Source organism: Streptomyces rhizoryzae, from assembly GCF_023155275.1.
Classification (GTDB): domain Bacteria; phylum Actinomycetota; class Actinomycetes; order Streptomycetales; family Streptomycetaceae; genus Streptomyces; species Streptomyces rhizoryzae.
Genome location: NZ_JALMUV010000014.1, coordinates 1 through 56,957 on the forward strand (window position 1 = coordinate 1; position 56,957 = coordinate 56,957).

Here is a 56,957-nt window from a genome sequence, read left to right on the forward strand (position 1 = left end):
TGGCGGAGGTCACGTCGAAGGGGGCAGGTGGGGGGACGTGTGCGGCCCCGGTCCCTGGGGAGGGGCCGGGGCCGGAGGGGGCGACGGGCCGGGGCAGTCCCGGTGGGCCGGGGCAGTCCCGGTGGGTGGGGTCAGTCCCGGGGCGTGAGGGTGAGGAGGGTGGCCTCCGGGGGGCAGGCGAAGCGGACGGGGGTGTAGCGGTTGGTGCCGCAGCCGGCCGAGACGTGGAGGTAGGAGGTGCGGCCGCCGGCGGTGTGGGTGGACAGCCCCTTGGCCCGCTGGGTGTCGATGTCGCAGTTGGTGACCAGGGCGCCGTAGAAGGGGATGCACAGCTGGCCGCCGTGGGTGTGGCCGGCGAGGATCAGCGGGTAGCCGTCGGCGGCGAAGGCGTCCAGGGAACGCAGGTACGGGGCGTGCACGACGGCCAGCGAGAGGTCGGCGCCGGCCTCCGGGCCGCCGGCGACCTCGGCGTAGCGGTCGCGCTTGATGTGCGGGTCGTCCAGGCCGGTCAGGGCGATCTCCGCACCGTCCAGCTTGAGGTGGCCGCGGCTGTTGGAGAGGTTGACCCAGCCCGCCGTGTCGAAGGCGTCGCGGAGGTCTTCCCAGGGGTTGTGGACGGCGCCGACGACGGGGGCGTTGCCGTTCAGGCCGTGCCGGCCCTGGACCTTTTCCAGGAGGTAGCGGGCGGGGTTCCGCAGCCGCGGGCCGTAGTAGTCGTTCGAGCCGAAGACGTAGGCGCCGGGGAACTCCATCAGGGGGCCGAGGGCGTCCAGGGTCTCGGGGACGCCGTCGGGGTCGGAGAGGTTGTCGCCGGTGTTGACGACGAAGTCGGGGCGGAGCCCGGCGAGCGACTGGAGCCAGCGCTGTTTCTTGCGCTGCCCGCCGACCATGTGGATGTCGGAGACCTGGAGGACGCGCAACGGCCGCATGCCACGGGGCAGTACGGGCACGGTGACGCGCCGCAGGCGGAAGGAGCGGACTTCGAAGCCGGCGGCGTAGGCCAGACCGGCCGCGCCGACCGCGGTCAAGGACAGGGGGACTCCGTATCGCGCGCGCATGGGTCCATGGTCGCAGAGTGGGGGAGGCCGGACGCGCCCGGCCGGTCCGGGGGCGCGCGGCGGGCGGCGGGGGAAATGGCGCGGCGGTGGCCGGTGGGTGGGGGCATACTCGACGGCATGACCACGCTCAAGTCCAAGCTCCACGACGACCTCACCACCGCGATCAAGGCGCGCGACGAGCTGCGCTCCGCCACCCTCCGGCTGACGCTGACCGCGATCAACAAGGAGGAGGTGGCGGGCAAGACGGCGCGCGAGCTGTCCGACGACGAGGTGCAGAAGGTCATCGCGCGGGAGGCGAAGAAGCGCCGGGAGGCCGCGGAGGCGTTCGACAAGGGCGGCCGGGCCGAGCAGGCGGAGCGCGAGCGGGCCGAGGGCGAGGTGCTCGCCGGGTATCTGCCCCAGCCGCTGACCGACGAGGAGCTGGAGTCGCTGGTCGCCGAGGCCGTGGCGGAGGCCGTCGGGTCCGGTGCCGAGGGGCCGAAGGCGATGGGCGCCGTGATGAAGATCGTCAACCCGAAGGTGGCGGGCCGGGCCGACGGCGGCCGGGTCGCCGCGATGGTGAAGAAGCTGCTGGCCGGCTGAGCCCGCGCCGCACGGACGCACGGACGCACGGACGCACGGACGTGCCGAAGGGGCGCCCTCCTGGGGGAGGGCGCCCCTTCACCGCTGTCCGGGCCCGCCCGGGGGCCGGCCCGCCACGGCGTCACCAGCCGCCGTTGCCGCCGCCCAGGAAGTCCGGGAAACCGGGGATGTGCCAGCCGCCGCCGGGCTTCTTGCCGGGCTTGGCCGGCTTGTTGGGCTGCCGGTCGGGCTTCGGCGTGCCCTGGTCGCCGTCGCCGCCGGCGCCCTTGGGGTCGTCGATCGGGACGGTCGGCAGCGCGGGGGCCGGGCGGCCGGACAGCGCGCCGGACATCAGGTCGCGCCAGATCGGGCCGGGGGTGTCGGCGCCGTAGACCTTGTCGTGCGGGACGCCGCCGATGGTGATGTCGTACATCTGGCGCTGGTGGCGGGGGTCGCCGACCCAGACGGCGCCGGCCGCGTTCGGGGTGTAGCCGACGAACCAGGCGGCGTAGCGGCTGTCCGTGGTGCCCGTCTTGCCCGCGCTGTCGCGGCCCTTGAGGCCGGCCTGCTTGCCGGTGCCGTCCTCGACGACGCCCTTGAGGAGGGCGTTGACGGTGTCCGCGGACTTCTTCGACATCGCCTCGCGGCAGCTGGTCTTCGGTACGTTCAGCGCCCTGCCCTGCGCGTCGGTGATCGACGCGATGGCGACGGGGGAGCAGTAGGTGCCCTCGTTCGCGAAGGTGGCGTAGGCGGTGGCCATCGTCAGCGGGGACATCTCCTGGACGCCGAGCGCCATCGACGGCACCTGCACCAGCGGTTTGCCGTCCGCCCGCTGGAGGCCCATCTTCCGGGCCATGGTGACCGCGGGGCAGATGCCCATGTCGCTGATCAGCTGCACGTAGTAGGTGTTGACCGACTTCGCGGTCGCCTCCTTCATGGCGTACGGGCCGACCTCCTTGGGGTCCTCGTTCTGGAGCGTGCCGCCGCCGCTCCACTCCCCGGTGCAGGTCTGCACCGGCTTGGGGTAGGCCATCCTGAACGGCGAGGAGTACTCCTGGTACGGGCTGATGCCCTGTTCCAGGGCGGCGGCCGCGACGATCGGCTTGAAGGTCGAGCCGGGCTGGTAGCCGGCGCCGCCGCCCATCCTGCGGTCCACCGAGAGGTTGATCTGGGTCTGGTTGGTCCCGAAGCCGTACGGGCGGGACTGGCCCATGCCGAGGATCTTGCCGGTGCCGGGCTGGACGACGGCGGCGGCGCCGGCCACCGGGTCGTCCTCGTAGACGTGCTTGCTCAGCGACGCCTGGATCGCCTTCTGGGTCTGCGGGTCCAGGGTGGTGCGGATGGTCAGGCCGCCCTGCATCCAGCGCTTGGAGCGGATCTCGCGGGTGGCGCCGAACGCCTTGTCGTTGAGCAGCACCTCGCGGACGTAGTCGCAGAAGAAGCCGGCGCCGTCGGTGGCGGTGATGCAGCCGTTCCGCGGGCGGCTGATCTTCAGCTTGATCGGGCGGGCGGCGGCCGCGTCGGCCTGGGCGCGGGTGATGTCCTTGAGGTCGGCCATCCGCCGCAGGACGGTGTTGCGCCGGGCCGTCGCCGCCTCGGGGTGGTTGACCGGGTCGTAGCGGGTCGGGGACTGGACGATGCCGGCGAGCAGCGCCGACTCCTCCAGGCTGAGGTCCTTGGCGTGCTTGCTGAAGTAGCGCTCGGCGGCGGCCTCGACGCCGTAGGCCTGCTCGCCGAAGAAGGTGATGTTGAGGTAGTTCTGGAGGATCTTGCGCTTGCCGAGCTTCTCCTCCAGCTTGATCGCGTACTTCAGCTCCTTGACCTTGCGGCCGAGGGTCTGCTGGGTGGCCTGCGCGACCTTGTCGGGGTCGTCGCCGGCCTCCTCGATGAAGACGTTCTTCACGTACTGCTGGGTCAGCGTGGACGCGCCCTGGGCGACGCCGCCGGACTGGGCGTTCTTGTTGAGGGCGCGCGCGATGCCCTTCAGGTCGATGGCGCCGTGCTGGTAGTAGCGGGCGTCCTCGATGGCCACGATCGCCTGCTGGACGTACGGCGACATGTCCTTGAGGCCGACGACCGTGCGGTCGCGGGAGTAGACGGACGCGATCTGGCCGCCGTCGGCGTCGAGGATGGTGGTGCGCTGGCTGAGCGGCGGGGTCCTCAAGTTCGCCGGGATGTCGTCGAAGCCCTCGACGGAGGTCTTGGCCGCGAGGCCGAGCGCCCCGGCGGCCGGGAGCGCGATCCCGGCGAGCACCGCTCCGGCAAGGACGCTGACACCGAGGAACCTGGCGGCCTGCTGGGTCCTGGAACGACCCCCGCCCTCGCGCTTCTTAGCCATGGGGGCAGCCTACGTTCTCATTCGCCGGACAGGGGCGCACCTGTTCGTTTAGCCTGTTCCCGTCTGCCGCAGCGGAACGGTTACACCTCGGTTCGTCAACCCCTGCCCCCCTCTCGAACCCTGTCCCGGATGCCCGCTGTGTGCCGGAAATCCCTTGCCATCACAGCGAAGTGTCCCGCTTGGGAGGGAAGTGACGTATGTCGCACGGTCACTCCGTTGGGTGATCTGCCGCGTACGCATAGTCCGTTCGGGCCATTCAAGATTGGGCCCGAAGGGGGTGTTGCGCCCTGCCCGCCTTCCGTAACGTCCTCAACTGGCAACGGTGAATATGCCGTTTGCCGCCGTGGGGGAGCCTCGATTCGGGAGAGGACGGCGCCAGCATGGGCTGGGTAACCGACTGGAGTGCACAGGCAGCCTGCCGCACTACCGATCCGGATGAACTGTTCGTGCAAGGGGCGGCGCAGAACCGCGCCAAGGCGGTGTGCACCGGGTGTCCGGTGCGCACGGAGTGCCTGGCCGACGCCCTGGACAACCGGGTGGAATTCGGTGTGTGGGGCGGGATGACGGAACGCGAGCGGAGAGCGCTGCTGCGCCGCCGCCCGACCGTGACGTCATGGCGCCGGCTGCTGGAGACCGCACGCACGGAATACGAGCGCAGCACGGGCCTGCTGCCGGTGGACTGTGCGGACGACAGCTACGACGACGCGTACGCGGCCGTGGGGTAGGCCCGCCGGCCGGGCCGGACCCGCCGGCCGTCCGGTGACCGCGCCGCGGGCCGTCGCCGCGGTCAGCCGTCGGCCTCGCCGGGGCGCAGGGCCAGGCGGTCGCCGATCGCGCGCAGGCCCGCGAGGTCGTGGACGTCCCCGGGCAGCGCGGCGACCTCGGCCACCGGCACTTCCGGGTGGAGTGCGGTGAAGCGGTCGCGGGTGCGCCGTTCGCGTGCGAGGACCTGCATCCGTTCCGCGTGCAGCCGCAGCAGTCCGGCGGCGAGGTGCGCCGCCGAGGTCGAAGGGGATGCCGTGTGCTCCGCCGCGGCGGCGGGGGAGGGGCCACCGGGGGTACGTGATCCAGTCTTCCCGGCGGCGAGATCCACAATGCCGTCCGGCCCAAGATTTTCCGCGGGCGGTGAACCGGCTCCGTACGGCGGGGAGTTGGGGTCGCCGTCCGGTGACGCGTCCACCGCTCCGCCGTCGGCAGCGCCGCCGGTCGCGGGGCCGGGCTCCTCCGCGGGGCGGTCGGCGCAGGACTCGGTGAGCGCCTCCGCGGCGGCCAGCGCCCGCTCGGCGCTGAGCTGGTCGGCGCCGCTGCCGTGGACGCGGTTGAGCACCAGGCCGGCCAGCGGCATCTGCTCGGCGGCCAGCCGCTCGACGAAGTACGCCGCCTCGCGCAGCGCGTCCCGCTCCGGCGCGGCGACCACCAGGAACGCCGTACCGGGCGCCTGGAGCAGGCGGTAGGTGGCGTCCGCGCGGGTGCGGAAGCCGCCGAACATGGTGTCCATCGCGGCCACGAACGTCTGCACGTCGCGGAGGAGTTGGCCGCCCATGAGCTTGCTGAGGGTGCCGGTCATCATCGACATGCCGACATTGAGGAACTTCATGCCGGCCCGGCCGCCGACCTTCGCGGGTGCCATCAGGACCCGGATGAACTTCCCGTCCAGGAACGACCCCAGCCGCTTGGGCGCGTCCAGGAAGTCCAGCGCGGAGCGGCTCGGCGGGGTGTCCACGACGATCAGGTCCCACGCGTCGCCGGCGCGGAGCTGGCCGAGCTTCTCCATCGCCATGTACTCCTGCGTACCGGCGAAACCGGCCGACAGGGACTGGTAGAACGGGTTCTCCAGGATGGCGCGGGCCCGCTCGGCGTCCGCGTGGCCCTCGACGATCTCGTCGAAGGTGCGCTTCATGTCCAGCATCATCGCGTGCAGTTCGCCGCCGGCGGCCTCGTCGACGCCCTTGACCTGGCGCGGGACGTTGTCCAGCTCGGAGATGCCCATCGACTGCGCCAGACGGCGGGCCGGGTCGATGGTGAGCACCACGACCTTCCGGCCGCGCTCGGCGGCGCGGACCCCGAGGGCCGCGGCGGTGGTGGTCTTGCCGACGCCGCCCGCGCCGCAGCAGACCACGATGCGGGTGCCCGGATCGTCGATCAGGGCGTCGACCTCCAGCCACGGGGCCGAGGCGGTCAGCGTCATCACGTCCGAGGTCATATCGGCCCCTGTCTCCGCAGGTCTCTGGCCAGGCCGTAGAGCCCGGCGAGGTCCACTCCCTCGGGGAGCAGCCCCAGCTCGTAGGTGGGCAGGCCGAGGGCGGTCAGCTCGGCGTACTGGGCGCGCTCCAGCTCGACCCGCTCGGCGTGCTCGCGGGCCTGCTCCAGCAGCGGGTCGATCAGGCGCTCGGCGAGGCCGCCGCGGCGGGCGCCGCCCAGGCCGGCCTGGGACAGCGCCTTGGCGATACCGGCCCGGGCGCCGCGGGCGGCGACCTCCAGATCGCCGTTGTCCAGCAGGGCGGGGCGGGTCATGTTGATGACCACGCCGCCGACCGGGATGCCGGCGGCCCGCAGTTCGGCGATGCCGTCGGCGGTCTCCTGGACCGGCATCTCCTCCAGCAGTGTGACCAGGTGCACGGCCGTCTCGGGGGACTTCAGCACCCGCATCACGGCCTGGGCCTGATTGTGGATCGGGCCGATCTTGGCGAGGCCGGCGACCTCGTCGTTGACGTTCAGGAAGCGGGTGATGCGGCCGGTGGGCGGGGCGTCCATCACCACCGCGTCGTAGACGAACGCGCCGCTTTTGTCCTTGCGCCGGACCGCCTCGCACGCCTTGCCGGTCAGCAGGACGTCCCGCAGGCCGGGGGCGATGGTGGTGGCGAAGTCGATCGCGCCGAGCTTCTTCAGGGCCCGGCCGGCGCCGCCGAGTTTGTAGAACATCTGGAGGTAGTCCAGGAGGGCGCGCTCGGCGTCGATGGCCAGGGCGTGCACCTCGCCGCCGCCGGGGGCCACCGCGATCTTGCGCTCCTCGTAGGGAAGCGCTTCGGTTTCGAACAGCTGGGCGATGCCCTGCCGGCCCTCGACCTCGACCAGGAGGGTGCGGCGCCCCTCGGTGGCCAGGGCGAGGGCGAGGGCAGCGGCGACCGTGGTCTTGCCGGTGCCGCCCTTGCCGCTGACGACATGGAGCCTGCTCACGCCAAGGAGCCTAACCAGTCCGCGTCCGGCGTACGCACGGGATACGCCTGCAAGGACCCGGAGATCCGCCCGGGCGGTGTCGGGGACGGTGTCAGGGGTGCCCCCCAGGGGTCGCGGCGCGGGGGGCGTGCGGGCAGGCATTACGCTCGGCCCATGACCAAGTGGGAATACGCGACCGTGCCGCTGCTCGTGCACGCGACGAAGCAGATTCTGGACACCTGGGGCGAGGACGGCTGGGAGCTGGTCCAGGTCGTGCCGGGCCCGAACAACCCCGAGCAGTTGGTGGCCTACCTGAAGCGGGAGAAGGCGTGAGCGCCGTAGAGGACCGCATCGCGGAGCTGGGCCTGAAGCTCCCGGCGGTCGTGCCGCCGCTGGCCTCGTACCAGCCCGCGGTGCGCTCGGGCTCGTACGTCTACACCTCCGGCCAGCTGCCCATGGTGGACGGCGCGCTGCCGGCCACCGGCAAGGTCGGCGCCGAGGTCAGTCCCGAGCGGGCCAAGGAGCTGGCCGCGGTCTGCGCGCTGAACGCGCTGGCCGCGGTGAAGTCCGTCACCGGCGACCTCGACAGGATCGTCCGGGTGGTGAAGGTCGTCGGGTTCGTGGCCTCCGCCCCGGACTTCACCGGCCAGCCGGGCGTCGTCAACGGTGCCAGCGAGCTGCTCGGGGAGATCCTGGGCGACAAGGGCGTGCACGCCCGCTCGGCGGTCGGGGTGGCCGTGCTGCCGGTCGACGCACCGGTCGAGGTCGAGATCCAGGTCGAGATCGCGGACTGACGGCCGCGCCCGCGTCCGGAACGGGCCCTCCGCCCGGAGGGCCCCTCGAACATCCGCGCGCGAGCGCATAGCATCCGGCCATGGCGTCGACGACCAATGGCCAGTGGTACCCGCCGGAATGGCCGGCCCGCATCCGGGCCCTGACGAACGGCGAACTGACGCCGCCCGCGCCGCGGCGGGCCGCGACGGTCCTGCTGCTGCGGGACACCGGCACCGGCGGCCCCGCCGTCCACATGCTGCGCAGACGCGCCTCCATGGCCTTCGCCGGAGGCGCGTACGCCTATCCGGGCGGCTCGGTGGACCCCCGCGACGAACGCCCCGTGGGGTGGGCCGGTCCCTCGCGCGCCCAGTGGGCGGTGCGGCTGGGCGTCGACCCGGCCACCGCGCAGGCCATCGTCTGCGCCGCGGTCCGCGAGACCTTCGAGGAGTCCGGGGTGCTGCTCGCCGGCGACTCCGCGCGCACGGTCGTCGCGGACACCACCGGCCCGGACTGGGCGGCGGACCGTGCGGCGCTGGTCGCCCACGAGCTGTCCTTCGCCGACTTCCTGGCCCGCCGCGGCCTGGTGCTCCGCTCCGACCTGCTGGCCGCCTGGGCCCGCTGGATCACCCCGGAGTTCGAACCGCGCCGCTACGACACGTTCTTCTTCGTCGCCGCGCTCCCCGAGGGGCAGCGCACCCTCGACGTCTCCACGGAGGCGGACCGCACGGTGTGGATCCGCCCGGTACAGGCCGCGGCCGGCTACGACCGCGGGGACCTGCTGATGATGCCGCCGACGATCTCCACCCTGCGCGCCCTGGAGCCGTACGGCACCGTCGCCGACGCGCTCGCCGCGGCACCGGCGCAGGACCTCACGCCCGTCCTGGCCCGCGCCCGCCTCGTGGACGGCGAGATCGTGCTGAGCTGGCCGGGCCACGACGAGTTCACCAAGCACATCGCGACGGCGGACGACGGCCCCGCCGGTCCCTCGGGAGGGAACCCCGCATGACCGAGGCAGCCGCCCTCCCCGGCCGGCCCCGCGACGGGGCCCTCACCGGCCAGGCCACCCCGCGCGCCCACTGCGTGCTGGCCCCGAACCCGTCCCCGATGACGCTGGACGGCACCAACACCTGGATCGTCGCCGAGCCGGACTCCGGGCTGGCCGTGGTCATCGACCCCGGCCCGCTGGACGAGGGCCACCTGCGGGCCGTCCTGGACACCGCCGAGCGCGCCGGCCAGCGGGTCGCGCTGACCCTGCTCACCCACGGGCACCCGGACCACGCCGACGGCGCCGCCCGGTTCGCCGAGCTGACCGGCAGCCCCGTACGGGCGCTGGACCCGGCGCTGCGCCTGGGGGACGAGGGGCTCGCCGCGGGCGATGTCATCACCACCGGCGGGCTGGAGCTGCGGGTGGTGCCCACCCCGGGGCACACCGCGGACTCGCTGTGCTTCCACCTGCCCGCCGACCGGGCCGTCCTGACGGGCGACACGGTCCTGGGGCGCGGCACCACCGTCGTCGCGCACCCGGACGGGCGGCTGGGCGACTACCTCGACTCGCTGCGCCGGCTGCGCTCGCTCACCGTGGACGACGGCGTCGCGACGGTCCTCCCGGGCCACGGGCCGGTGCTGAACGACGCCCAGGGGGCGGTGGAGTTCTACCTCGCGCACCGGGCCAACCGGCTGGCCCAGGTGGAGACCGCGGTGGAGGCCGGCCACCGCACCGCCGCCGAGGTGGTGGCGAGCGTCTACGCGGACGTGGACCGGGCCCTGTGGCCGGCCGCCGAACTCTCGGTGCGGGCGCAGCTGGAGTACCTGGGCGAGCACGGGCTGATCTAGGGGGCGGGCCGCCGGGCCGGCCTGCGGGGCGTCAGGGGTCCTCGGGGCGGGGCGCCTTGGCCCCGTGGACGGCCAGGTACTCCCCGGCCAGCCAGGGCGCGAGCCCGTCCAGCAGCTCGTCGAGGAGAGCGGGGTACCCGGCCGGGTCCCGGGCGGCGCGCGCCGCGGCGCGCATCGGATCGGCGTGCGCCGGGTAGTAGCGCGCGAACACCTCGGCGGACGCGGCCAGATCGCTGGTCCAGCCGCCCCAGCGCGGCATGACGAGGGTGAATCCGGTGCGGACGAGAGTGCGGGACACCCCCCGGGTCAGCCGCACCCGCTCGGCCCCGGTGGCCTCGGCGGCCCTGCGGCGCAGCGCGGGCAGCCGGCGGTGCAGGTCGCCGTTGGTCTCGCGGGCCAGGAGCGAGGTCGGGCGGTAACGGGGCAGCGCCGCGGTCACGTCCGGCCCGCTGAGGGGCGTGCACAGGCAGGCCACGAACCACGCCCCGTCGTACCGCTCCGCCTCGCTCAGCAGCCGGTCCGCGGTCATCAGCAGGATCCCGGCGCCGTCGATCTGCGGGAAGGCGGCGTCCAGCGCCGCCTCGGCGGCCCGGGCGGCGGCGCGGTCGGCCGCGGTGGGCCCGTCCCGCAGGACCAGCAGCGCGTCGAGGTCGGACACCCCGGGGACGGCGGTGCCGCGCGGGATGCTGCCGTAGAGGTACGTGCTGCGCACCCGGCCGGGCGGGAAGCGGGCCTCCAGGGCGGCGGTCAGCCCCGCCACCACGGGGGCGAACGCCGCGGGCACCCGCTCCAGGGAGCCCTCGCGCACGAAGCAGCCGTCCTGGTCGAGGCCCGTGCCCGGGGGCACCTCATCGGTGGTCACGGCGCCACTATGGCCGGACGGGCCCGCGGCCCGCGAGGCAATTAGCCGCCCGCCGCCGCGCCCCCGCCGGCCCGCCGCGCAGACGACGAGGGCCCGCCGTGGCGGGCCCTCGTGGTCGTGGCGGTGCGCGGCGTCAGCGCGAGCGCTTGGCCAGCCGCTCGACGTCCAGCAGGATCACGGCGCGCGCCTCCAGGCGCAGCCAGCCGCGGCCCGCGAAGTCCGCGAGGGCCTTGTTGACGGTCTCCCGGGAGGCGCCGACGAGCTGGGCCAGCTCCTCCTGCGTGAGGTCGTGCACCACGTGGATGCCTTCCTCGGACTGCACGCCGAAGCGGCGGGACAGGTCCAGCAGGGCGCGGGCCACGCGGCCGGGCACGTCCGAGAAGACCAGGTCGGACATCTGGTCGTTGGTCTTGCGCAGCCGGCGGGCGACCGCGCGCAGCAGGGCGGTGGCCACCTCGGGGCGGGCGTTCAGCCAGGGCTGGAGGTCGCCGTGGCCCAGACCGAGCAGCTTGACCTCGGTGAGCGCGGTGGCGGTGGCCGTGCGCGGTCCGGGGTCGAAGAGGGACAGTTCGCCGATGAGCTCGCCGGGACCGAGGACGGCCAGCATGTTCTCGCGGCCGTCGGGGGAGGTGCGGTGGAGCTTCACCTTGCCTTCGGTGACCACGTAGAGGCGGTCGCCCGGGTCCCCTTCGTGGAACAGGGCGTCGCCGCGGGCGAGCGTGACCTCTCCCATCGAGGCGCGCAGCTCGGCCGCCTGCTCGTCGTCGAGCGCCGCGAAGAGCGGGGCGCGCCGCAGAACGTCGTCCACGAGATCTCTCCTTGTCGACATGCTCCGGAGGACTGTGGTCCCCATCATGCCGGAATGCAAAACAGTGCGATCAATCACAAGTTTGCCGGACCCATGGCCCGAGCCATAAGGCAGGGGGCCGATTGGGGTCACGGATCCCGGTGATCGGGTCGGATGTCAGTGGGTGGCCTTAGTCTGGCCGAGTGTCCAATACGCCGGTGAGAGCAGAGGACTGGGGGCCGACAGAGTGAGCGCCGGGCGCGATTCCGCTGTGGGCGAACAGCTGCCCACAGGCGCCTCGAATACCGACAAAAGTAACAAATCGCCCTCCGGGGTGGCGAGCCGGCGGAGGCCGACGGCGTCCGCGTCCGGCGCGTCGCGCTCCGGGGCGGAGGAGGCGGCCGTGCAGGAGACCCCGGCGGAGCCGGCGGCGGACGGGCCCGCGGCCGAGCAGGCCCAGGCCGGCAAGACCACCGCGGCGAAGAAGCCCCCGGCCCGGAAGGCCCCGGCCAAGAAGGCCGCCGCGGGCACGAAGACCCCGGCCGGGAAGACCCCGGCGAAGAAGACCGCCGCGGCGAAGAAGGCGGCCCCGGCCAAGAAGGCGGCCCCGGCCCGCAAGCCGGAGTCCCGGGTGGCCATGGTGCGCCGGGCCCGCCGGATCAACCGCGAGCTGGCCGAGCTGTATCCGTACGCCCACCCCGAGCTGGACTTCACCAACCCCTTCGAGCTGCTGGTCGCCACGGTCCTGTCCGCCCAGACCACCGACCTGCGGGTCAACCAGACCACCCCCCGGCTCTTCGCTGCCTGCCCCACCCCGGAGGACATGGCGGCGATCCCGCCGGAGCAGCTGGAGGAGCTGATCCGCCCCACCGGCTTCTTCCGCGCCAAGGCCAAGTCGCTGATCGGGCTGTCCACCGCGCTGCGCGACCGGTTCGGCGGCGAGGTCCCGGGCCGCCTGGAGGACCTCGTCACGCTCCCCGGCGTCGGCCGCAAGACCGCCAACGTCGTGCTGGGCAACGCCTTCGGCGTCCCGGGCATCACCGTCGACACCCACTTCGGCCGGCTGGCGCGCCGGTTCGGCTGGACGACCGCGCAGGACGCGGAGAAGGTCGAGGCCGATGTCGCCGAGATCTTCCCCAAGAGCGAGTGGACGATGCTCTCGCACCGCGTGGTCTTCCACGGCCGCCGCGTCTGCCACTCCCGCCGGCCCGCCTGCGGCGCCTGCCCGATCGCCCCGCTGTGCCCCTCGTACGGCGAGGGCGAGACCGACCCGGAGAAGGCCCGGAAGCTGCTCAAGTACGAGCTGGGCGGCCAGCCCGGCCAGCGGCTGAAGCCGCCGGCCGACTACCCGGGCCGGCCCGCGCCCCCGCTGGCGGCCCCGTAGGGCGGCAGCGGGGACGACTCCAGGGGGACCGACCATCGACGCGATGCCTGAGGGGGCGCGGATGACGAGAGCACGGGAGCAGTACGGCGCGGCGGAGGACACCGGACCGGCGGCGGCCGGCCGGGAGGTGGCGGTCACGGCCGAGGGTCTGCCCGCGTGGCTGGCCCCGGTGGCCCGCGCGGCGGACACCATGGAGCCGCGCCAGCTCAGCCGCTTCCTGCCGCCGGAGGACGGCGGCCGGCAGTCCGCGGTGCTGATCCTCTTCGGGCACGGTGCGCGCGGCCCGGAGCTGCTCCTGATGGAGCGCGCCGGCACGCTGCGCTCGCACGCCGGGCAGCCCTCCTTCCCCGGTGGCTCGCTCGACCCCCAGGACGGCGATCCGGAAGGGCACGGTCCGGTCCGTGCGGCGCTGCGCGAGGCCCAGGAGGAGACCGGGCTCGACCCGTCGGGCGTCCAGGTCTTCGGCGTGCTCCCGCGGCTCTACATCCCCGTCAGCGGTTTCGTCGTCACCCCCGTGCTCGGCTGGTGGCGGGTGCCCAGCCCGGTGACGGCGGTGGACCGGGCCGAGACCGCCCGGGTCTTCACGGTTCCCGTGGCGGATCTCACGGATCCCGCCCACCGGGTCACCACGCGTCACCCCAGCGGCCACACCGGCCCCGCCTTCCTGGTGGAAGACGCGCTGGTCTGGGGTTTCACCGCCGGCGTGATCGACCGGATCCTGCACTACGCGGGCTGGGAGATCCCCTGGGACCGCGACAAGCAGGTCCCGCTCGACTGGCGCTCGTGAGACGGTGTCCGGCGTGAACGTCCTGGACATCCTGCTGCTGATCGCGGCCGTGTGGTTCGCGATCGTCGGTTACCGGCAAGGCTTCCTCGTCGGCATCCTGTCCGTGATCGGCTTCCTCGGGGGCGGCCTGATCGCGGTCTATGTGCTGCCGGTGATCTGGAACGGGGTCACCGACGACGCCAAACCGGGCACCTTCGCGGTGATCGCCGCGGTCGCCATCGTGATCGTCTGCGCCTCGGTCGGCCAGGCCCTCACCACCCACCTCGGCAACAAACTCCGCCGCCACCTCACCTGGACCCCGGCCCGGGCGCTGGACGCCACCGGCGGGGCGCTGGTGAACGTCCTGGCGATGCTGCTGGTCGCCTGGCTGATCGGCTTCGCCCTGGCGGGCACGACGTCCATGCCGACGTTCAGCAAGGAGGTCCGCAACTCCAAGGTGCTGCTGGGCGTGTCCGAGGTCATGCCCGAGCAGGCCACCACGTGGTTCAGGGACTTCTTCGCCATCCTGGCGCAGAACGGCTTCCCGCAGGTCTTCACACCGTTCTCCAACGAACCGATCCACCCGGTCCGGCCACCGGACCCGGGCCTGGCCAACGGGCCCGTGGCCGCCGACGCCCGGCGCAGCATCGTCAAGATCGTCGGTCGGGCGCCCAGCTGCGGCAAGATCCTCGAAGGCACCGGCTTCGTCTTCGCCCCGCACCGGGTGATGACCAACGCCCACGTCGTCGGCGGCGTCAGCGACCCCACGGTCCAGGTCGGCGGCGAGGGCCTCCAGGTCAGCGCCAAGGTCGTGCTCTACGACTGGGAGCGCGACATCGCCGTCCTGGACGTCCCGCAGCTGCGCGCCCCGGCGCTGAAGTTCGCCGACAAGGACGCCACCAGCGGCAAGAGCGCCATCGTCGCCGGCTTCCCGGAGAACGGCGGCTACGACGTCCGCCCGGCCCGGGTCCGCGGCCGCATCCAGGCCGACGGCGCGGACATCTACCACCGCGGCAGCGTCGACCGCGATGTCTACTCGCTCTACGCGACGGTCCGGGAGGGCAATTCGGGCGGCCCGCTGCTCACGCCCCGGGGCGACGTCTACGGCGTGGTCTTCGCCAAGTCGCGGGACGACGCGCACACCGGCTACGCGCTGACGGCCGACGAGGTCCGCAGGGACGCCGTCCAGGGCCGGAACGCGACCCGGCCGGTCGACACCCAGGGCTGCGCGATCTGAGGCCGGGCGCGGGGCCGGGCACCGATCCGCTGCGGTCGGGGCGCGGCCCGCGGCCGCCGGGGCGCGCGGGCTCAGCCCCGGGAATGGCGCAGCCGCGCGCTCATCCAGCGCGCTCTGCGGCGCAGGATGCGCGGGATCCCCATCGGGTGCGCCGCGTCGGGGGACCCGCCGGATCCGAGATCCGGGGCGGCCCCGTCCTGCGTCCCCACGGCAGCGGCACTGCTGCGGCGGTTGCGTGCCACGTCACGGTAGTCGTGCGTCCAGCCCATACCCACGTCTCTGCCCGTGGCCAGAGGTCCGTAACCGCCTCCGGGACGGCCAATTGGCCTATGCGCGAGGCACTTGGCTGTTCGTCAGACGAGCGTTCGTATCACCGTGCGGCTCCGGGGCCGCCACGTCGGCGAACCGGGTGCGGACGGCGCCGCGGGGGCCGTCAGCGGTCCGGTTCGGGGTCCTTCAGCCAGTTGACCAGCTCGGTGGAGAAGGCGGCCGGGTCCTCCTCGTGCGGCCAGTGCCCCAGGCCGTCGAAGAGCCGCCAGCGGTAGGGCGCCTCGACGTACTCGCCGGAGCCGGCCGCGCTGCGGATGCCGGTCACCGGGTCGAGGGAGCCGTGCAGGTGCAGCGTGGGGACCCGGACCGGCAGCTTCATCCGGCGGTTGAACTGGATGCCGTCCGGGCGGGCCAGCGAGCGCACCATCCAGCGGTACGGCTCGATCGAGCAGTGCGCCGTCGACGGGATCGCCATCGCGCGCCGGTAGACCTCGACGGCCTCGTCCTCGGGGGGCCGGGGGCCGGACCAGTCGCGGATCAGCCGGCCGACCAGCTCCGCGTCGTCCGCGGTCAGCCGGCGCTCGGGGATCCAGGGCCGCTGGAAGCCCCAGATGTGCGAGCCGCGCCGGACGTCGGAGAGCATCGCCGCCCGCCAGCGCCGCGGGTGCGGCATCGAGGCCACCACCAGGCGGCGGACCAGCTTGGGCCGCATCACCGCGGCCGTCCACGCGAGGTAGCCGCCCAGGTCGTGGCCGACCAGCGCGGCGTCCGGCTCGCCCAGGGAGCGGATGACGCCGGTGATGTCCAGGGCGAGATTCGCCGGGTCGTAGCCCCGCGGGGTGCGGTCGCTGCCGCCGACGCCCCGCAGGTCCATGGCGACCGCGCGGAACCCCGCCTCGGCCAGTACGGGAAGCTGGTGGCGCCACGTCCACCAGAACTGCGGGAAGCCGTGCAGCAGCAACACCAGGGGCCCGTCGCCCATCTCGGCGATGTGGAAGCGCGCACCGTTGGCCGCGACGTCCCGGTGGGTCACCTCTGCGCCGCCGGGGACGCCGAGCCGTACGACCGAGGCGGTGCTGTCAGGGGCTGTCATACCGATGAGCGTGTCACAGACTCCAGGGCCGGGTGCTGCGGCTGCACCGGCCGCGGGTGCGGCTTGGCGTTCTGCAGCACGGCCGCGGTCTCCTTGGCGGAGGCGATCGACTTCTCCGGCTTCTTGATCTTCTTGACCTTGGCCATCGCGACCAGGACGAACAGCGCGGCGATGACCAGGAAGGCGCCGCCCACGATCAGGAACGACCAGGCCAGGCCCAGGCCGAGGTTGTGGATGCCGTAGGCCGCCGCGAAACTCAGCACCGGCAGCGCGAACAGCGCCAGGGCGCCCGCCACGACGAACGCGGCGCTGCCGACGCCCGCCCGCTTGGCGTCCTGCCGGAGTTCCGCCTTGGCCAGTGCGATCTCGTCGTGCACCAGCGCGGACATCTCGGCGGTCGCCGTGGCCACCAGCTGCCCGAGGCTGCGGTCCGCACCGTCGTCGGCTGCGCTCATCGCCGTCTCCCTCTTCTCATCGCCTGGATGCAAAGCCTCTCAGATCATGCCGGACCATCGTCTCCGGAGCGGGCGTCGGCGGCCATTTCGGCAAGCCGGCGGTGCTCGGCGGCCTTCGCCTCGTGGATCGCGGCCATCCGCAGGTGGTACGCCGGCTGGCCCAGTTCGTAGACGTCGGGGATGCCGTCCTGGTCCTCGTCCCGATCCTCCTCCTCGCACAGCCGCCGGTACTTGTTGTTGCGGATCTTCAGCAGGACGCCCGCGAAGACCGCCGCGAGCAGCGAGCCGATCAGCACCGACGCCTTGATCTCGCCGGTCAGCGCAGGATCGCCGCCGAAGGCCAGCTCGCCGATCAGCAGCGAGACGGTGAAGCCGATGCCGGCCAGGGAGGCCAGGCCGAAGACGTCCGGCCACTTCAGGTCGGGGTTGAGCTCGGCGCGGGTGAAACGGGCGGTGCACCAGGTGCCGCCGAAGATGCCCAGGGCCTTGCCCACGATCAGGCCGAGGACCACGCCGAGGGTCTCCGGCCGGGTGAAGACGTCGTGGACCGCGCCGCCGGAGAGGGACACCCCCGCGGACAGCAGCGCGAACAGCGGCACCGCCAGCCCCGCCGACAGCGGGCGCACCAGGTGCTCGATGCGCTCACCGGGCGACTGCTCCTCACCGTCGCGGCGGTGGCAGCGCAGCATCAGGCCCATGGCCACCCCGGCGATGGTGGCGTGCACCCCGCTGTTCTCCATCAGGGCCCAGATCACCACGCCCAGCGGTACGTACACGTACCAGCCGCGGACGCCCTTGCGGAGCAGGAGGTAGAAGAGCGCCAGGCCGGCGACGGCGAGGCCGAGGGCGAGGAAGTTCAGCCGGGAGGTGAAGAAGATCGCGATGATCAGGATCGCGAAGAGGTCGTCGACGACGGCGAGGGTGAGCAGGAACGCGCGGAGCGCCGACGGCAGGGAGGTGCCGATCACCGCGAGGACGGCGAGCGCGAAGGCGATGTCGGTGGCGGTGGGGACCGCCCAGCCCTGGAGGGAGCCGCCGCCGGCGGTGTTGACCAGGAAGTAGACGAGGGCCGGGGTGGCCATGCCGCAGAGCGCGGCGACCACCGGGAGCGCGGCGGCCTTGGGATCGCGCAGCTCGCCGGCGACCAGTTCGCGCTTGAGCTCGATACCGGCGACGAAGAAGAAGACCGCGAGCAGGCCGTTGGCGGCCCAGTGCTGGAGCGAGAGGTCGAGGCCCAGCGAGGCCGGGCCGAGGTGGAAGCCGCGTATCGCCTCGTAGCTGCCGCCGAGGGTGTTGGCCCAGATCAGCGCGGCGACGGCGGCGACGAGGAGGAGGACCCCGCCGACGGTCTCGGTGCGCAGTGCGTCGGCGATGTAGTTCCGCTCGGGGAGCGGCATCCGGCCGAGGAATATGGAACGGCGGTTGCTGGGCGCAGTCACGCGATGACCTCCGGCAGCTGTGTACGGCTGTAGCAGTTGCCGACCAGACTTCCCGGCGCACCCAGATTTCTTAGCGCCTCGTTGACGCTCTCATTACCTTACCTGGCGGGTGCAAGGGGTTAAGGCGTGCGGATAACTTTACGGGCATTTCGGGCGGTGGGCCGCCGGGCTGCCGCCGGGCCGACCGGGGCGCCGGGCCCCGGTGGAGGCGGTCCGGTACGGGAACGCCGCAGGGGCACCGGTGCTGCTGGCCCGGTGCCCCTGCGGCGTACGGCGGCGGTGCGCCGGCCGCCGGTGGTCTCCGGCAGCCGGCCGCGGCGGCCTCAGTCCTCGCTGGGTGCGCTCGGCAGCTTGGACTGGATCAGCTCCATCACGGAGGAGTCGGTGAGCGTGGTGACATCGCCCAGGGCGCGGTTCTCGGCGACGTCGCGCAGCAGCCGGCGCATGATCTTGCCGGAGCGGGTCTTCGGCAGCTCCGCGACCGGCAGGATCCGCTTGGGCTTGGCGATCGGACCCAGCTGGTGGGCGACGTGCGCGCGCAGCTCCTCGACGAGCCCCTCCTCCTCGGCCGCGCCGCCGCGCAGGATGACGAAGGCGCAGATGGCCTGCGTGGTCTGCGGGTCGGTGGCGCCGACCACCGCGGCCTCGGCGACCTTGGGGTGCGAGACCAGCGCGGACTCCACCTCGGTGGTGGAGATGTTGTGGCCGGAGACCAGCATCACGTCGTCCACCCGGCCCAGCAGCCAGACGTCGCCGTCCTCGTCCTTCTTGGCGCCGTCCCCGGCGAAGTAGAGGCCCTCGAAGCGGGACCAGTAGGTGTCCAGGTAGCGCTGGTCGTCGCCCCAGATGGTGCGCAGCATCGACGGCCAGGGCTCGGTCAGGACGAGGTAGCCGCCACCGCCGTCGGGTACCTCGTTGGCGTCGTCGTCCACGACCGTGGCCGCGATACCGGGCAGCGGGCGCTGCGCGGAGCCGGGCTTGGCCTCCGTCACGCCGGGCAGCGGGCTGAGCATCACCGCACCGGTCTCGGTCTGCCACCAGGTGTCGACGACCGGCGTCCGGTCCGCCCCGATGTGCTTGCGGTACCAGATCCACGCCTCGGGGTTGATCGGCTCGCCCACCGACCCCAGCAGGCGCAGCGACGACAGGTCGAACTTCGCCGGGATGTCGTCGCCCCACTTCATGCAGGCGCGGATCGCGGTGGGCGCGGTGTAGAGGATCGTCACGCCGTACTTCTGGACGATCTCCCACCAGCGGCCCTGGTGCGGGGTGTCCGGGGTGCCCTCGTAGAGCACCTCGGTCGCGCCGTTGGAGAGCGGGCCGTAGGTGATGTACGAGTGGCCGGTGACCCAGCCGACGTCGGCGGTGCACCAGTAGACGTCGGTCTCCGGCTTGAGGTCGAAGACGGCGTGGTGGGTGTACGAGACCTGGGTGAGGTAGCCGCCGGTGGTGTGCAGGATGCCCTTGGGCTTACCCGTCGTGCCGGAGGTGTAGAGGATGAACAGCGGGTGCTCGGCGTCGAACGCCTCGGGGGTGTGCTGCTCGCTCTGCCGCCCCACGAGGTCGTGCCACCACACGTCCCGGCCCTCGGTCCAGCCGACGTCCTGGGCGGTGCGGCGGACGACCAGCACGCTGCGGACGCGCTCCGTGCCCGGCTTGGTCAGCGCCTCGTCGACGGCCGGCTTGAGGGCGGACGGCTTGCCGCGGCGGTAGCCGCCGTCGGCGGTGATCACGACGCGGGCGTCGGCGTCGTCGATGCGGGTGGCCAGGGCGTCCGCGGAGAAGCCGCCGAAGACCACCGAGTGCGGTGCGCCCAGACGGGCGCAGGCCAGCATGGCGATGACCGTCTCCGGGATCATCGGCATGTAGATGGCGACCCGGTCGCCGGTCCGGACACCCAGCTCGATCAGGGCGTTGGCGGCCTGGGAGACCTCGCGCTGGAGCTCGGCGTAGGTGATCGCGCGGCTGTCGCCGGGCTCGCCCTCGAAGTGGATCGCGACCCGGTCGCCCAGGCCGTTCTCCACATGGCGGTCGACGCAGTTGTAGGCGACGTTGAGCTGCCCGTCGGCGAACCACTTGGCGAACGGCGGGTTCGACCAGTCGAGGATCTCGGTGGGCTCGGTCTCCCAGGTCAGGCGCTTGGCCTGCTCGGCCCAGAAGCCCAGCCGGTCCGCCGCGGCCTCTTCGTACGCGGCGGCCGTGACGTTGGCGTTCGCGGCCAGCTCGGCGGGCGGTGCGAACCGCCGCTCCTCCTTCAGGAGGTTGGCCAGGCTTTCGTTGCTCACGACTTCTCCCATTCCCAGGGCGTGCAGTGTGTCCCGGGCCATAGCTCATCAGCCCGCGACCGACCCTGACAAGGGCTGTGGAAAACTATTGGTGTAGACCTGTGGGATTCCCTGCCGTACCGCGGCCGTTCGGGTGGCGTTGCAGGTCAGACCACATCCGCCGGGACGGCCGCGCCGACCGCCCGGAACCGCCCGGTGGACTCGTCCAGCAGATACCCCTGGGCCTCGGCGACGTGGAAGTACATGCCGTGCAGGGTGAGCGTCCCCTCGGCCGTCCGGCGGGCGACGCAGGGGTGGGCCCGCAGGTGGTCGAGCTGCTGCCGGACGTTGACCAGCGCCAGCCGCTCCTGGTCGTCGGCCACCGGCCGCCCGGCCAGCGCCACTTCGCCCCGGCCCAGGCGCCCGATCCGCCCCATCCGGGCCAGGCTCGGGCGGCCGTGCCGCAGCCAGCGGGCGAGCGGCGTCGCCTCACCGGACGGCGGCGGGGAGCCGGCCGCCTCCAGCAGCGCCGCCATGGCACCGCAGCCGGAGTGGCCGCAGACCGTGATCGAAGCGACCCGCAGCACCTCGACCGCGTACTCCACCGCGGCGGCCACGGAGTCGCAGGAGGCGTCGGAGCCGGGCGGCGGCATCAGATTGCCGACATTGCGCACGGTGAACAGGTCGCCCGGCCCGCTGGACGTGATCATGCTCGTCACCAGCCGGGAATCGGCGCAGGTCAGGAAGAGCTGGGTGGGCCGCTGGCCCTCCCGCGCCAGCCGGGCCAGCTCCTCGCGCACCAGGGGCGCGGTGTGGCGCTGGAACGCGCTGACCCCGCCGAGCAGTTGCCCGCCACCCCCGTGCTCCGCCGCGGGACCGGCCGCCGGCCGGGTGCAGTGGTGGTTGCGCCACGGCGTCCAGGGCCGGCAGGTGTGCGTACCGGCCGGTTCGGCGGGCGGCCGGCCCGAGCGGCCCCCGAGCTCGGCGGTGCCGCCGTTCGCCCGGTGGGCGGCCGCCCAGGATCGGAGCGCCTCATAGGCGGCGTGGTCCATGAACGACCCGTACAGCTCGACGACCGCGTCGGCGCCCGGTGGCACCTGGGCCAGCGCCCGGGTCAGCCGGGGCACCGCCAGGAACGTCAACTGCCCGCTGACCCGCACCCGGTGGCGGCCGTCCTCGGCCATGACGGCGACACGGGTGTGGGTCAGCCGCCGCAACGCCAGGAAGATCCCGACCGCGATGCCGGCCAGCACGCCCTGGAGCACCCCGAGGAGCACCACCGCGCCCAACGTGGCCGCGTAGACCGGGAATTCGCGGTGGCGCTGGGCGTGCCGCAGATGCGCGAAGCTGACCATCCGGACGCCGACGACCATCACCAGGGCGGCCAGCGCGGCCAGCGGGATCAGCCGCAGCGCCCCGGCCAGCAGGCCCGCGCACAGCAGCACCCAGACGCCGTGCAGCACGGTGGCCCGGCGGGTGACCGCACCGGCCCGCACCCCGGCCGAGCCGCGCATCGCACCCCCGGAGACCGGCAGCCCGCCGACCAGGCCGCAGACGACGTTGGCCAGGCCCTGGGCGGCCAGTTCGCGGTTGAGGCGCGGCCGCTCGGGGGGCGGCCCGGGCCGCTCGGCGGCCAGCCGGTCCACGGCCACCGCGGACAGCAGCGACTCCATGCTGGCGACGAGGGTGACCGTCAGCACCGCCGCGGCCAGCGCCGTGAACGACGCGTGGGGCAGTACGGGCGGCTCCGGCAGCCGCCAGGACGGCAGCTCGACACGCGGCACCGCCGTACCGGCGCCGACCGCCGTCGCGGACAGCACCGCGGCCAGCGGTGCCGGCAGCAGCCGGGCCCGGCGGCCGGCGCGCCCCGGCAGCCGCGGCCAGCCGGCCAGCACCGCCACCGTGACGGCCCCGATCAGCAGCGCGGTGGTGTGCGGGCGCGCCAACTGGCCGGGCAGTGCGGCCAGGTCGTCGAGGACCGAGCTGCCGGCGCTGCCGCCGAGCACCACGTGGAGCTGTCCGACGGCGATGGTGACGCCGATCCCGGCGAGCATGCCGTGCACGATCGCGGGGCTGACCGCGAGCGCCGCGCGGGCCACCCGCAGCGCCCCGAGCGCGAGCTGGGCCAGTCCGGCCAGGACCGTGATCGCGCAGGTGGCGCGCCAGCCGTAGCGCTGGACGAGATCGCCGGTGACCACCAGCAGGCCGGTGGCGGCGCCGGTCACCTGGAGCGGGGCGCCACCCAGCAGCCCGGCGACGATCCCGCCGACGGCGGCCGCGACCAGTCCGGCCTGGAGCGGCGCCCCGGTGGCCAGGGCGAGGCCCAGCGACAGCGGGACGGCCAGCAGGAAGACCACGGCGGAGGCGGCGAGGTCCCCGCGCCAGGCCGCGCCCGGCCGGACGCCGAGGGGCCCCGAAGGGGCGGGAGCGGTGGGCTCGGGAGCCGGCTCGGCCGGCGGCTGCGGCGTTTTCTGGAGCTGCGTCATTCCCGTCTCCTCCGGGGCGGCGCGGTCGGCGGGGCCGGCCGCGGGGCGGCGGTGTACTGCGGCGGGAGCGAGCCGGGCCGGCGGATGTCGCGAAGGGTGACCGGCCGATGACTCTCAAGCATCGGTAAACGAATCGTAATGACACGTAAAGCCCCTGAGAAGGCATTTTGGGCATACGGCGCAGTCATTCCATCTATCGAGTGAATAAGACGACTTTTGCCGTGCCTCTTTGGTGACCCGTCAATGGATAAATGCGTTTCGGCAGGCTTGTCCTGCTTGGCCCAAATGGTGCGCTTTGCACCAGGAATGAGGTGGCTGATGGCGGTCATATCGAAGACGACGGTGCGCATCGCGGCGGCGGTGGCGCTGGCGGCGATAGCCGGCTGTTCCGCGGCCACCCAGGAATCCCCGCCGCGGAACCCCGGCAAGGGGCGCGCACAGCCCCAGGCGCCGGCCACCCGCACCGTCCACCTCATAGGCGACGGCTCCACCGCGTACACCGGGGCCCAGCCCCACCAGCCCGTACCCGCGCGCCTGAAGCCCGGCGGGAAGCCACCGCAGTTCGTGGTCTTCTCCTGGGACGGCGCCGGCGAGGACGGCCAGAAGCTGTTCTCGCACTTCCGCGCCGTCGGCAAGAAGTACCGCGCGACGATGACGTACTTCCTCAGCGGCGTCTACCTCCTCCCCAGTGACAAGGCGGAGCTCTACGAGCCGCCCGGGCACGAGCCCGGCTCCTCGGCGATCGGCTTCAACGACGTCCGGGGGATCAAGGACACCGTGGCCCAGATGCGCGGCGCCTGGGAGGACGGCAACGAGATAGGCACCCACTTCAACGGCCACTTCTGTGGCCGCGACGGGGTGGGCAGCTGGACGCCGGAGGACTGGCGCAGCGAGATAGCGCAGGCCGTCTCCTTCGTCCGGAACTGGAAGACCAACGCCGGCCTCAGGAACGAACCGCCGCTGCCGTTCGACTACGGCAGGGAGCTGGTCGGCGGCCGGGCGCCCTGCTTGGAGGGCCAGCGCAATCTGCTCCCCGCCGCCCGGGAGATGGGCTTCCGCTACGACGCCAGCTCGGCGGGCGGCCTCCAGGTCTGGCCGCGGAAGACCGGCGGCCTGTGGGACTTCCCGCTCCAGGAGATACCGTTCCCCGGCCGGGACTTCGAGACCCTCTCGATGGACTACAACTTCCTGGCCAACCAGTCCGGTTCCACCCACGGCGACCGCGCCATGCACGCCACCTGGGGCCGGCAGATGCGCGACGGCATCCTGGACGCCTTCGACCGCGCGTACCACGGCAACCGCGCACCGCTGTTCGTCGGCGACCACTTCGAGTCCTGGAACGGCGGCACGTACATGCGGGCCGTCGAGGAAGCGATCAAGGACATCTGCCCCCGTGAGGGCGTGCGGTGCGTCAGCTTCAAGCAGCTGAGCGACTGGCTGGACGCCCAGGACCCGGAGGTGCTGGCCAGGCTTCAGGAACTGCCGGTCGGCCGGGCACCGGAGGACGGGTGGGCGGCGTACCTCTCGGGCACCCCGGAGGCGTCCGGTCCGGCGCCGGCCGCGCGGATCATGCCGGTTGCGGGGTAGCCGCCCCTTCGAAGAGCACGAAGGCGGGGTCGACCTGGGCCGCCAGGTCGGCGCCCGTCTTCGCGTTCCCCCAGCTCTCGGCGTTCTTCAGGTGGAAGTGGACCATCTGGCGGGTGTAGCGCTCCCAGTCGCGCCGCCCGTAGGCGGCGTCGGCGGTGTCGTGCAGCGTCGCGAGGGCCCGGCGGTCGGCCTCCTCCAGGAGGGCGAAGGGGGTCGCGCGCCCCTTCTCCCTGGCGCGCACCCACTCCGATTGCCCCACGCACACCAGCAGGTCCTCGCCCACCTCGGCGCGCAGGAACGCCAGGTCGTCGGCGCCCTGGACCTTGTTGCCCACCACCTTCAACGGGACGCCGAAGTCCCGCGCGTACTGCTTGTACTGGCGGTAGACGGCGACGCCCTTGCGGGTCGGCTCGGCGACCAGGAAGGTCATGTCGAAGCGGGTGAACATCCCGGAGGCGAACGAGTCGGAGCCCGCGGTCATGTCGACGACCACGTACTCCTCCCGGCCGTCCACCAGGTGGTTCAGGCACAGCTCGACCGCGCCGACCTTGGAGTGGTAGCAGGCCACGCCCAGGTCGGACTCGGTGAACGGGCCGGTGGCCATCAGGCGCACCGCCCCGTCGTCGAGGGCCACCTGCCGGGCGCAGGCGTCGTAGACCGGGTTGTCCTCGCAGATCCGCAGCAGCCGCGAGCCCTCGCCGGGCGGGGTCGTCTTGATCATCGTCTCGGCGGACGGGATGCGGGGGTTCTCGCCACGCAAGTAGTCCTTGATCAACGGGAGATGGGCACCCATCGCGGGCAGCGCGGCGGCCTCCGCCTCGTCCATGCCGAGCGCGACGCCCAGGTGCTGGTTGATGTCGGCGTCCACCGCGATGACGGGGACCCGGGCCGCGGCGAGGTGCCGGATGAACAGGGAGGACAGCGTGGTCTTGCCACTGCCGCCCTTGCCCACGAAAGCGATCTTCATATTCAGCAAGCGTAGGTGTGGCGAACCTCTCGGCAGGGGGTTTGCGTGAAGAAGACCACTCCTTCGAGGGGTCCGGCCCGGTGGTGCGTAGGGTCGTCCCCATGGCTGGAATCTCCCGGGGGACGCCCCCCGAACCACCCCAGGCGAGCAACGACCCGCTCGCGGCCCTGGCGTCGCTCCCGGGGGTCGCCGACTCCGTGGACCGTGTCCGCAAGGCCGTCGACCGGGTCTACGGGCACCGCATCATGCGGCGCCGCGGCACCGAGGTCACCTCGGAGGCGGCGCTGCGCGGGGCGCGCGCCTCGGCGGCGCTCTCCGGGGCCGACTGGGCGCTCGAAGAGATCCGGCGGCGCAGCGACTTCGGGGCCGGTGGCGAGCCGCGCACGGTCGGCGCGGCGCTGCGGCTGACCGCCGAGGCGGGCCAACTCCTCAGCGTGTGGCGGCAGTCGCCGCTCCAGGTGCTGGCCCGGCTGCACCTGGTCGCGGCCGGCGGCGGCGCGGACGACGAGGCCGTGGGCCGCCCCCGGCTGGGCACCGAGCCGGTGGACGAGCCGTTGATCGACCTGCCGCTGCCGGACGCCGACGAGGTCGCCGGGCGGCTGGACGGGCTGGCCCGGCTCCTCCTGGCGGGCACCGCGGCACCGGCCCTGGTGACCGCCGCGGTGGTGCACGGCGAACTCCTCGCGCTGCGGCCGTTCGGCTCGTGCAACGGGCTGGTCGCGCGGGCGGCGGAACGGATCGTGCTGGTCGGCAGCGGCCTGGACCCCAAGTCGATCTGCCCGGCCGAGGTCGGCCACGCGGAACAGGGGAGCGCGGCCTACGCGGCGGCCCTGGGGGCGTATGTGTCGGGCACTCCGGACGGCGTGGCGGAGTGGATCGCGCACTGCGGGCGCGCGGTGGAGCTGGGGGTGCGGGAGAGCACGGCGGTCTGCGAGGCGCTCCAGCGCGGGGCGGCCTGACGGCGCCCGGCCGGGCCCGGACACGGGGTGCGGCGGTACCAACCCTGCGGTACCGCCGCTGGCATGTCTGCCGGGTTACCAGGCGTGCTCGAATTGTCGCCCATCAGGTCGGATTCGTTGTCCGCTTACCTGGTGCGGCTGGCCCGTAATCGACGGGTCGGCGTCGCGTGGGTGCCCGGCATTCATGCATCGGTCCGTGGGCCGTGATGCGTTAAAGGCGTTCCTCTCGGATGTCCTTGGTCTCGCGGGCCGTTAAGTCCTTTGTACTACTCCTGGAGGGTGAGCGGTAGCCCGGCCCGCAGATCTTTACGTTTGGCCGCAAATGCGGGCATTACGGCAAGGCGTTTCTTTCCCGTATTGCGGCGGCTGGCGTACCAGACCAGCGTGGCGGTGGCGGCGGCCGCGCCGACCGCCGCCATGGCGGTGAGCACCGGGCGCGAGGGCATGGCCAGGGTGGGCAGCCGCTTCTTCAGCGGGACCGGCCGGCTGAAGGTGCGCACCGGCCAGCCGCGGGCGACCGCCTCGCGGCGCAGCGCCCGGTCCGGATTGACCGCGCAGGGGTGGCCGACGGCCTCCAGCATCGGCACGTCGGTGATCGAGTCGCTGTACGCGTAGCAGCGCCTCAGGTCGTATCCCTCGGAGGCGGCCAGTTCCCGGACGGCTTCCGCCTTCGTGGGGCCGTACGCGTAATACTCCACCTCCCCGGTGAAGCGGCCGTCCTCGCCGACGACCATTCTGGTAGCCACGACCCGGTCGGCGCCCAGGAGTTCGCCGATCGGTTCGACGACCTCGGCGCCGGAGGTCGAGACGATCACGACATCCCGGCCGGCCGCGTGGTGTTCCTCGATGAGCGAGGCGGCCTCGTCATAAATGATCGGGTCGATGAGATCGTGCAGTGTTTCGGCGACGATCTCGCGGACCTGGGCCACATCCCAGCCGCGGCACAGCGAGGAGAGATATTCGCGCATCCGCTCCATCTGGTCGTGATCGGCGCCGCCCGCGAGGAACACGAACTGGGCGTACGCGGTCCGCAGTACGGCCCGCCGATTGATCAGGCCGCCTTGGTAGAAGGGCTTGCTGAAGGTCAGCGTGCTCGACTTTGCAATGACGGTCTTGTCCAAGTCGAAGAACGCGGCAGTACGGGGCGTCGAGTGAGGCACGGAGTGGTTTTCCACGGGGGCGAGCATAGGCGCCCACCATTCGGCGTAAGGTGTGGCGCGTGGGTTTGCCTGAGAAGGCTCTCGGGTACACCATGGAAGTCACGGATCGTTCGCGACCGTGCTAACCCGGTCCGGCTCCTCCCCCCCCGAGTCGGCCGTGGAGACGACCCCCGCTCTCCCCCCCGGCGGGGGTCGTCGCATGTCCGGACGCGTTTTCCGTCCCCAGCCCATGATCCGGCGCCGTTCCGTGCCGCGCAGGCGGGCCGCTCTGTCATGCATATGCCATCACTGAGGGTAGTCGTCGGACTGCTCTGCGGAGGCTTCACAGGAGTCTCAGGAGTTGGTCCCCGTCGCTGGAATAGGTGACGGGGATATTCACAGGCGCGGAGTTGTCCACAGATTTGGATCAAGATCCACAAAGATTTCCCGATCGCTGCACCGTGAAAGTCCGCGAAGTTCGCGGAAGTGCGAGTTGCGTAGCGACAGGGGGACAGAACGTGTCCGGATCATCTCCTTCCGACCAGCCGGTGCGAAGCGGTGAAGAGCGGGACGGGCCGCTGCTGATCACCGAGGACGAAGAGCTCCTCGACGACCTCCTGCGGCTCTGCGCGGCGGCCGGCGCGCTGCCCGAGGTGGCGCACCACCCGCCCCGCCGCACCGCGGAGTGGGAAAGGCCGCCGCTGGTGATCGTCGGCGCCGACTGCGCCGCCCGGCTGACCGGGAGCGCGCGCCGCGCGGGCGTCGTCATCGCCGGCCGGGAGGCGGACGAGGTCGCGGTGCTCCGCCAGGCCGTGGCCATCGGTGCCGAGCGGGTGCTGTCCCTCCCCGAGGGCGAGCGCTGGCTGGTGGACCGGATCGCCGACGCGGCCGAGGGCGCCGGGGCGCCGGCCCTGACGGTCGGCGTCATCGGGGGCCGCGGCGGCGCCGGGGCGAGCACCCTGGCGGCGGCGCTGGCCGTCACCGCCGCCCGCACCGGGGAGCGGACCCTGCTCGTGGACGGCGACCCCCTGGGCGGCGGGCTGGACGTACTGCTCGGCGGCGAGCAGGAGAAGGGCCTGCGCTGGCCCGCCTTCGCCGAGTCCCGCGGCCGGGTGGCCGGCGGTGCGCTCGCCGCGTCGCTGCCGCGGCTGCACGCGTTACGGGTGCTCAGCTGGGACCGGGGCGCGGAGGTGGACGTTCCGCCGCCGGCCGTGCGGGCGGTGCTGGCCGCCGCCCGGCGGCGCGGCGGGGTGGTGGTGCTCGACCTGCCGCGCCGGGTGGACGGGGCGGCGGCCGAAGCGCTGGCCCAGGTGGACACCGTGCTGCTGGTCGTCCCCGCGGAGTTGCGCGCGGTGGCCGCGGCGCGCCGGGTGGCCGACGGGGTGCGGGCGGTCCTCGACGACGTCCGGGTGGTGGCCTGCGGGCCCCCGGGACCGGGGCACGGCGGCGGGCCCGCGGCGGACGAGATCGCGCGCCTGCTGGGACTGCCGCTGGCGGGTGAGCTCCCCTGGGAGGCCGGGTTGCCGGACGACCTGGCGCGGGGACTGGCGCCCGGCATGCGGGCGCGGGGGCCGCTGGCGCGGTTCTGCGCCGGGTTCTGGGCACGGGTGCGCGGCGAGGGCGGCGGAGGGCCCGGCGCGGTGGCCGCCGGGGCCGCGGGCCGGGGGGACGGGCCGGGGGCGGGGGGTGCGGTGCGATGACGCGGTGGACGGCCGGAGGGCCGGGGTATCGGGGCCGGGCGGCCGGGGACCGCCGGGGCCCGCGGTTCGGGGACTGGTGGCGGGACGGGCTGCGCTGCGGCGCGGGCTGGTGGTCCCGCCGCAGCCGGGACGCGGTGGACGCCTTCGGGCCCGTACGGGCCGGGGTGCTCGCCGGAGGCGGTGGTGCGGGATGAGCCGGGAACTGCTCGACGGGGTGCGCCGGCGGCTCGCCGAGGCGGGGGCGGAGCCGACACCGGCCCGGGTGGCGGTGGCCCTGCGCGAGGAGGGGCGGCTCCTCGGGGACGCCGAAGTGCTCGGTGTGGTGGGCGCGTTGCGCTCGGAGATGGTGGGCAGCGGGCCCCTGGAACCGCTGCTGGCCGCGCCCGAGGTGACGGACGTCCTGGTGACCGCGCCGGACGCGGTCTGGGTGGACCGGGGCGCCGGACCGGAGCGCACCCCCGTCCGCTTCCGGGACGAGGCGGAGGTGCGCCGGCTCGCCCGCAGGCTGGCGGCGGTCGCCGGGCGGCGGCTGGACGACGCCCGCCCCTGGGTGGACGCCCGGCTCCCGGACGGCACCCGGCTGCACGCCGTGCTGCCCCCGGTGGCCGTGGCCGGGACGTGCCTGTCGCTGCGGGTGCTGCGGCCCCGGGCCTTCGCGCTCCCGGAGCTGGAGGCGGCCGGCACGGTCCCGCCGGGCGGCGGCCGGCTGCTCCGCGCGCTGCTGGCGGCCCGGCTGTCGTTCCTGGTCAGCGGGGGTACGGGCTCGGGCAAGACCACCTTGCTGAGCGCCCTGCTCGGGCTGGTCGGCCCGGCCGAGCGGATCGTCCTGGCCGAGGACTCCGCGGAGCTGCGCCCGGACCACCCGCACGTCGTCCGGCTGGAGACCCGGCCGGCCAACCAGGAGGGCGCGGGCCGGGTGACGCTGCGGGACCTCGTGCGGCAGGCGCTGCGGATGCGGCCGGACCGGCTGGTGGTCGGCGAGGTGCGCGGGCCCGAGGTGACCGACCTGCTGGCGGCCCTCAATACGGGCCACGAGGGCGGCTGCGGCACGGTCCACGCCAACGCAGCCTGCGACGTACCGGCCCGGCTGGAGGCGCTCGGCTCCACCGCCGGGCTGGACCGGGCCGCGCTGCACAGCCAGCTGGCGGCGGCGCTGTCGGTCGTGCTGCACCTCGTACGGGACCGCTCCGGGCGGCGGCGGATCGCCGAGGTCCACGTCCTGGAGCGGGACCGGGACGGCTTCGTGCGAACGGTGCCGGCGGCGGTGTGGAGCCCGCAGGGGTTCCAGGAGGCGCCCGGCTGGGAGCGGCTGGCGCGGCTGTGCGAGAGGGGTGGGGAGGGGTGCTGACGGGCGGGGCGGGACCGGTGGCGGCCGCAGCCGTGGCGGGGTGCGCGGTGCTGCTGGTGCCGTGGGCGCGGCGGGCGCGGGCCCTGCGGCGGCGGACGGCGGCGGTCCTGGGCGATGGCGCGGCGGGGTCCGCTCAGGGGCGCGGTGCGGCGCTGCGGGAGTGGATCGCCGGGCGGGCCGGCGGCGGGGAGGGGCGCCGGTGGCGCTTCGGGCGCTGCGGGGAGGCCGGGGCCGAACTGTGGTGCCTGCCTGCCGGGCTCGCACTGGGGCTGCTGGGGCGGTCGGTGCTGCCGGTGCTGGCCGCGCCGGTGGCCCTGGTCGCCGTCCGCAGGTGGCTGGCCGCGCGGGACCGGCGGCGGGCGGCCGACCGGCGGGCCGCGGCGGTGATCCGGTTCTGCGGGGCGGTCGCGGGGGAGCTGCGGGCGGGCCGGCAACCGGACCGGGCCCTGGTCGCCGCCGGGGCGCCGGGGCTGGGCGAGGCCGGACCGGCGGTGCTGGCGGCCGCCCGTTACGGCGGGGACGTGCCCGGCGCCCTGCGGGCGGCCGCGCGCACGCCGGGCGCCGAGGGACTGGCCGCGGCGGCGGCGTGCTGGCAGGTGGCGGTGGAGGGCGGTGCCGGACTGGCCCGCGGACTGGAGCGGATCGCCGCCGGACTCGCCGCCCGGCGGGACCAACGCGAGGAGCTGCACGCGCAGTTGGCCGGGCCGCGGGCCACCGCCCTGATGCTCGCGCTGCTGCCGGCGGGCGGGCTCCTGATGGGCGGGGCGCTGGGCGCCGACCCCCTCGGCGTGCTGCTGCACACCCCCGCCGGGTGGGGCTGCCTGCTCGTCGGCGGGCTCCTGGAGTGGGGCGGGGTGGTCTGGACGGCCCGGATCGTCGCGGACGCGTCGGACGAGCCGGCCGCGCCGGGGCACGGCAGCGGGGGCGGAAGCGGAAGCGGAGGGACGGACGTGCAAGGGAAGGGGAGGTGGGTGCGGTGAGCCCGGAGGTTGTCCACAGGGTGGGGACGGCGGTGGCGGTCGCGGCGGCCGTGCGGTACGGACCGGAGCTGATCCGGCCGGTGCGCGCGCGGCGGGCCGTACGGCGGCGGGCGCCGGGTGTGCTGGCGGACGCCGCAGGGGGCCCGTACGGCGGCGAGGAGCGCGTGCGCGGCCGGGCGCGGTGGCCGGGTCGGGCCCGGCGGGGGAGGCCGCGAGCGGGCCGGGACGGCGCACCGCGGGACGGCCGGCTGACGGAGTGGGCCGGACCGGCGGCGGTGGCCGGGTGCGTGGCGGTGCTGCTGGGCGGCGTCGCCGGGGTGCCGGCCGGGCTCCTCGTCGGCTGGGCCGCGCACCGCTGGCTGCGGTGGCAGCGGGCCGCGGCGGCCGGCCGGGTGGCCGCCGCACGGGCGGCCGCCGAACTGGCCCCGGCCGGTGAGCTGCTGGCGGCCTGTCTGGCGGCCGGGGCCGGCCCGCGGGCGGCGGCCGAGGCGGTGGGCCGCTCCCTGGACGGCACGGTCGCCGAACGGCTGCGCCACATCGCGGCGGAGCTCCGACTGGGCGGTGAACCGGCCGCGGTCTGGGGGCGCCTTGCGGAGTTGCCCGGGGCCGGGGAGCTGGCCCGGTGCCTGGAGCGCGCCGGGATATCGGGGGCCCCGGCCGTCGAACCGGCCGCCCGGATCGCGGCCGGCCTGCGCGCCGACCGGGCCCGTGCCGCCGCCGCGAAGGCCCGCCGGGCCGGGGTGCTGGTCACCCTCCCGCTGTCCGGCTGCTTCCTCCCGGCCTTCCTGGTCCTGGGCCTGGCCCCGGTCCTGATCGGCCTGGCGGGCGGACTGCTGGGAGGTGAGTGAGACCTGGGGCTGGGGGAGTGGGGCCCGCGGTGTCCGGTGCGGCCGGCAGGGGCGGCCGGTCACCCCGACGAGCCCCGGCGCGGCGGCCCGGCAGCGCAGCGGCCCGGCACCACAGCAGGCGATCGATTCCCGGGTCAGTCACCCCGTCAACCCTTCGATACAACGGCGTAGCGAGGCAGCAATCAACGAATCATCGGCTAATGGGTGGGGCATCGCCCCTCAACTCACCCCTTCACCCCTTCACCCCTTCACTCATTCACTCGTTCACTCATTCACCCATTCGTTCGTTCGTTTCATTCGTCGATTCAGCGAGGCCAAGGAGGCAGGAGATGTTCCGTCAGTGGTGGAAGCGGGTGCGGACGGCGCGGTCCGATCGCGGGATGAGCACCGCGGAGTACGCCGTGGGGACGCTCGCCGCGTGTGCGTTCGCGGCGGTGCTCTACAAGCTCGTGACGAGCGGACCGGTGGCCGCGGCGCTGCGGTCGGTACTCCAGCGGGCCCTCGATGTGCCGTTCTGAGGCGCGGGGGCGCCCGCGGACGCGGGACGCCGGGTTCGTGACCGCGGAGGCGGCCGTGGTGCTGCCGGTTCTGGTGGCGGTCGCGGCGGCGCTGATCTGGGGGCTGGTGGCCGCCTGCGCCCGGATCGCCTGCGTGGACGCCGCGCGGGCCGGGGCGCGGGCCGCGGCGCGGCAGGAACCCCCCGCGGGGGTGCTCGCCGCGGCGCGCCGGGCGGCCCCGGAAGGCGCGCGGATCGCGATGGAGCGGGACGGCGAGCTGGTGCGCGTGCGGGTCGAGGCCGGGCTGCCCGGGATGGGCCGGCTGGCGCTGCGGGTCCGGGGAGAGGCGGTGGCCCTTGCGGAGGAAACGGTGTGACGACGCGGGCTCGGCGACGGTGTGGACGGTGTGCGCGGCGGCGGCGCTCTGCGCGGTCTTCGCGGCGCTGATGGCCGTCGGACAGGCCGTTACGGCCCGGCACCGGGCGGGCGGGGCCGCGGACCTGGCGGCGCTGGCCGCCGCGGACCGGGCGCTCCGGGGCCCGGCCGCGGCCTGCGCCGCCGCGCGCCGGGTCGCCGCCGCGCAGCACACCCGCCTGGTGCGGTGCGCGCTGGCCGGTCCGGTCGCCGATGTCACGGCCGAGGCCGGCGGCGGTCCGTTCACCGCCCGGGTGCGGGCCCGCGCGGGGCCCGCCTCGGGCGCGCCGGACGCCGGGCGGGTGCCGGGAGTACCGGTCCGCGCCCGCGTCCTAGGCGGCCGGGGCGCCGCGGAGGAGTTCGGTCAGGAGGCGGATGGCGCCCCGTTTGTGCAGCGGGTCGTTGCCGTTGCCGCACTTGGGGGACTGGATGCAGGACGGGCAGCCGGCCTCGCACTCGCAGGCGGCGATGGCGCTGCGGGTGGCGGTGAGCCAGTCCGCGGCCGTGTGGAAGGCGCGTTCGGCGAAGCCCGCGCCGCCGGGGTGGCCGTCGTAGACGAAGACCGTCGGCAGCAGGGTGTCCGGGTGCAGCGGGACGGAGACGCCGCCGATGTCCCAGCGGTCGCAGGTGGCGAACAGCGGCAGCATCCCGATGGAGGCGTGTTCCGCGGCGTGCAGCGCGCCGCCGAGCTGCTGGGGGTTGACCCGGGCCGCGTCGAGCTGGTCCTCGGTGACCGTCCACCACACCGCGCGGGTGCGCAGCGTACGGGGCGGCAGGTCGAGCTTGGTCTCGCCCAGGACTTCGCCGGTGATCAGCTTGCGGCGCAGGAAGGAGACGACCTGGTTGGTGACCTCGACGGAGCCGAAGCACAGCCGGGCCCCGCCCCAGGGCACCTCGGTGTCGGTCTCCAGGATGGAGATCGCGGTGGTGTCGCGGGCGGTCGTGGAGTAGGGCGGACTGGCCTCCTCCACGAGGGCGACGTCGTCCGCCAGGTCCAGATGGCGGACGAGATAGCTGCGGCCCTGGTGGAGGTGGACCGCACCCTCGTGGACGGTGGTGTGCGCCGCCGCGGCGTCCACGGTGCCCAGCAGCCGCCCGGTGCCGGCCTCCACGATCTGGACGGGCGAGCCGCCCTGGCCGCGGATGTCGGTGAGGTCGGCGGCCCGCTCGCGGCGCGTCCAGTACCAGGCGCTGGTACGCCGGCGCAGCAGGTTCGCGGCCACCAGCTGGGGCAGCAGCCCTTCCGTCTCCGGGCCGAAGAGGGCGAAGTCGGCCTCGGTGAGGGGGAGTTCGGCGGCCGCCGCGCAGAGGTGCGGGGCGAGCACGTACGGGTTGTCCGGGTCGAGCACGGTCGACTCGACGGGCCGGTCGAACAGCGCCTCGGGGTGGTGGACGAGGTAGGTGTCCAGCGGGTCGTCGCGGGCCACCAGGACGGCCAGCGCGCCCTGCCCGGCCCGGCCCGCCCGGCCGGCCTGCTGCCACAGGGAGGCGCGGGTGCCCGGATAGCCGGCGATCACCACGGCGTCGAGGCCGGAGACGTCCACGCCCAGCTCCAGCGCGGTGGTGGCGGCCAGGCCGAGCAGCTCGCCGCTGTGCAGGGCGCGTTCGAGGGCCCGGCGCTCCTCGGGCAGATAACCGCCCCGGTACGCGGCGATCCGCCCGGGCAGCGAGCGGTCCACCTCCGCGAGCCGCTCCTGCGCGATCAGCGCGATGAGTTCGGCGCCGCGCCGGGAGCGGACGAAGGCGACGGTCCGCACGCCCTGGACGGCGAGGTCGGTGAGCAGGTCGGCGGTCTCGGCGGTGGCGGTGCGGCGGACCGGGGCGCCCTGCTCGCCGTGCAGTTCGGTCAGCGGCGGCTCCCACAGCGCGAAGACCAACTCGCCGCGCGGGGAGGCGTCCTGCGTGATCTCCGCCACGGGCAGGCCGGTGAGCCGGGAGGCGGCCTGCGCCGGTTCCGCGGCGGTGGCGGAGGCCAGCAGGAAGACCGGCTCGGCGCCGTAGCGGGCGCAGACCCGGCGGAGCCGGCGGATCACCTGCGCGACGTGCGAGCCGAAGACGCCGCGGTAGGTGTGGCACTCGTCGATGACGACATAGCGCAGGGCGCGCAGGAAGGAGGACCAGCGGGGGTGGGCCGGGAGGATGCCGCGGTGCAGCATGTCCGGGTTGGTCAGCACGTAGTTGGCGTACTGGCGGACCCACTCGCGCTCCTCCACCGGGGTGTCGCCGTCGTAGACGGCGGCCCGCACGGCGGTGCCCAGGGGGGCGGCCAGCTCGCGCACGGCCCGCCGCTGGTCGGCCGCCAGGGCCTTGGTGGGCGCCAGGTACAGGGCCGTGACCCCCCGCCCGTTCGGGGCCTCGGAGCCGTCCAGCAGCCCCGAGAGGACCGGCGCCAGGTACGCCAGCGACTTGCCGGAGGCGGTGCCGGTGGCCACCACGACCGATTCGCCGCGCAGCGCGTGTTCGGACGTCTGTGCCTGGTGGGCCCAGGGGCGCTCGATTCCGGCCGAACGGATGGCGTCGATCACTTCCGGCCGGATCCGTGCCGGCCATTCGGCATGGGTCCCGATGCGCGGGGGCAAGTGCTCCGTATGAGTGATGCGCGCAGCGCGGGTCGCGCCCCGGGCGAGACGGTCGAGAATCATGCCTGGGGAAGTGCGCGCGCCACGGTCCGGCGGAAGTCGATTGGAGGCCATCGGCACCGAGTGTGTCACCGGTGTGACGGACAATGCTCACAAGGCGTCGTGCACGCCTGCTGGTAAGTGATTGAATGCCATGGCGGCTGCCGATCCGCCCCTACCTCGGTGGGGAGGCCCCAGGGGGGCGACCGCTCGATAGCAAGGTGCTGGAGGATCCGTGGACCTGTCCCTGTCGACCCGGACCGTTGGCGACCGTACGGTCGTCGAGGTCGGTGGCGAGATTGATGTATACACCGCGCCCAAGCTGCGCGAGCAGCTGGTCGAGCTTGTGAACGACGGAAGCTACCACCTCGTGGTGGACATGGAACGTGTCGACTTCCTGGACTCCACCGGGCTCGGCGTCCTGGTCGGCGGGCTCAAGCGGGTGCGTGCCCACGAGGGCTCGCTGCGCCTGGTCTGCAACCAGGAGCGCATTCTCAAGATCTTCCGTATCACCGGTCTGACCAAGGTGTTCCCGATCCACACCTCGGTCGACGAAGCCGTCGCAGCCACTGACTGACGGTTCGCCGGTCCCCCGCGCCGCGGGCGCGGGGGTGGAAGGAGTGGGGGTACCGGGCGCGTCCGTCCGGCCCCCCGCGTCGCACGCCCGCATCACGAGGGGGATGGCATGGCCACCGTCGAACTACGCTTCAGCGCCCTTCCCGAGCACGTCCGGACCGCGCGTCTGGTCGCGGCTGCCGTGGCGCGGCGCGCCGGAGTGGACGAGGCCGTGCTGGACGAGGTGCGGCTCGCCGTGGGTGAGGCGTGCAGCCGGGCCGTGGGACTGCACGAGAGCCACGGCCTCTCGGCGCCGGTGCGGGTGGTGCTGATCGAGGACGAGAAGAAGTTCTCGATCGAGGTGGGGGACGAGGTCACCGGTTCCGGCGCGGCCGCGGCCGCCGGCGGCGAGGAGTCCGCGGGCGCCGGTGAGAGCGACGCCGAGGGCGAGGACGAGATGGGCCTCGCGGTGATCAGCGGGCTGGTCGACGATGTCGAGGTGACCTCCGGCGAGGGCGGCGGGCGCATCCGGATGAGCTGGCCCGCGCACGCGGCGCCGATCCTGCCGTAGCCGTAGCCGTAGCCGTAGCCGTAGCCGTAGCCGTAGCCGTAGCCGTAGCCGACGCCGGACGCCGCGTAGCGGGCGGAGCGCGGTGCCTGCGGGGCGGGCGGTTCTGATCTTTTCTTCTCTTTTCCTTTCTTGAGCGCTGGGCTCGGTCGGGCGCAGGCGTGGCTGGGTGCTGCCCGGGGGCCTGGGCGCTGGTCTCTCCGGCCCCTCCGGCCCCTCCGGCCCCTCCGGCCCCTCCGGCCGTCCGGCCCGGAGGCGCGCCCCGCAGCCCCCTGCCCGCTCCCCCTGGCCCCTCCCCGGGCGCGCCCCCGGCGCCGCCCCGGGGTGCCCCCTGCGCCCGAGGGGCGCGTTCCGGCCGTGATCTGACGGCGCGTCATCGGTGGCCGGAGTGACGGGGGCGGGTGACCCCAGGGGATTACCTGGGTCAACGGGTGGCGCTCTTTCCTCCCGGGTCACTGCGGGTGCGGTGGTGCCGGCGGGGGAGCGGGGGGTGTGAGCAGCGGAGATCAAGGGGGCACCGGTAGTAAGGAGAGATCATCGGCCGGGGGTCAGTGAATTCACCGGTTTCCTTCGTCCGGGCGAATTCCTGGTGCCGCCAGACTATTGATCTTCGCCGGGAGCAGGCGAATTCCCTTTGCGGTGCCCTGTTTTGATCAACCGGGGCTCCCTACAATCCGTCCACATCTTGCTCAGGACGCCTGAGCGTGCTTCCGCGCGCCCATGTGCCATCACGTCAAGGAGGACGAATGGCGGGGCCTTACACCCCTCAGTTGATGGACACCCCCACTTTTCTGGCCGCACCGTCACTCACCGCGGGCAACCGCGGGATCGTGCTGGTGATCGCCGTCGTCGCCCTGGCCGCACTGGCGGTCGCGGCGGTGCTGGTCCGCCAAGTACTCGCGGCCGGTGAGGGAACCGACAGTATGAAGAAGATCGCGGCGGCGGTGCAGGAAGGCGCGAATGCCTACCTGGCACGGCAGTTGCGGACCCTCGGCGTTTTCGCCGTCGTCGTGTTCTTCCTGCTCATGTTGCTGCCCGCGGACAATTGGCCGCAGCGCATCGGGCGCAGCGTCTTCTTCTTGATCGGCGCGGCATTCTCCGCGGCCACCGGCTATATCGGCATGTGGCTCGCGGTGCGCAGCAATGTGCGTGTGGCGGCTGCGGCCAGAGAGGCCACTCCGGAAGACGGCGCGGCGCAGCAGAAGGACCTTACGGCGGTCGCCCACAAAGCGATGAAGATCGCTTTCCGCACCGGTGGCGTCGTCGGCATGTTCACCGTCGGCCTCGGGCTGCTCGGTGCTTCCTGCGTGGTGCTCGTGTACGCGGTCGACGCGCCGAAGGTGCTGGAGGGCTTCGGCCTCGGCGCCGCGCTGATCGCGATGTTCATGAGGGTCGGCGGCGGCATCTTCACCAAGGCCGCGGACGTCGGCGCCGACCTCGTCGGCAAGGTCGAGCAGGGCATCCCGGAGGACGATCCGCGCAACGCGGCCACCATCGCGGACAACGTCGGCGACAACGTGGGCGACTGCGCCGGGATGGCGGCCGACCTCTTCGAGTCGTACGCGGTGACGCTGGTCGCCGCGCTGATCCTGGGCACCGCCGCCTTCGGCGACGCCGGACTCGCCTTCCCGCTGCTGGTGCCGGCCATCGGCGTGCTGACCGCGATGATCGGGATCTTCGTCGTGGCGCCGCGGCGGCGCGACCGCAGCGGGATGACCGCCATCAACCGCGGCTTCTTCATCTCCGCGGGCATCTCGCTGGTCCTGGTGGCCGTCGCGGTCTTCGCCTACCTGCCGTCCCGCTACCAGGACCTCGGCGGCGTCAGCGACCCGGAGATCCTGGGCCGCAGCGGCGACCCGCGGATGCTGGCACTGGTCGCGGTCGCCGTCGGGATCGTGCTCGCCGCGCTGATCCAGCAGCTGACCGGCTACTTCACCGAGACCAGCCGGCGGCCGGTGCGGGACATCGGCAAGACCTCGCTGACCGGCCCGGCCACCGTGGTGCTCTCCGGCATCTCGGTCGGCCTGGAGTCGGCGGTCTACTCGGCGGTGCTGATCGGGCTCGCGGTGTACGGGGCGTTCCTGCTGGGCGGCGCCTCGATCACGCTGGCGCTGTTCGCGGTGGCGCTGGCCGGCACCGGTCTGCTGACCACCGTCGGCGTCATCGTGGCGATGGACACCTTCGGCCCGGTCTCCGACAACGCGCAGGGCATCGCCGAGATGTCCGGTGACGTCACCGGGGACGGCGCGCAGGTGCTGACCGACCTGGACGCGGTGGGCAACACCACCAAGGCGATCACCAAGGGCATCGCCATCGCGACCGCGGTGCTGGCCGCCTCGGCGCTGTTCGGCTCGTACCGGGACGCGATCGCCAACGCCGTGCGGGACGTCGGGCGGGCGGCCGGCGGGCTCGGGCTGAGCCTGGACATCTCGCAACCCAACAACCTGGTGGGCCTGGTGCTGGGCGCCTCGGTGGTCTTCCTGTTCTCCGGGCTGGCGATCAACGCGGTCTCCAGGTCGGCGGGCGCGGTGGTCTTCGAGGTGCGCCGCCAGTTCCGCGAGAAGCCCGGGATCATGGACTACTCCGAGAAGCCCGAGTACGGGCGGGTGGTCGACATCTGCACCAAGGACGCGCTGCGCGAACTGGCCACGCCGGGGCTGCTGGCGGTGCTGACGCCCATCGCGGTCGGCTTCTCGCTCGGCGTCGGCGCGCTCGGCTCGTTCCTGGCCGGCGCCATCGGCACCGGCACGCTGATGGCGGTCTTCCTGGCCAACTCCGGCGGTGCCTGGGACAACGCCAAGAAGCTGGTCGAGGACGGCCACCACGGCGGCAAGGGCAGCGAGGCGCACGCCGCCACGGTCATCGGCGACACCGTCGGCGACCCGTTCAAGGACACCGCGGGACCGGCGATCAACCCGCTGCTGAAGGTGATGAACCTCGTGGCGCTGCTGATCGCGCCGGCCGTGGTGAAGTTCTCGTACGGCCACGACAAGAACCTGGGCATCCGGGTCGCGGCGTCGCTGGTGGCGCTCGCCGTCATCGTCGGCGCGGTCTACGTCTCCAAGCGGCGCGGCATCGCCGTAGGTGATGAAGGCAACAGCTCCGAGGATCCCGACAACGTCGCCAAGTCGGCCGAGACGGCCGTGGCGTCCTGACCCGCGGGGCCGCCCGACCGGCCCGGGGACCGCTCAACGGGCGGGTGTACGGCGCTTTTTGCACGCGCCGGACACCCGCCCGCGGTGCGCCCGGCCCGGTCGGCGGCCCTTGGTGCAAATGGCTGCAATGCGGGCCGGGGCCGATGCCCGACCCATGGACCAGGCCGTTTGGACGTGTATGTTCCGGGGCCGAGAGCCATGGAAGGGACCAATCCGGTGAACAAGAAGCTTGTGGCTGCCCTGTCCGGCGGTGCCGCACTCCTGCTCGGGCTGACCGGTTGCAGCAGCGACAACACGGAGAAGCTCGACAACTGGGCGAAGTCGTTCTGCGACCCCGCGCAGGCTCCGTTCAAGCAGATCCAGGACGCCAACGCGGCCATGCAGACGGCCGACAGCGGCAACACGGACTCCAAGAAGGTCCAGCAGACCGACTCCGCGGCCTTCCAGAAGATTTCCGACGCGTACGCGCAACTGGCCAAGTCCCTGGACAAGGCGGGCCCGCCGCCGGGCGAGGGCGGCGACCAGGCCCAGAAGAACGCCGTCAAGGAGCTCAACTCCCTCTCCGCGGGCTACCAGGACCTCAAGAAGCAGGTCAACGGCCTGGACACCTCGGACAAGCTGAAGTTCGCGGACGGGCTGCGCAACCTCTCCAACGGCATCAACAAGCTCAACGCCAAGAGCGAGGCGGCCTTCAAGAAGCTGGAGGCCGGCGACGTCGGCAAGGCGATGGCCCGGCAGAAGGGCTGCCAGAACCAGGGCGGCTCGGCGGGGCCGACGGCGGCGCCCTCCAAGAGCGCGTAGCGCGGCGGGCCGGCACCGGCCCGGCCGCGGGCGGCGGCCCGGCGACGCGCCCGGACGGGGCGCGGCGCCGGGCCGTCGGCGATTGTCGGTGGCAGGACCGACAATGGTGGGGTGACGACGCACCTCCCCACCGCAGATGCCCAGGACCCCGAGAGCAGCGCCCGGACGAGCCGGCTGCGCGCGGCGCTGCTGGCCGCCGCCTTCACCGCCGACGGTCTGCTGGACCTGCTCGGGGCGCCCGCGTACGCCGCGCTGGCCCGCAGCGAGACCGTGCCGGCGCTGCGTGCGACCCGGGGCGGCGGGCCCCTGGAGACGCTGGTGCGGCTGTTCCTGCTCCAGCGGCCGGTGCCCGAGGCGCGGGCCGCGGCGGTGCTCCCGGTGGCGGACTGCCTCGCCGACGGCTGGCTGGTGCGGGACGGCGACGAGCTGCGCGCCACGGTGGACGTGCGGCCGTACGGCGGCCCGGACGGGCAGGACTGGTGGATCGTCTCCGACCTGGGCTGCGCGGTCGGCGGCGCGGGCGGGATCCGGGGCGCGGCGGGGGTGGACCGCGCGCAGCTGGTGCTCGGGGTTGGCGGGGCGTCCACCACGCTCGCCGGGATCACCGCGCGCCGCCCGGTCGGCCGGGCGCTCGACCTGGGGACGGGCTCCGGCGTCCAGGCGCTGCACGCCGCCCAGCACGCCACCCGGGTCACCGCCACCGACCTCAACCCCCGGGCGCTGCGGATCGCGGCGCTGACGCTGGCGCTCTCCGGGGCCGGTCCGGCGGAGCTGCGCGAGGGCTCGCTCTTCGAGCCGGTCGGCGAGGAGACCTACGACCTGATCGTGTCCAACCCGCCGTTCGTGATCTCCCCGGGCGCGCGGCTGACCTACCGGGACGGCGGGATGGGCGGCGACGACCTGTGCCGCACCCTCGTCCAGCAGGCCGCCGCCCACCTCAACGACGGCGGGTACTGCCAGCTGCTGGCCAACTGGCAGCACGTGGCGGGCGAGGACTGGCAGGACCGGCTGCGCTCCTGGGTGCCGCGGGGCTGCGACGCCTGGATCGTCCAGCGCGAGGTGCAGGACGTCACCCAGTACGCCGAGCTGTGGCTGCGCGACGGCGGCGACCACCGCGCCGCCCCCGAGGAGTACGCGGCGCGCTACGACGCCTGGCTGGACGAGTTCGAGGCGCGCAGGACCAAGGCCGTCGGCTTCGGCTGGATCACCCTGCGCAAGTCCGGCGCCGAGTCCCCGTCGGTCACCATCGAGGAGTGGCCGCACCCGGTCGAGCAGCCGCTGGGCGAGGCGGTGCTGCGCCACTTCGAGCGGCAGGACTACCTCCGGGCCACCGATGACGCGGCGCTGCTGGCCGGGCGGTTCCGGCTGGCCGGCGAGGTGGTGCAGGAGCAGGTCGGGCTGCCCGGCGCGGAGGACCCCGAGCACGTGGTGCTCCGGCAGAACCGCGGGATGCGCCGGGCCACCAAGGTGGACACGGTCGGCGCCGGGTTCGCCGGGGTCTGCGACGGCTCGCTGCCCGCCGGGCGGATCCTGGACGCCATCGCCCAGCTCGTCGGCGAGGACCCGGTGCTGCTGCGGGACCGCACGCCCGCGTCGATCCGGATGCTGATCGAGCAGGGGTTCCTGGAGCCGGTGGACTGAGAGCGGGGCGCGGCCGCACGGGGCGGGGCCGCGGCGGTGCGGTGGGGCGGGCCAACTGGCCGTCCGGATAAGGACGTTCAGTTTCAGCCAGTTTCGGTGATTTCGGCGATCTGGGCGGAGAAGGGGGAACCGTCGCCCCCTGGGGCCCGTGTTCCTGAACGAAGGTCACCACAGGCTCATTGGCCCATCAGTGAGGAATCCGACATGAACCGTGCAGTTCGCTACGCCGCCGTCGGGATGGTCACCGCCGCCCTGCTCGCCGGGGGTTCGGCCGCCGCCTTCGCCGCGCCGCAGCCCGTCCACACCGCCGCCCCGGTCGTGGCCACCGCGCCCGCGGCGGCCACGCTGACCGCCAAGGCCAGTGCGACGACGGTCAAGGCGTGGCAGGAATTCCGGATCACCGGCGCCGCCAAGGGCATCAAGCCGGGCACCAAGGTCACGGTCCAGCAGAAGCAGGGCGCCACGTGGGTGTCGCTGCCCGCGCAGGCGCCGGTCAACACCAGCGGGAACTACGCGGTCCGGGTCAAGCTCGGCATCAAGGGCGTCAACCAGCTGCGGATCGCGGCCGGCGGCACGCTCTCCCCGGTGGTGCAGGTCACCGTCCGCTGACGCGCGGCCGCCCGCGGTCAGCCGACGAGGTTGCGGGCGACCATCCACACCGCGGCGATGCCGAGCACCACGGCATTGCCGCGGTGCGTCAGCCGCAGCGGCCGGTGCCGGCCGCGCAGTCCGGCGGCCAGCCAGCGCGCCAGGGCCCAGGCGGCGGCGGGCACGCCGAGGACGAGCAGCACCGCGTTGTCGTGGCAGGCCGTCACGAGGTCGCCGTGCATCAGGTCGTACGCCATCCGGGTGCCGCCGCAGAACGGGCAGAGCAGCCCGGTCATCAGGCGGAAGGGGCACGGGATCAGCAGCTGGCCGGGGCGGTGCGGATCGGTGTGCCAGAGGTAGACGGCGCCGAGCGCGCCGATGCCGAGCGCGAGGCCGGCCCGGCGCAGGGTGCGCCGGCGCACGGCCGCGGCGTCGGCGGGGGCCGCCGGCCCGCCCGGCGGCAGGGGCCGGCCGGGCGGTGCCGGATCGGCGGGACCCCGGGGCTCCTCGGGGGTCACACGCTCAGCGACCTGGCGTAGTTGACCTGGTTCAGCACGTACATCACCTGCTCGCGGGACTGCACGGGGATCATCGCGGAGTGGTGCCGGCCGCCGCTGTTGACCGTGACCTGCACGAAGCCGGTGGTGGTGCGCTCCTTCATCAGCAGGAACAGCAGCCCCAGGAGACAGAAGAGGAAGAAGACGATGGCCAGCACGATGGCGTGCGCGGGGATCTTCTCCTCCGTGCGCGACATGTCGGTGGCCGTCCAGACCGCGCCCCGGAGCGGCATCGGGCCGGCCGGGGTCATGATCGTGTCGCCGCTGACCGCGATGTCGCCGAGCGACAGGGCCACCCCGCCGGGAGGCGGCGCCTGGCCCGCGAAACCACCGGCCGGCGGGGCCTGGCCCGCGAAGCCGCCGGGCGGGGGCGGCGGCGGGGTGCCGGGCGGGAAACCGGGCGGCGGCGGGGCGGCGTGCGGGTAGCCGTAGCCGGGCTCGCCGGGGCTGCCGCCCTGCGGGTAGCCGTAGCCGGCTTCGGCGGGCCGGCCGCCCTCCGGGGCGGCGTACGGGTTCTGGCCCGGCTGGCCGGGCGGCTGTTCCGGGGGCGGTCCGGGGTACTGGTTCGCCATGGGTGAGGTTCCCCCCGAGAGTGCGTGATGACGGCGGCTGACGGCTCCTGCGCGAGCCGTGCCGCGACCATCCTGCCAGTCCGATCACCCGACGTATCACGGTCCTGACGGCAAACCCGACGGCACAAGAGAGCCGCCTTGTGAGCGCCGCCGCACCGGCGCGCCCGGGGGCGGCCGGGGAAGCGGCCACGGGGTGGTTACTCTGCGGCATCGGGGCGGGCCGCGCCGGGTGGCCGGCGTCCCGCCGCGCCGGTGCGGCGGGACGCCGCTGCCGAGATCCACTCGGGCCGGCGCCGGGCCGGAGGGAAGCGGCCGGGGCGGCCGGGGCGGCACGAAGGCATGTAGTCGGGTTACCGTTCGAGTGGCGTTGCGGGGTTTTTCCGTTTGACACGGGGGCGGGAGGTACCGTCACACTCCGCAGCGTCAAGCGTCACCGCAGTGCGCCCCGGGCGTCCGGCCCAGGAGCCATTCCCAGCGTCGACCGGAGAGAAGAGCCAAGTTGTCCCCGACCAGCGAGACCGCAGAGGGCGGCGGCCGCCGACTCGTCATCGTCGAGTCGCCTGCCAAGGCGAAGACGATCAAGGGCTACCTCGGCCCCGGCTACGTGGTCGAGGCCAGCGTCGGGCACATCCGCGACCTCCCCAACGGCGCGGCCGAGGTCCCGGCGAAGTACAAGGGCGAGTCGTGGGCCCGGCTCGGCGTGAACGTCGATGCCGACTTCCAGCCGATCTACGTCGTCAACAGCGACAAGAAGGACCAGGTCAAGAAGCTCAAGTCGCTCCTGGCCGAGTCCGACGAACTCTTCCTGGCCACCGATGAGGACCGCGAGGGCGAGGCCATCGCGTGGCACCTCCAGGAGATCCTCAAGCCGAAGGTCCCGGTCCACCGGATGGTCTTCCACGAGATCACCAAGGACGCCATCCGCGAGGCCGTGGCCAACCCCCGCGACCTGAACAAGAAGCTGGTCGACGCCCAGGAGACCCGCCGCATCCTCGACCGCCTCTACGGCTACGAGGTCTCCCCGGTGCTGTGGAAGAAGGTCATGCCCCGGCTGTCCGCCGGCCGGGTGCAGTCCGTGGCGACCCGGCTCGTGGTCGAGCGGGAGCGCGAGCGCATCGCGTTCCGCTCCGCCGAGTACTGGGACCTGACCGGCACCTTCTCCACCGGCCGGACCGGTGACGCCAGCGACCCCTCGGCGCTGACCGCCCGGCTGGCCACCGTCGACGGCCGCCGGGTCGCGCAGGGCCGCGACTTCGGGGCGAACGGGCGGCTGAAGAACCCCGAGGTGCTGCACCTGGACGAGGCGAACGCGCGGGCGCTGGCCGCGGCGCTGGAGCGGACCGCGTTCGCGGTGCGCTCGGTGGAGTCCAAGCCGTACCGCCGCTCGCCGTACGCGCCGTTCCGGACGACCACCCTCCAGCAGGAGGCCAGCCGCAAGCTCGGCTTCGGCGCCAAGGCGACCATGCAGATCGCCCAGAAGCTGTACGAGAACGGCTTCATCACCTACATGCGTACGGACTCCACCACGCTCTCGGACACCGCGATCGCCGCGGCCCGGGCGCAGGTGACGCAGCTGTACGGCGCCGGGTACCTCCCCGACAAGCCGCGCACGTACGCCGGCAAGGTCAAGAACGCCCAGGAGGCGCACGAGGCGATCCGCCCGTCCGGCGACCGCTTCCGCACGCCGGCCGAGACCGGTCTGACCGGCGACCAGTTCCGGCTCTACGAGCTGATCTGGAAGCGGACCGTCGCCTCCCAGATGAAGGACGCGACCGGGAACTCCGTCACCGTCAAGATCGGCGGGCAGGCCGCGGACGGGCGGGACACCGAGTTCAGCGCGTCCGGCAAGACCATCACCTTCCACGGCTTCCTCAAGGCGTACGTCGAGGGCGCCGACGACCCGAACGCCGAGCTGGACGACCGCGAGCGCCGGCTGCCGCAGGTCGCCCAGGGCGACGCGCTGGCCGCCGAGGAGATCACCGCCGACGGCCACGCCACCAAGCCGCCCGCCCGCTACACCGAGGCCACGCTGGTCAAGGAGCTGGAGGAGCGGGAGATCGGCCGCCCGTCGACGTACGCGTCGATCATCGGCACGATCCTGGACCGCGGCTACGTCTTCAAGAAGGGCACCGCGCTGGTCCCGTCCTTCCTGTCGTTCGCCGTGGTCAACCTCCTGGAGAAGCACTTCGGCCGGCTGGTCGACTACGACTTCACCGCCAAGATGGAGGACGACCTGGACCGCATCGCGCGCGGTGAGGCCCAGGCCGTGCCGTGGCTGCGGCGCTTCTACTTCGGCGAGGGCGCAGGCGCCGGCGAGGGCGGTGCCGCGGACGCCGGGAACGGCGACGGCGACCACCTCGGCGGCCTGAAGGAGCTGGTCACGGACCTGGGCGCGATCGACGCCCGGGAGATCTCCTCGTTCCCGGTCGGCAGCGGCATCACCCTGCGGGTCGGCCGCTACGGCCCGTACGTCGAGCGCGGCGAGAAGGACGAGGAGGGCCACCAGCGGGCCGACGTCCCCGACGACCTGGCGCCCGACGAGCTGACCGTGGAGTACGCCGAGGAGCTGCTGGCCAAGCCGAGCGGCGACTACGAACTGGGCATGGACCCGGCGACCGGGCACCAGATCGTTGCCAAGGACGGCCGCTACGGCCCGTACGTCACCGAGGTGCTGCCCGAGGGCACCCCGAAGACCGGCAAGAACGCGGTCAAGCCGCGCACCGCCTCGCTGTTCAAGTCGATGTCCCTGGACACCGTGACCCTGGAGGACGCGCTCCAGCTGATGTCGCTGCCCCGGGTCGTGGGCACCGACCCCGAGGGTGTGGAGATCACCGCGCAGAACGGCCGCTACGGGCCGTACCTGAAGAAGGGCACCGACTCGCGTTCCCTGGAGCGCGAGGAGCAGCTCTTCACGATCACCCTGGACGAGGCGCTGGCGATCTACGCGCAGCCCAAGCAGCGCGGCCGGGCCGCCGCCAAGCCGCCGCTGAAGGAGCTGGGCACCGACCCGGTCAGCGGCAAGCCGGTGGTGGTCAAGGACGGCCGGTTCGGGGCGTACGTCACCGACGGCGAGACCAACGCGACGCTGCGGCGGGACGACGACGTCGAGACGCTCACCCCCGAGCGCGGCTACGAGCTGCTGGCGGAGAAGCGCGCCAAGGGGCCGGCGAAGAAGACCGCCAAGAAGGCGCCGGCGAAGAAGACGGCGGCGAAGAAGACCGCCGCCAAGAAGACCGCGGCGAAGAAGACGGCGGCCGCCAAGACCGCCACGAAGACGGCCGCGAAGAAGACGACCGCGAAGAAGACCGCGGCCACCGCGGCGGCGAAGAAGACCGCCGCGCCGGCCGAGGACTGAGCCAGGGGGGCGGGCCGGGCGGATCCGATCCGTCCGGTCCGCCCCGCACACTCCCGTTACCCGTCCATTTGTTCGGGTGGGCGCCCGGTGGAGTGTCCCGTCCCGATAGGCTGGCGGGATGACGCGTGCCGAGCAGCCAACGGTCGTGACCCCCACATCTGACGCCCTCGCAGCCGATTCCCGCGAGCGTGCGGTACGGGCCCTGCTCCGCTTCCCCCCGCTGAAGCGACTGTGGAGCGCCCAGTTCGTCGGGGGTGTCGGCGATGCCCTGTCCTTGCTTGTCCTGGTCCTGCTCGCCCTCCAGGCGGCGCTGCACGTGCCGCTGGGCGGACAGGCCGCCTTCGGCGGCGGTTACCGCGGCGCGGCCCTCGCGGTCACCGCGGTCTTCGGCGTACGGATGCTGGCGACCCTCCTCTTCGGGGCCGTCCTGCTGGGACCGCTCTCCGCGCTGACCGCGCCCGGCGGGCCGCTGGACCGCCGCTGGACGATGATCGCCGCGGACGGCGTCCGGCTCGCCCTGCTGGTCGTCGCGCCCCTGTGGATCGACTGGACGCCCGGCCACGCGCTGGCCTGGCTGCTGGTGACGGTCTTCGTCACCGGTGTCGCCGAGCGCCTGTGGACCGTCGCCCGGGAGAGCGCCGCGCCGGCCCTGCTGCCCGCGCCGCCCCCGGAGGGCGCCGCCGTCCGGCCGCTGCCCGACAACCTCGACGCGCTGCGCCGGCTGTCGCTGCGCACCGGCTTCCTCGCGCTGCCGTCGGCGGCCGCCGCCCTGCTGGTGTGCGCGCTGGTCGGGAAGCTGCTGGGGACCGGTATCGAATGGTTCCACCTGCACCAGGCGGCGCTGGGGTCGTACCTCGCGGCGGGCCTGTTCGCCGCGTCCGTCTCGATCCTCTACTTCCTGGAACTGCCCGGCGGGCCGACGCCGCGGCCGCGCTCCCCGCTGGAGGGACTGCGCCGCCCGAAGGCCGCGGCCCCGGACGGGGGCGCGGGCGACGGCCCCGACAAGGGCCGCACCGGCGCGATCCCGCTGCTGGTCCTGGCCTGCGCCGCGGTGGCCGCCGCGATCTCCGCGGCCGCCTCGCTCGCCGTCCTGCACGCCGTCGACCTGCACGCCGGGCCGGCCGCCTACGCCCTGCTGGTGCTCGCCCTGACCGGCGGCACCGCGCTGGGCATCCGGGGCGCCCGCACGGTGCTGCCCGGTCTGTCCCGGCGCCGGCTGCTGGCCCTGGCGATCGCCGCCACCGGGCTGCTGCTGCTGGCCATGGGCCTGGTGCCGGACACCACGACGGTGCTGCTGCTCGCGCTGCTGGCCGGGCTCACCGCCGGGATCGCCGCCCACACCGGGCACGCCCTGCTGGACCAGGAGACCGAGCCGTCCCGCACCGCCCGGACCACCGAGCACCTCCAGGCCGTCGTGCGGCTCGCGATCGCGCTGGCCGCCATCGTCGCGCCCCTGCTGGCCGGGGTCATCGGCCCGCACCACGTCGGCAGCGGCGCCTTCGTCCTGGCGCACGGCGGCGCCGCGTACGCGCTGATGCTGGTGGGTGCGCTGCTGCTGCCGGTCGCCGCCTGGGTGCTGGGCAAGACCGACGACCGGCACGGCGTCCCGCTCCGGCACGACCTGCGGGAGGCGGTGCGCGGCGGCGACCCGGCGCAGGAGACCGGCACCGCCGGCTTCTTCATCGCCCTGGAGGGCGGCGACGGCGCCGGAAAGTCCACCCAGGTCGAGGCGCTCGCGGAGTGGATCCGCGGCAAGGGCCACGAGGTCGTGGTGACCCGGGAGCCGGGCGCCACCGCCATCGGCAAGCGGCTGCGCTCGATCATCCTGGACGTCTCCACGTCCGGGCTCTCGGACCGCGCCGAGGCGCTGATGTTCGCCGCCGACCGGGCCGACCACGTCGACAGCGTCATCCGGCCCGCCCTGGAGCGCGGCGCGGTCGTGATCACCGACCGGTACGTCGACTCCTCCGTCGCCTACCAGGGCGCCGGGCGCAACCTCGCGCCCACGGAGATCGCCCGGATCAACCGCTGGGCGACCGGCGGCCTGGTCCCGCACCTGACCGTCCTGCTGGACATCGCCCCGGAGACCGCCCGCGAGCGCTTCACCGAGGCGCCCGACCGGATGGAGTCCGAGCCCGCGGAGTTCCACCAGCGGGTCCGGGCCGGCTTCCTCGCGCTGGCCGCCGCCGACCCCGCGCGCTATCTGGTCGTCGACGCCGGCCAGGAGCCGGAGGCCGTCACCACCGTCCTCCGGCACCGGCTCGACCAGGTCCTCCCGCTGTCCGAGGCCGAGATCAAGGCCCGGGACGAGGCCCGCCGGGCGGCCGAGGAGGAAGCCCGCCGCAAGGCCGAGGAGGAGGCCGCGCGCAAGGCCGAGGAGGAGCGCCTGGAGCGGGAGCGCCAGGAGCAGCTCGCCAAGCTGCGCGCCGAGGAGGAGGAGCGCAAGCGCCGGGAGGCCGAGGAGGCCAAGGCCCGGGAGGAGGCCCGGCAGGCCGAGGAGGCCCGCCGGCGCGCCGAGGAGGCCCGCAAGGCGGCCGAGGAGGAGCGTCTGCGCCGGGAGGCGGAGGAGCAGGCCCGGCTGGCCGAGCGGGAGCGGCTGCGCAAGCTCCACGAGGAGCAGGCGCGGCTGCGCCAGGAGGCCGAGGAGCGCCGCCTGGAGAAGCAGCGCAAGGCCGAGGAGGCGCTGCTCCGCGCCGAGCGGGCGCGGGTCGAGGCGGCCCGGGCGGCGGCCGAGGCCGAGGCGCGGTCCCGTGCGGAGGCGGCCGCGTCGGCCGACGCGCCGACGGCGGAGACGGACGTCACGCAGCTGCGGAAGCGGATCGCGGGGGAGGACGACGGGGGCGCCGGGTCGGGGGCTGCTGCCGCCGGGGGCGGTTCCGGGTCCGCTGAGCCGGGTTCCGGTTCCGGTTCCGGGACGACCGGTGGTGGGGCTTCCGGTTCGGGACGCTCCGGTTCCGGGGGCGACCCGGACAGCGAGCGGACCGCGGCGCTCCCGCGGCCCGAGCCGCAGGACGGTTACGGGCCCTCGGACGAGACCGCGGTGCTGCCGTCCGTCCGGGAGGACGACCCGGCGGACCGGGTGCCGCCGTGGATGTTCGCCCTGGAGCACGGCCGGGACGGTGCGGCCGGTGCGGCCGAGGGCGGCGTCGAGCGGACCCGCGAGCTGCCGCAGATCGACCCGGAGACCGGCCGCCCCGCCGAGCCTCCGCAAAGCGGCCGCCCGCGCCCGGAGTGGGCGGAGGAGACGCCGCTGGACGACCTGCCGACGCTGGCCGACGAACTCCTCGGCCCGCACCGGGACGACGAGGACGCCGACCGGGGCACGGGCCGCGACGGCCGCCGGGGCCGCCGGGGCTGACCGGACGGGAGACGGCCGTGGCCGCGGCGCGCGCTGGTGCGCGCGCCGGGGGCACGGCCGTTTCGTGTTTTTGGGGGCGGCCACGGCCGGTGGGTGGTCGTGGCCGTTCCCCCGCGTCCGGCGCGCTGCCGGGCGGTCGTGTCCGTTCCGCCTCCGCGGGGCCTGGGGCGGCGGGCGGCCACGGGAGTGCCGTGGCTCCTCCCCGGTCCCCGAGCACCCCGGCCCGTGGCCCGCGGGTGCCGGGGCCGGTTGTCAGTGGGGTGCACCACAATGGGGGGAGCACGGGGGTCGCGGCGGACGCGGCGGGGCGGCCCGAGCGGCATGCAGTACGTGCGCGGTGCCCGTCCCCGGGCGGGCCGGCCGCGCGAGATTTCTGGAACGGACAGGACGGCAGCAGCGATGGCGGTATGGGACGACGTGGTCGGCCAGGACCGGGTGACGGCGCAGCTCGCCGCGGCCGCCCGCGATGCGGACGCCCTCGTGACGGCCGGGAGCGCCGGGCAGGCGGCCGCCGCCGGCGCGCCGCAGGAGCCGGGGGCGGAGCGGGGCGGCGCCGGCCAGATGACCCATGCCTGGCTGTTCACCGGCCCGCCCGGGTCCGGCCGGGCCACCGCGGCCCGCGCGTTCGCCGCCGCCCTCCAGTGCGTCAGCCCGGACCGCGCGCTCGGCGGCGGCCCCGGCTGCGGATTCTGCGACGGCTGCCACACCACGCTCGTCGGCACCCACGCCGACGTCGAGATCGTCCGCACCGACCTGCTCTCCATCGGCGTCAAGGAGACCCGCGAGCTGGTGCGCCGGGCCTCGCTCTCCCCGGCCGGCGGCCGCTGGCAGGTGATCGTCCTGGAGGACGCCGACCGCCTCACCGAGGGCGCCGGGAACGTCCTCCTCAAGGCCGTCGAGGAGCCCGCGCCCCGTACGGTCTGGCTGCTCTGCGCCCCCTCCATCGAGGACGTCCTGCCCACCATCCGCTCCCGCTGCCGCCACCTCTCGCTGCGGACGCCGCCGGTCGAGGCGGTCGCCGAGGTCCTGGTGCGGCGGGACGGCATCGAGCCGGAGGCCGCCGGCCGGGCCGCCCGCGCCACCCAGGGCCACATCGACCGCGCCCGCCGCCTGGCCACCGACGAGCGGGCCCGGGCCCGCCGCGCCGCCGTCCTCAAGCTCCCGCTGCGCGTCGACGACATCGGCGGCTGCCTGAAGGCCGCCCAGGAGCTCATCGACGCCGCTGGCGAGGACGCCAAGCAGGTCGCCGAGGAGGTCGACGCCAAGGAGACCGAGGAGCTGCGCGCCGCCCTCGGTGCCGCGGCCGGCACCGGCGGCCGGCTGCCCCGGGGCACCGCGGGCGCGATGAAGGAGCTCCAGGACAGGCAGAAGCGCCGCGCCACCCGTACCCAGCGCGACAGCCTCGACCTCGCCCTGGTGGACCTCACCGGCTTCTACCGCGACGTCCTCGCCGTCCAGCTGGGAGCCACCGTCCCGCTCGCCAACGACGAGGTCCGCGACAGCGTCCAGCGGATCGCCGGCGCCTCCACCCCCGAGCGCACCCTGCGCCGCATAGAAGCGGTGATCGCCTGCCGGGAGGCCCTGGAGCGCAATGTCGCCCCGCTGCTCGCCGTCGAGGCCATGACGGCCGCGCTCCGCGCCGGCTGACCGCCGCCGCGGCCCGCCCCGGCCCGCCGATCACCGCGCACACCTGGTCCACATCCGGATACGCTCCGTGGGTAAGCCGTCACCGGCAGCCGGGATCAGCGCCGGCGGCCGGAGCCGGGGCCGAGCCGGAGCCGCACCGCCGAGGAGCCGTGACCGTCATGCCGCCCAGCCGTCCGTTCCGCTCCACCGCCGCCGCCGCGGCAGCTGCCGCCGCGGTGCTCGCCCTGCTGCTCTCCGGCTGCTCGTCGGGGACGTCCCGGGCGCCCGGCGGCCCGGCCTCCCCGGCCCGGTCGACGGAGGCCGGTTCCGGGCGCCCGGCCTCCGACGGTTCGCCCCTCGCGCCGCTGCCCACCACCGTCCCGGCCGCCCTCCGCCCGTATTACGACCAGAAGCTGAGCTGGCACGACTGCGGGGTCGCGGGCTTCCAGTGCGCCACGATGAAGGCGCCGCTGGACTACGCCAGGCCGAGCCCGGCCACCGACCTCAAGCTCGCGGTGGCCCGCAAGAAGGCCACCGGCCCCGGTCAGCGGCTCGGCTCCCTCCTGGTCAACCCCGGCGGGCCCGGCGGTTCGGCGATCGACTACCTCCAGCAGTACGCCCCCCAGCCGGCCGCGGTCCGCGCGCGGTACGACATGGTCGCCATGGACCCGCGCGGGGTGGCCCGCAGCGCACCGGTCGAGTGCCTCACCGACCGGCAGATGGACCACTTCACCCAGACCGACACCACCCCGGACGACTCCGCCGAGGTCACCGCGCTCGTCACCGCCTACCGCGGCTTCGCCCGGGGCTGCGAGCAGCACTCCGGCACGCTGCTGCCGCACGTCTCCACCATCGAGGCGGCCCGCGACATGGACATCCTCCGGGCCGTCCTGGGCGACCGGAAGCTGACCTACGTGGGCGCCTCCTACGGCACCTTCCTCGGCGCCACCTACGCCGGCCTGTTCCCGTCCCGCTCCGGCCGCCTGGTCCTCGACGGCGCCATGGACCCGTCCCTGGACTCCCGCACCATCAACATCGACCAGACCACCGGCTTCAACACCGCCTTCACGGCCTTCGCCGCGGACTGCGTCAAGAAGGCGGACTGCCCGCTCGGCCACAAGAGCCCCGAGGACGCCGGGCGGCGCCTCTCCGCCCTGTTCACCAAGCTGGACGCGCACCCGGTCGGCACCGGCGAGGACCGCAAGCTCACCGAGTCCCTCGCCACCACGGGCGTGATCGCCGCGATGTACGACCAGGGGGCCTGGCCGCTGCTGCGCCAGTCCCTCGCCCAGGCCGAGCAGGGCAACGGCCGCGGCCTGCTCGCCCTCTCCGACAGCTACTACGAGCGCGACCCCTCCGGCCACTACGCCAACCAGATGTACGCCAACGCCGCGGTCAACTGCCTGGACCTCCCCCCGTCCTTCGCCGGCCCGGACCAGGTCCGCGCCGCCCTGCCCGCCTTCCGCAAGGCGTCCCCGGTCTTCGGCGCGAACTTCGCCTGGTCCGCCCTGAACTGCGCGTACTGGCCGGTCAAGGCCACCGGCCGGGTCCACCGCATCGAGGCCAAGGGCGCCGACCCGATCGTGGTCGTCGGCACCACCCGCGACCCGGCCACCCCGTACACCTGGGCCAAGGGCCTGGCCGCCCAGCTCTCCAGCGCCACCCTGCTGACCTACGTGGGCGACGGCCACACCGCCTACGGCCGCGGCAGCGACTGCATCGACACCGCCATCAACACCTTCCTCCTCGAAGGCACCCCACCCGCCAAGAACACCCGCTGCACCTGAAGCCCCACCCGCCCCCCGCACCCCACCCGAACCGGGTACAGACCACCCCCCGCTCCTGTGTAGACTGGGCCGCGCACCACGCCGCCTTAGCTCAGTTGGCCAGAGCAACGCACTCGTAATGCGTAGGTCTCGGGTTCGAATCCCGAAGGCGGCTCATTGTGAAACCCCAGGTCGGATCCCTTCCGGCCTGGGGTTTTCTCGTTCAGCGGATGCGGTGGCGACGACGGCGGGAGCGGGCGCGGGCCGCGCGGGTGTCGGTGGTCTCAGTTCTGGTCTCGGTGGGGTCGGGGGCGGCGTCAGGGGGTTGTGGGAAGGGCGGCCTCGATGAGGGCGGTGGCTTGGGGGGTGCTGCCTTCGGTGGTGAGGTGGTGGCGGCGGCGGGTGGTGCGGGCGGGGAGGGCGGGGTCGGTGAGGAGGGAGTGGAGGGCGTTGCGGAGGGCCTCGGGGGTGGCGGCGTCCTTGGGGACGTGGCGGGCGACGCCGAGGCGGACGAGCTGGGCGGTGTTGCCGAACTGGTCGGCGGCCTGGGGGACGCAGACCATGGGGACGCCGCGGGCCAGGGCCTCGTGGGCGCTGCTCGCGCCGGCGTGGGTGAGGAAGGCGTCGGCCCGGTCGAGGAGGGCGCGTTGGGGGACCCAGGGGTGGACCTCGACGTTGGCGGGGAGGTCGCCGAGGGCGGCCGGGTCGGTGCCGCGGCCGGTCTGGAGGACGACGTGCCAGCCGGGGAGGTCGCCGAAGGCGGTGAGGCAGGCGCGGTAGAAGGCGGGGGCCTTGGTGTGGAGGGTGCCCAGGGAGATGAGGAGGAGGCGTCGGCCGGCCGGGGGGCGGGGCCACGGCTCCTGGGGGGCGGCCTCCTCCGGGCAGGGGCCGGTGAAGGTGTAGACGGTGCGGTCGACGCGGTCGGCGTGCGGCTGGAGGAGCGGGGAGATCAGGGCGAGGCAGCGGGACGGGCGGGGCGCCCGGCGGCCGGGGCCGCCGAGGGGGGCGGCGTGGGCGGCGAGCCAGGCGTGGGGGGAGTCGGGCTCGGCGGCGAGGTCCGCTTCGCAGCCCTCCCAGGGGACGGCGTGCGGGGAGAGCTGGACGGCGGGGATCCGCCAGCGGTCGGCGAGGGCGCGGGCCGCGTAGGCCATCGGGTCGTAGAGGATCAGGTCGGGGCGGTCGTCGCGGTAGGCGGCGAGGTGCTGGGGGAGGGCGCGGCCGGCGTCGGTGAGGAACAGCCGCAGGTGGTCGGCGAGTTCACCGCGCCAGGCGTCCGGGTCGCCGGCCGGGGGGAGGGTCGTGGTGTACGTCCGGGGTTCGGCGCCGGTGGCGGCGACGGTGTCGGCGAAGGACGGCGGGATGGCGTAGGTGACGCGGTGCCCGCGGGAGACCAGCGCGCGGATGACGGCGAGGCTGGGGTTGACGTGTCCGTGCGCCGCGACGCTGAACATGGCGATGTGGGAGCTCTTCACGGGGGCTTCTCGGGTGGGAGGGCGGCTTCAGGGGCGGGCGCGGTGGGCGCGGCAGGCTGCGTACGAGGGGAGGAGGCCGGCCCGCTCGACCTCGGCGAAGGACGGCGCCTGGGCGTCCTTGGGGGACAGGACGGGGGTGATGCCGGCGGGCCAGTCGACGGCGAGGTCGGGGTCCAGCGGGTGGATGCCGTGCTCGCGGTCGGGGGCGTAGCCCTCGGAGCAGAGGTAGACGACGGTGGCGTCGTCGGTCAGGGCCAGGAAGGCGTGGCCCAGGCCCTCGGAGAGGTAGATGGCGCGGTGGCCGGTGTCGTCCAGGCGCGCCATCTCCCACTGGCGGAAGGTGGGTGAGCCGGTCCGGACGTCGACGATGACGTCCAGGACGGCGCCGCGGACGCAGGTGAGGTACTTCGCCTGCCCCGGGGGGACGTCGGCGAAGTGGATGCCGCGCAGGGCGCCGCGGCGGGACACCGAGAGGTTGGCCTGGGCGAGCGGGAGGCCCTGGCCGGTGGCCGCGCGGAAACCGTCGCTGCGGAACCACTCGTGGAAGCTGCCCCGGGCGTCGGTGAAGACCTCGGGCTCGTGGATCCAGGCGCCTTCTATGGACAGGGGTCGCATGCGGTCTTCTCGGCTTTCTCGTCAGGGGGCCGGGGGGCTTTCGGTGTCCGTGGGAGGGGCGGGCGGTTCCGGTGGGTCGAGGAGGGTGGGGAAGGCGTCGGCCAGGGCGGCGCGCCAGTGCCGGATGGGGGCCATCCCGGCCGCCTGCCAGCGGTCGTGGCCGAGGGCGCTGTAGGCGGGCCGGGGCGCCGGGCGGACGTAGCGGTCGCTGGTGGTGGGACGCACCCGGGCCGGGTCGGCGCCGAGCAGGCGGAAGACCTCCTGGCAGAGGGCGAACCATGTCGTCGCGCCGGTGCTGGTGCCGTGGTAGACGCCGGGCGGGGCCGCGCCGGTGAGCGCCCGCTGCCCCAACTCCGCGAGCCGGTCGGCGAGATCGGCCGTCCAGGTGGGCTGGCCCCACTGGTCGTCGACCACGTCCAGGACCGGGTGGGTGCGCTCCAGGCCGATCGCGGTGCGGACGAAGCTGCTCCCGCCGGCGCCGTAGAGCCAGGCGGTGCGGACGATGTAG

Annotated in this window: 48 protein-coding genes, 1 tRNA gene and 1 pseudogene (1 of these 50 running past the window's edge); 30 read left to right on the plus strand and 20 right to left on the minus strand. The window is 74.1% G+C overall.

Translation table 11 applies throughout. The annotated features are described in order from the left end of the window. Window positions 1-131: 131 nt before the first annotated feature. Window positions 132-1,058, minus strand: coding sequence for a metallophosphoesterase (locus MUU72_RS13675; protein ID WP_248013490.1), 927 nt, complete (start codon window positions 1,056-1,058; stop codon window positions 132-134). 117 nt (window positions 1,059-1,175) lie between these two features. Here MUU72_RS13675 and MUU72_RS13680 point away from each other — a divergent pair, with 117 nt between their 5' ends. Beyond that, window positions 1,176-1,640, plus strand: a complete 465-nt coding sequence (locus tag MUU72_RS13680; protein WP_248013491.1) for a GatB/YqeY domain-containing protein — start codon at window positions 1,176-1,178, stop codon at window positions 1,638-1,640. 121 nt (window positions 1,641-1,761) lie between these two features. Here MUU72_RS13680 and MUU72_RS13685 read toward each other — a convergent pair whose 3' ends face one another. After that, window positions 1,762-3,957 (minus strand): transglycosylase domain-containing protein, encoded by a 2,196-nt coding sequence (locus MUU72_RS13685; protein ID WP_248013492.1) that lies wholly within the window; start codon window positions 3,955-3,957, stop codon window positions 1,762-1,764. A 380-nt stretch (window positions 3,958-4,337) separates the two neighbouring features. On the opposite strand from MUU72_RS13685, the gene MUU72_RS13690 reads away from it, so the two are divergent. Beyond that, window positions 4,338-4,682: a WhiB family transcriptional regulator gene (locus MUU72_RS13690; protein ID WP_248013493.1), complete on the plus strand. Its 345-nt coding sequence runs from the start codon at window positions 4,338-4,340 to the stop codon at window positions 4,680-4,682. Window positions 4,683-4,744: 62 nt separating this feature from the next. Here MUU72_RS13690 and bagB read toward each other — a convergent pair whose 3' ends face one another. Both bagB and bagA read right to left on the minus strand, forming a co-directional pair. Continuing rightward, window positions 4,745-6,160: an ATPase BagB gene (bagB, locus tag MUU72_RS13695; RefSeq protein WP_248013494.1), complete on the minus strand. Its 1,416-nt coding sequence runs from the start codon at window positions 6,158-6,160 to the stop codon at window positions 4,745-4,747. Continuing rightward, window positions 6,157-7,134 (minus strand): ATPase BagA, encoded by a 978-nt coding sequence (gene bagA, locus MUU72_RS13700; RefSeq protein ID WP_248013495.1) that lies wholly within the window; start codon window positions 7,132-7,134, stop codon window positions 6,157-6,159. The genes bagB and bagA overlap by 4 nt, the downstream gene beginning before the upstream one ends. 153 nt (window positions 7,135-7,287) lie before the next feature. Here bagA and sp36 point away from each other — a divergent pair, with 153 nt between their 5' ends. The 4 genes from sp36 (at window position 7,288) to MUU72_RS13720 (ending at window position 9,720) form a co-directional block, all read left to right on the plus strand. Next, window positions 7,288-7,446, plus strand: a complete 159-nt coding sequence (sp36, locus tag MUU72_RS13705) for a Sp36 family protein (RefSeq protein WP_003967454.1) — start codon at window positions 7,288-7,290, stop codon at window positions 7,444-7,446. Beyond that, complete coding sequence (locus tag MUU72_RS13710; protein ID WP_248013496.1) at window positions 7,443-7,907, plus strand: RidA family protein; 465 nt, start codon at window positions 7,443-7,445, stop codon at window positions 7,905-7,907. Before sp36 ends, MUU72_RS13710 begins: the two co-directional genes overlap by 4 nt. An 80-nt stretch (window positions 7,908-7,987) precedes the next feature. Next, window positions 7,988-8,893: an NUDIX hydrolase gene (locus MUU72_RS13715; RefSeq protein ID WP_248013497.1), complete on the plus strand. Its 906-nt coding sequence runs from the start codon at window positions 7,988-7,990 to the stop codon at window positions 8,891-8,893. Then, on the plus strand, window positions 8,890-9,720 hold the full coding sequence (locus MUU72_RS13720) for an MBL fold metallo-hydrolase (protein ID WP_248013498.1): 831 nt from the start codon (window positions 8,890-8,892) through the stop codon (window positions 9,718-9,720). Before MUU72_RS13715 ends, MUU72_RS13720 begins: the two co-directional genes overlap by 4 nt. A gap of 31 nt (window positions 9,721-9,751) precedes the next feature. Here MUU72_RS13720 and MUU72_RS13725 read toward each other — a convergent pair whose 3' ends face one another. Further along, a complete protein-coding gene (locus tag MUU72_RS13725; protein WP_248013499.1) occupies window positions 9,752-10,582 on the minus strand; it encodes a nucleotidyltransferase family protein in 831 nt (276 codons plus the stop codon). A 133-nt stretch (window positions 10,583-10,715) separates the two neighbouring features. After that, complete coding sequence (locus tag MUU72_RS13730) at window positions 10,716-11,390, minus strand: Crp/Fnr family transcriptional regulator (RefSeq protein WP_003981529.1); 675 nt, start codon at window positions 11,388-11,390, stop codon at window positions 10,716-10,718. Window positions 11,391-11,772: 382 nt separating this feature from the next. On the opposite strand from MUU72_RS13730, the gene nth reads away from it, so the two are divergent. The 3 genes from nth (at window position 11,773) to MUU72_RS13745 (ending at window position 14,756) form a co-directional block, all read left to right on the plus strand. Further along, a complete protein-coding gene (gene nth, locus MUU72_RS13735; protein WP_248013500.1) occupies window positions 11,773-12,753 on the plus strand; it encodes an endonuclease III in 981 nt (326 codons plus the stop codon). A 61-nt stretch (window positions 12,754-12,814) separates the two neighbouring features. Beyond that, window positions 12,815-13,540: an NUDIX hydrolase gene (locus MUU72_RS13740; RefSeq protein ID WP_248013501.1), complete on the plus strand. Its 726-nt coding sequence runs from the start codon at window positions 12,815-12,817 to the stop codon at window positions 13,538-13,540. Window positions 13,541-13,553: 13 nt separating this feature from the next. After that, the gene (locus tag MUU72_RS13745; RefSeq protein ID WP_248013502.1) at window positions 13,554-14,756 is read left to right on the plus strand and encodes a MarP family serine protease; all 1,203 of its coding nucleotides are present in this window, start codon (window positions 13,554-13,556) and stop codon (window positions 14,754-14,756) included. A gap of 71 nt (window positions 14,757-14,827) precedes the next feature. On the opposite strand, the gene MUU72_RS13750 is transcribed toward MUU72_RS13745, so the two are convergent. From MUU72_RS13750 to MUU72_RS13775, 6 genes are all read right to left on the minus strand, one after another. Next, window positions 14,828-15,025, minus strand: a complete 198-nt coding sequence (locus tag MUU72_RS13750; protein ID WP_248013503.1) for a hypothetical protein — start codon at window positions 15,023-15,025, stop codon at window positions 14,828-14,830. Window positions 15,026-15,189: 164 nt separating this feature from the next. Further along, window positions 15,190-16,119, minus strand: a complete 930-nt coding sequence (locus MUU72_RS13755; protein WP_248013504.1) for an alpha/beta fold hydrolase — start codon at window positions 16,117-16,119, stop codon at window positions 15,190-15,192. Beyond that, window positions 16,116-16,574, minus strand: a complete 459-nt coding sequence (locus tag MUU72_RS13760) for a phage holin family protein (protein ID WP_248013505.1) — start codon at window positions 16,572-16,574, stop codon at window positions 16,116-16,118. Before MUU72_RS13760 ends, MUU72_RS13755 begins: the two co-directional genes overlap by 4 nt. Window positions 16,575-16,618: 44 nt before the next feature. Then, on the minus strand, window positions 16,619-18,013 hold the full coding sequence (gene nhaA / locus MUU72_RS13765; RefSeq protein WP_372503100.1) for a Na+/H+ antiporter NhaA: 1,395 nt from the start codon (window positions 18,011-18,013) through the stop codon (window positions 16,619-16,621). 323 nt (window positions 18,014-18,336) lie between these two features. Next, window positions 18,337-20,298: an acetate--CoA ligase gene (gene acs, locus MUU72_RS13770; RefSeq protein WP_248013506.1), complete on the minus strand. Its 1,962-nt coding sequence runs from the start codon at window positions 20,296-20,298 to the stop codon at window positions 18,337-18,339. 146 nt (window positions 20,299-20,444) lie between these two features. Continuing rightward, window positions 20,445-22,763 (minus strand): bifunctional SulP family inorganic anion transporter/carbonic anhydrase, encoded by a 2,319-nt coding sequence (locus MUU72_RS13775; protein WP_248013507.1) that lies wholly within the window; start codon window positions 22,761-22,763, stop codon window positions 20,445-20,447. 318 nt (window positions 22,764-23,081) lie between these two features. Here MUU72_RS13775 and MUU72_RS13780 point away from each other — a divergent pair, with 318 nt between their 5' ends. Then, a complete protein-coding gene (locus MUU72_RS13780; RefSeq protein ID WP_248013508.1) occupies window positions 23,082-24,350 on the plus strand; it encodes a hypothetical protein in 1,269 nt (422 codons plus the stop codon). On the opposite strand, the gene MUU72_RS13785 is transcribed toward MUU72_RS13780, so the two are convergent. Further along, on the minus strand, window positions 24,331-25,317 hold the full coding sequence (locus MUU72_RS13785; RefSeq protein ID WP_248013509.1) for an ATP-binding protein: 987 nt from the start codon (window positions 25,315-25,317) through the stop codon (window positions 24,331-24,333). The genes MUU72_RS13780 and MUU72_RS13785 overlap by 20 nt on opposite strands. Window positions 25,318-25,418: 101 nt before the next feature. Between MUU72_RS13785 and MUU72_RS13790 the strand changes: the two genes are divergently transcribed. Next, a complete protein-coding gene (locus MUU72_RS13790; protein WP_248013510.1) occupies window positions 25,419-26,276 on the plus strand; it encodes a Fic family protein in 858 nt (285 codons plus the stop codon). 266 nt (window positions 26,277-26,542) lie between these two features. Here the strand turns inward: MUU72_RS13790 and MUU72_RS13795 are convergent, their stop codons facing one another. Beyond that, window positions 26,543-27,463 carry an HAD family hydrolase gene (locus MUU72_RS13795; protein WP_248013511.1) on the minus strand — a complete coding sequence of 307 codons (921 nt, stop codon included), beginning with the start codon at window positions 27,461-27,463 and terminating at the stop codon, window positions 26,543-26,545. 500 nt (window positions 27,464-27,963) lie between these two features. On the opposite strand from MUU72_RS13795, the gene ssd reads away from it, so the two are divergent. The 8 genes and pseudogenes from ssd to MUU72_RS13835 all read left to right on the plus strand — a co-directional run. Continuing rightward, window positions 27,964-29,115 carry a septum site-determining protein Ssd gene (gene ssd, locus MUU72_RS13800; protein WP_248013512.1) on the plus strand — a complete coding sequence of 384 codons (1,152 nt, stop codon included), beginning with the start codon at window positions 27,964-27,966 and terminating at the stop codon, window positions 29,113-29,115. After that, window positions 29,112-29,309 carry a hypothetical protein gene (locus MUU72_RS13805; protein WP_248013513.1) on the plus strand — a complete coding sequence of 66 codons (198 nt, stop codon included), beginning with the start codon at window positions 29,112-29,114 and terminating at the stop codon, window positions 29,307-29,309. Before ssd ends, MUU72_RS13805 begins: the two co-directional genes overlap by 4 nt. Beyond that, window positions 29,306-30,463, plus strand: coding sequence for a TadA family conjugal transfer-associated ATPase (locus MUU72_RS13810; protein WP_248013514.1), 1,158 nt, complete (start codon window positions 29,306-29,308; stop codon window positions 30,461-30,463). Before MUU72_RS13805 ends, MUU72_RS13810 begins: the two co-directional genes overlap by 4 nt. A 17-nt stretch (window positions 30,464-30,480) precedes the next feature. After that, window positions 30,481-31,443, plus strand: a complete 963-nt coding sequence (locus MUU72_RS13815; RefSeq protein WP_248013515.1) for a type II secretion system F family protein — start codon at window positions 30,481-30,483, stop codon at window positions 31,441-31,443. Beyond that, entirely contained in the window at window positions 31,440-32,291 is an 852-nt protein-coding gene (locus MUU72_RS13820) for a type II secretion system F family protein (RefSeq protein ID WP_248013516.1), read from the plus strand. Before MUU72_RS13815 ends, MUU72_RS13820 begins: the two co-directional genes overlap by 4 nt. A 329-nt stretch (window positions 32,292-32,620) precedes the next feature. After that, a complete protein-coding gene (locus tag MUU72_RS13825) occupies window positions 32,621-32,809 on the plus strand; it encodes a DUF4244 domain-containing protein (protein ID WP_248013517.1) in 189 nt (62 codons plus the stop codon). Further along, entirely contained in the window at window positions 32,796-33,164 is a 369-nt protein-coding gene (locus MUU72_RS13830) for a TadE family type IV pilus minor pilin (RefSeq protein WP_248013518.1), read from the plus strand. The genes MUU72_RS13825 and MUU72_RS13830 overlap by 14 nt, the downstream gene beginning before the upstream one ends. 28 nt (window positions 33,165-33,192) lie before the next feature. Further along, window positions 33,193-33,417: pseudogene (locus MUU72_RS13835) on the plus strand (Rv3654c family TadE-like protein); the annotation flags it as partial. A gap of 117 nt (window positions 33,418-33,534) precedes the next feature. Here the strand turns inward: MUU72_RS13835 and sftH are convergent. Next, on the minus strand, window positions 33,535-35,895 hold the full coding sequence (gene sftH, locus MUU72_RS13840; RefSeq protein ID WP_248013519.1) for a DEAD/DEAH box helicase: 2,361 nt from the start codon (window positions 35,893-35,895) through the stop codon (window positions 33,535-33,537). Between the two features lie 160 nt (window positions 35,896-36,055). Here sftH and bldG point away from each other — a divergent pair, with 160 nt between their 5' ends. From bldG to MUU72_RS13870, 6 genes are all read left to right on the plus strand, one after another. Continuing rightward, a complete protein-coding gene (bldG, locus tag MUU72_RS13845) occupies window positions 36,056-36,397 on the plus strand; it encodes an anti-sigma factor antagonist BldG (protein WP_004571875.1) in 342 nt (113 codons plus the stop codon). A gap of 108 nt (window positions 36,398-36,505) precedes the next feature. Further along, a complete protein-coding gene (locus tag MUU72_RS13850; RefSeq protein ID WP_248013520.1) occupies window positions 36,506-36,946 on the plus strand; it encodes an ATP-binding protein in 441 nt (146 codons plus the stop codon). Between the two features lie 743 nt (window positions 36,947-37,689). Then, window positions 37,690-40,098, plus strand: coding sequence for a sodium-translocating pyrophosphatase (locus tag MUU72_RS13855; RefSeq protein ID WP_248013521.1), 2,409 nt, complete (start codon window positions 37,690-37,692; stop codon window positions 40,096-40,098). Between the two features lie 216 nt (window positions 40,099-40,314). Beyond that, a complete protein-coding gene (locus MUU72_RS13860; protein ID WP_248013522.1) occupies window positions 40,315-40,899 on the plus strand; it encodes a small secreted protein in 585 nt (194 codons plus the stop codon). A 111-nt stretch (window positions 40,900-41,010) separates the two neighbouring features. Beyond that, entirely contained in the window at window positions 41,011-42,540 is a 1,530-nt protein-coding gene (locus MUU72_RS13865) for a DUF7059 domain-containing protein (protein ID WP_248013523.1), read from the plus strand. 204 nt (window positions 42,541-42,744) lie between these two features. Then, entirely contained in the window at window positions 42,745-43,149 is a 405-nt protein-coding gene (locus MUU72_RS13870; protein ID WP_248013524.1) for a hypothetical protein, read from the plus strand. A 17-nt stretch (window positions 43,150-43,166) separates the two neighbouring features. On the opposite strand, the gene MUU72_RS13875 is transcribed toward MUU72_RS13870, so the two are convergent. Then, window positions 43,167-43,646, minus strand: a complete 480-nt coding sequence (locus tag MUU72_RS13875) for a DUF2752 domain-containing protein (protein ID WP_248013525.1) — start codon at window positions 43,644-43,646, stop codon at window positions 43,167-43,169. Continuing rightward, the gene (locus MUU72_RS13880; RefSeq protein ID WP_248013526.1) at window positions 43,643-44,257 is read right to left on the minus strand and encodes a hypothetical protein; all 615 of its coding nucleotides are present in this window, start codon (window positions 44,255-44,257) and stop codon (window positions 43,643-43,645) included. The genes MUU72_RS13875 and MUU72_RS13880 overlap by 4 nt, the downstream gene beginning before the upstream one ends. Before the next feature lie 499 nt (window positions 44,258-44,756). Here MUU72_RS13880 and topA point away from each other — a divergent pair, with 499 nt between their 5' ends. The 5 genes from topA to MUU72_RS13905 all read left to right on the plus strand — a co-directional run bounded on the left by topA (window position 44,757) and on the right by MUU72_RS13905 (window position 54,537). Next, window positions 44,757-47,612: a type I DNA topoisomerase gene (gene topA / locus MUU72_RS13885; protein WP_248013527.1), complete on the plus strand. Its 2,856-nt coding sequence runs from the start codon at window positions 44,757-44,759 to the stop codon at window positions 47,610-47,612. Window positions 47,613-47,730: 118 nt separating this feature from the next. Next, the gene (gene tmk / locus MUU72_RS13890) at window positions 47,731-50,970 is read left to right on the plus strand and encodes a dTMP kinase (protein ID WP_248013528.1); all 3,240 of its coding nucleotides are present in this window, start codon (window positions 47,731-47,733) and stop codon (window positions 50,968-50,970) included. 399 nt (window positions 50,971-51,369) lie between these two features. After that, a complete protein-coding gene (locus MUU72_RS13895) occupies window positions 51,370-52,617 on the plus strand; it encodes a DNA polymerase III subunit delta' (RefSeq protein WP_248013529.1) in 1,248 nt (415 codons plus the stop codon). A 158-nt stretch (window positions 52,618-52,775) separates the two neighbouring features. Next, window positions 52,776-54,383, plus strand: coding sequence for an alpha/beta hydrolase (locus tag MUU72_RS13900; protein WP_248013530.1), 1,608 nt, complete (start codon window positions 52,776-52,778; stop codon window positions 54,381-54,383). A gap of 80 nt (window positions 54,384-54,463) precedes the next feature. Beyond that, window positions 54,464-54,537, plus strand: a tRNA-Thr gene (locus tag MUU72_RS13905). Window positions 54,538-54,679: 142 nt separating this feature from the next. On the opposite strand, the gene MUU72_RS13910 is transcribed toward MUU72_RS13905, so the two are convergent. The 3 genes in view from MUU72_RS13910 to rfbD are tightly spaced (at most 48 nt apart) and all read right to left on the minus strand, a layout consistent with a single transcriptional unit that may run on beyond the window. After that, complete coding sequence (locus tag MUU72_RS13910; protein WP_282504080.1) at window positions 54,680-55,813, minus strand: macrolide family glycosyltransferase; 1,134 nt, start codon at window positions 55,811-55,813, stop codon at window positions 54,680-54,682. Between the two features lie 48 nt (window positions 55,814-55,861). After that, window positions 55,862-56,449, minus strand: a complete 588-nt coding sequence (locus tag MUU72_RS13915; RefSeq protein WP_248013532.1) for a dTDP-4-dehydrorhamnose 3,5-epimerase family protein — start codon at window positions 56,447-56,449, stop codon at window positions 55,862-55,864. Window positions 56,450-56,470: 21 nt separating this feature from the next. Further along, window positions 56,471-56,957: the 3' portion of a dTDP-4-dehydrorhamnose reductase gene (rfbD, locus tag MUU72_RS13920; RefSeq protein WP_308403813.1), read on the minus strand. 449 nt of this gene lie beyond the right edge of the window; 487 of the gene's 936 nt are visible here — the last part of the coding sequence; its start codon lies beyond the right edge, outside the window; the stop codon is at window positions 56,471-56,473.

What these genes read in the sequence shown, in the direction of transcription:
- sftH (WP_248013519.1), bottom strand. Translation starts at nt 35,895, where the DNA reads ATGGCCTCCAATCGACTTCCGCCGGACCGTGGCGCGCGCACTTCCCCA.
- MUU72_RS13830 (WP_248013518.1), top strand. Translation starts at nt 32,796, where the DNA reads ATGTGCCGTTCTGAGGCGCGGGGGCGCCCGCGGACGCGGGACGCCGGG.
- MUU72_RS13795 (WP_248013511.1), bottom strand. Translation starts at nt 27,463, where the DNA reads ATGCTCGCCCCCGTGGAAAACCACTCCGTGCCTCACTCGACGCCCCGT.
- MUU72_RS13715 (WP_248013497.1), top strand. Translation starts at nt 7,988, where the DNA reads ATGGCGTCGACGACCAATGGCCAGTGGTACCCGCCGGAATGGCCGGCC.
- MUU72_RS13740 (WP_248013501.1), top strand. Translation starts at nt 12,815, where the DNA reads ATGACGAGAGCACGGGAGCAGTACGGCGCGGCGGAGGACACCGGACCG.
- bagB (WP_248013494.1), bottom strand. Translation starts at nt 6,160, where the DNA reads ATGACCTCGGACGTGATGACGCTGACCGCCTCGGCCCCGTGGCTGGAG.
- MUU72_RS13690 (WP_248013493.1), top strand. Translation starts at nt 4,338, where the DNA reads ATGGGCTGGGTAACCGACTGGAGTGCACAGGCAGCCTGCCGCACTACC.
- MUU72_RS13760 (WP_248013505.1), bottom strand. Translation starts at nt 16,574, where the DNA reads ATGAGCGCAGCCGACGACGGTGCGGACCGCAGCCTCGGGCAGCTGGTG.
- MUU72_RS13870 (WP_248013524.1), top strand. Translation starts at nt 42,745, where the DNA reads ATGAACCGTGCAGTTCGCTACGCCGCCGTCGGGATGGTCACCGCCGCC.
- MUU72_RS13785 (WP_248013509.1), bottom strand. Translation starts at nt 25,317, where the DNA reads ATGAAGATCGCTTTCGTGGGCAAGGGCGGCAGTGGCAAGACCACGCTG.
- MUU72_RS13680 (WP_248013491.1), top strand. Translation starts at nt 1,176, where the DNA reads ATGACCACGCTCAAGTCCAAGCTCCACGACGACCTCACCACCGCGATC.
- MUU72_RS13910 (WP_282504080.1), bottom strand. Translation starts at nt 55,813, where the DNA reads ATGTTCAGCGTCGCGGCGCACGGACACGTCAACCCCAGCCTCGCCGTC.
- MUU72_RS13750 (WP_248013503.1), bottom strand. Translation starts at nt 15,025, where the DNA reads ATGGGCTGGACGCACGACTACCGTGACGTGGCACGCAACCGCCGCAGC.
- MUU72_RS13880 (WP_248013526.1), bottom strand. Translation starts at nt 44,257, where the DNA reads ATGGCGAACCAGTACCCCGGACCGCCCCCGGAACAGCCGCCCGGCCAG.
- MUU72_RS13915 (WP_248013532.1), bottom strand. Translation starts at nt 56,449, where the DNA reads ATGCGACCCCTGTCCATAGAAGGCGCCTGGATCCACGAGCCCGAGGTC.
- MUU72_RS13900 (WP_248013530.1), top strand. Translation starts at nt 52,776, where the DNA reads ATGCCGCCCAGCCGTCCGTTCCGCTCCACCGCCGCCGCCGCGGCAGCT.
- MUU72_RS13780 (WP_248013508.1), top strand. Translation starts at nt 23,082, where the DNA reads ATGGCGGTCATATCGAAGACGACGGTGCGCATCGCGGCGGCGGTGGCG.
- MUU72_RS13775 (WP_248013507.1), bottom strand. Translation starts at nt 22,763, where the DNA reads ATGACGCAGCTCCAGAAAACGCCGCAGCCGCCGGCCGAGCCGGCTCCC.
- MUU72_RS13850 (WP_248013520.1), top strand. Translation starts at nt 36,506, where the DNA reads ATGGCCACCGTCGAACTACGCTTCAGCGCCCTTCCCGAGCACGTCCGG.
- MUU72_RS13895 (WP_248013529.1), top strand. Translation starts at nt 51,370, where the DNA reads ATGGCGGTATGGGACGACGTGGTCGGCCAGGACCGGGTGACGGCGCAG.
- sp36 (WP_003967454.1), top strand. Translation starts at nt 7,288, where the DNA reads ATGACCAAGTGGGAATACGCGACCGTGCCGCTGCTCGTGCACGCGACG.
- MUU72_RS13810 (WP_248013514.1), top strand. Translation starts at nt 29,306, where the DNA reads ATGAGCCGGGAACTGCTCGACGGGGTGCGCCGGCGGCTCGCCGAGGCG.
- MUU72_RS13855 (WP_248013521.1), top strand. Translation starts at nt 37,690, where the DNA reads ATGGCGGGGCCTTACACCCCTCAGTTGATGGACACCCCCACTTTTCTG.
- tmk (WP_248013528.1), top strand. Translation starts at nt 47,731, where the DNA reads ATGACGCGTGCCGAGCAGCCAACGGTCGTGACCCCCACATCTGACGCC.
- MUU72_RS13755 (WP_248013504.1), bottom strand. Translation starts at nt 16,119, where the DNA reads ATGACAGCCCCTGACAGCACCGCCTCGGTCGTACGGCTCGGCGTCCCC.
- MUU72_RS13805 (WP_248013513.1), top strand. Translation starts at nt 29,112, where the DNA reads ATGACGCGGTGGACGGCCGGAGGGCCGGGGTATCGGGGCCGGGCGGCC.
- MUU72_RS13685 (WP_248013492.1), bottom strand. Translation starts at nt 3,957, where the DNA reads ATGGCTAAGAAGCGCGAGGGCGGGGGTCGTTCCAGGACCCAGCAGGCC.
- MUU72_RS13790 (WP_248013510.1), top strand. Translation starts at nt 25,419, where the DNA reads ATGGCTGGAATCTCCCGGGGGACGCCCCCCGAACCACCCCAGGCGAGC.
- MUU72_RS13720 (WP_248013498.1), top strand. Translation starts at nt 8,890, where the DNA reads ATGACCGAGGCAGCCGCCCTCCCCGGCCGGCCCCGCGACGGGGCCCTC.
- MUU72_RS13675 (WP_248013490.1), bottom strand. Translation starts at nt 1,058, where the DNA reads ATGCGCGCGCGATACGGAGTCCCCCTGTCCTTGACCGCGGTCGGCGCG.
- MUU72_RS13825 (WP_248013517.1), top strand. Translation starts at nt 32,621, where the DNA reads ATGTTCCGTCAGTGGTGGAAGCGGGTGCGGACGGCGCGGTCCGATCGC.